Origin of the sequence: Nocardia abscessus, assembly GCF_015477775.1 — a bacterium.
GTDB lineage: Bacteria > Actinomycetota > Actinomycetes > Mycobacteriales > Mycobacteriaceae > Nocardia > Nocardia abscessus_A.
Genome location: NZ_JADLQO010000002.1, coordinates 912374 through 970044 on the forward strand (window position 1 = coordinate 912374; position 57671 = coordinate 970044).

Annotated in this window: 42 protein-coding genes and 1 pseudogene (1 of these 43 cut by a window edge); 16 read left to right on the forward strand and 27 right to left on the reverse strand. The window is 69.9% G+C overall.

Annotation, left to right across the window (positions count from 1 at the left end; all coding sequences use genetic code 11):
* The 4 genes from ligA to IU450_RS09965 form a co-directional block, all read right to left on the reverse strand.
* Positions 1-1624 carry the 5' portion of an NAD-dependent DNA ligase LigA gene (ligA, locus tag IU450_RS09950; protein WP_195149406.1) on the reverse strand. The gene continues 491 nt to the left of window position 1, outside the view, so 1624 of the gene's 2115 nt are visible here — the first part of the coding sequence; its start codon is at positions 1622-1624; its stop codon lies off the left edge, out of view.
* Positions 1625-1881: 257 nt separating this feature from the next.
* Positions 1882-2919, reverse strand: coding sequence for a methionine synthase (locus tag IU450_RS09955; protein ID WP_195149631.1), 1038 nt, complete (start codon positions 2917-2919; stop codon positions 1882-1884).
* A gap of 192 nt (positions 2920-3111) precedes the next feature.
* Positions 3112-4227, reverse strand: coding sequence for a tRNA 2-thiouridine(34) synthase MnmA (mnmA, locus tag IU450_RS09960; protein ID WP_195149407.1), 1116 nt, complete (start codon positions 4225-4227; stop codon positions 3112-3114).
* Positions 4227-5456 (reverse strand): cysteine desulfurase family protein, encoded by a 1230-nt coding sequence (locus IU450_RS09965; protein WP_195149408.1) that lies wholly within the window; start codon positions 5454-5456, stop codon positions 4227-4229. Before IU450_RS09965 ends, mnmA begins: the two co-directional genes overlap by 1 nt.
* 247 nt (positions 5457-5703) lie before the next feature.
* Between IU450_RS09965 and IU450_RS09970 the strand changes: the two genes are divergently transcribed.
* Complete coding sequence (locus IU450_RS09970) at positions 5704-6048, forward strand: hypothetical protein (protein ID WP_195149409.1); 345 nt, start codon at positions 5704-5706, stop codon at positions 6046-6048.
* A 168-nt stretch (positions 6049-6216) separates the two neighbouring features.
* Here the strand turns inward: IU450_RS09970 and IU450_RS09975 are convergent, their stop codons facing one another.
* The 3 genes from IU450_RS09975 to IU450_RS09985 all read right to left on the reverse strand — a co-directional run bounded on the left by IU450_RS09975 (position 6217) and on the right by IU450_RS09985 (position 9639).
* Positions 6217-7251: a lysophospholipid acyltransferase family protein gene (locus tag IU450_RS09975; protein ID WP_324197607.1), complete on the reverse strand. Its 1035-nt coding sequence runs from the start codon at positions 7249-7251 to the stop codon at positions 6217-6219.
* Positions 7248-8075 carry a GNAT family N-acetyltransferase gene (locus IU450_RS09980; protein WP_195149410.1) on the reverse strand — a complete coding sequence of 276 codons (828 nt, stop codon included), beginning with the start codon at positions 8073-8075 and terminating at the stop codon, positions 7248-7250. The genes IU450_RS09975 and IU450_RS09980 overlap by 4 nt, the downstream gene beginning before the upstream one ends.
* Positions 8076-8346: 271 nt before the next feature.
* The gene (locus IU450_RS09985; protein WP_195149411.1) at positions 8347-9639 is read right to left on the reverse strand and encodes an NAD(P)/FAD-dependent oxidoreductase; all 1293 of its coding nucleotides are present in this window, start codon (positions 9637-9639) and stop codon (positions 8347-8349) included.
* Between the two features lie 112 nt (positions 9640-9751).
* On the opposite strand from IU450_RS09985, the gene IU450_RS09990 reads away from it, so the two are divergent.
* A complete protein-coding gene (locus IU450_RS09990) occupies positions 9752-10609 on the forward strand; it encodes a LysR family transcriptional regulator (protein ID WP_195149412.1) in 858 nt (285 codons plus the stop codon).
* A 412-nt stretch (positions 10610-11021) separates the two neighbouring features.
* Here IU450_RS09990 and IU450_RS09995 read toward each other — a convergent pair whose 3' ends face one another.
* The 6 genes and pseudogenes from IU450_RS09995 to IU450_RS10020 all read right to left on the reverse strand — a co-directional run bounded on the left by IU450_RS09995 (position 11022) and on the right by IU450_RS10020 (position 16112).
* A complete protein-coding gene (locus IU450_RS09995; RefSeq protein WP_195149413.1) occupies positions 11022-12077 on the reverse strand; it encodes a 5-methyltetrahydropteroyltriglutamate--homocysteine methyltransferase in 1056 nt (351 codons plus the stop codon).
* A 222-nt stretch (positions 12078-12299) separates the two neighbouring features.
* Positions 12300-12413: pseudogene (locus IU450_RS10000) on the reverse strand (electron transfer flavoprotein subunit alpha/FixB family protein); the annotation flags it as partial.
* 49 nt (positions 12414-12462) lie between these two features.
* On the reverse strand, positions 12463-13617 hold the full coding sequence (locus IU450_RS10005) for a hypothetical protein (protein ID WP_228834205.1): 1155 nt from the start codon (positions 13615-13617) through the stop codon (positions 12463-12465).
* Positions 13614-14174: a DUF4365 domain-containing protein gene (locus tag IU450_RS10010; protein WP_195149414.1), complete on the reverse strand. Its 561-nt coding sequence runs from the start codon at positions 14172-14174 to the stop codon at positions 13614-13616. Before IU450_RS10010 ends, IU450_RS10005 begins: the two co-directional genes overlap by 4 nt.
* A gap of 157 nt (positions 14175-14331) precedes the next feature.
* A complete protein-coding gene (locus IU450_RS10015) occupies positions 14332-15288 on the reverse strand; it encodes an electron transfer flavoprotein subunit alpha/FixB family protein (protein ID WP_181718793.1) in 957 nt (318 codons plus the stop codon).
* Between the two features lie 38 nt (positions 15289-15326).
* Positions 15327-16112, reverse strand: a complete 786-nt coding sequence (locus tag IU450_RS10020) for an electron transfer flavoprotein subunit beta/FixA family protein (RefSeq protein ID WP_195149415.1) — start codon at positions 16110-16112, stop codon at positions 15327-15329.
* Between the two features lie 264 nt (positions 16113-16376).
* Between IU450_RS10020 and IU450_RS10025 the strand changes: the two genes are divergently transcribed.
* From IU450_RS10025 to IU450_RS10035, 3 genes are read left to right on the forward strand one after another with little or no spacing between them, the layout of a single operon-like run.
* Positions 16377-17195: a class I SAM-dependent methyltransferase gene (locus tag IU450_RS10025; RefSeq protein WP_228834206.1), complete on the forward strand. Its 819-nt coding sequence runs from the start codon at positions 16377-16379 to the stop codon at positions 17193-17195.
* Complete coding sequence (locus tag IU450_RS10030) at positions 17192-18859, forward strand: glycoside hydrolase family 57 protein (protein ID WP_228834207.1); 1668 nt, start codon at positions 17192-17194, stop codon at positions 18857-18859. The genes IU450_RS10025 and IU450_RS10030 overlap by 4 nt, the downstream gene beginning before the upstream one ends.
* Positions 18856-20109 (forward strand): glycosyltransferase family 4 protein, encoded by a 1254-nt coding sequence (locus tag IU450_RS10035; protein ID WP_195032497.1) that lies wholly within the window; start codon positions 18856-18858, stop codon positions 20107-20109. The genes IU450_RS10030 and IU450_RS10035 overlap by 4 nt, the downstream gene beginning before the upstream one ends.
* A gap of 12 nt (positions 20110-20121) precedes the next feature.
* Here IU450_RS10035 and IU450_RS10040 read toward each other — a convergent pair whose 3' ends face one another.
* A complete protein-coding gene (locus tag IU450_RS10040) occupies positions 20122-20667 on the reverse strand; it encodes a DUF1697 domain-containing protein (RefSeq protein WP_195149416.1) in 546 nt (181 codons plus the stop codon).
* 163 nt (positions 20668-20830) lie between these two features.
* Positions 20831-21580, reverse strand: coding sequence for an acyltransferase (locus IU450_RS10045; protein ID WP_195149417.1), 750 nt, complete (start codon positions 21578-21580; stop codon positions 20831-20833).
* Positions 21581-21812: 232 nt separating this feature from the next.
* Here IU450_RS10045 and IU450_RS10050 point away from each other — a divergent pair, with 232 nt between their 5' ends.
* Positions 21813-23120: a PQQ-binding-like beta-propeller repeat protein gene (locus IU450_RS10050; RefSeq protein WP_195149418.1), complete on the forward strand. Its 1308-nt coding sequence runs from the start codon at positions 21813-21815 to the stop codon at positions 23118-23120.
* Positions 23121-23504: 384 nt separating this feature from the next.
* On the opposite strand, the gene IU450_RS10055 is transcribed toward IU450_RS10050, so the two are convergent.
* From IU450_RS10055 to ctaD, 9 genes are all read right to left on the reverse strand, one after another.
* Positions 23505-24728 carry a THUMP-like domain-containing protein gene (locus IU450_RS10055; RefSeq protein ID WP_195149419.1) on the reverse strand — a complete coding sequence of 408 codons (1224 nt, stop codon included), beginning with the start codon at positions 24726-24728 and terminating at the stop codon, positions 23505-23507.
* 151 nt (positions 24729-24879) lie between these two features.
* Complete coding sequence (locus tag IU450_RS10060) at positions 24880-25857, reverse strand: class I SAM-dependent methyltransferase (RefSeq protein WP_195149420.1); 978 nt, start codon at positions 25855-25857, stop codon at positions 24880-24882.
* 37 nt (positions 25858-25894) lie between these two features.
* Entirely contained in the window at positions 25895-26671 is a 777-nt protein-coding gene (locus IU450_RS10065; RefSeq protein WP_195149421.1) for an enoyl-CoA hydratase-related protein, read from the reverse strand.
* Positions 26672-26885: 214 nt separating this feature from the next.
* The gene (locus IU450_RS10070; RefSeq protein ID WP_195149422.1) at positions 26886-27725 is read right to left on the reverse strand and encodes an NUDIX domain-containing protein; all 840 of its coding nucleotides are present in this window, start codon (positions 27723-27725) and stop codon (positions 26886-26888) included.
* Positions 27726-27840: 115 nt separating this feature from the next.
* Entirely contained in the window at positions 27841-28674 is an 834-nt protein-coding gene (locus IU450_RS10075; RefSeq protein ID WP_195149423.1) for an ABC transporter ATP-binding protein, read from the reverse strand.
* A gap of 145 nt (positions 28675-28819) precedes the next feature.
* On the reverse strand, positions 28820-29623 hold the full coding sequence (locus IU450_RS10080) for an aminoacyl-tRNA hydrolase (protein WP_195149424.1): 804 nt from the start codon (positions 29621-29623) through the stop codon (positions 28820-28822).
* Positions 29623-30048: a protease inhibitor I42 family protein gene (locus IU450_RS10085; protein ID WP_195149425.1), complete on the reverse strand. Its 426-nt coding sequence runs from the start codon at positions 30046-30048 to the stop codon at positions 29623-29625. Before IU450_RS10085 ends, IU450_RS10080 begins: the two co-directional genes overlap by 1 nt.
* 68 nt (positions 30049-30116) lie before the next feature.
* The gene (gene serB / locus IU450_RS10090) at positions 30117-31334 is read right to left on the reverse strand and encodes a phosphoserine phosphatase SerB (RefSeq protein ID WP_195149426.1); all 1218 of its coding nucleotides are present in this window, start codon (positions 31332-31334) and stop codon (positions 30117-30119) included.
* Between the two features lie 140 nt (positions 31335-31474).
* Positions 31475-33217 carry a cytochrome c oxidase subunit I gene (ctaD, locus tag IU450_RS10095; RefSeq protein WP_195149427.1) on the reverse strand — a complete coding sequence of 581 codons (1743 nt, stop codon included), beginning with the start codon at positions 33215-33217 and terminating at the stop codon, positions 31475-31477.
* Between the two features lie 273 nt (positions 33218-33490).
* Here ctaD and IU450_RS10100 point away from each other — a divergent pair, with 273 nt between their 5' ends.
* From IU450_RS10100 to IU450_RS10135, 8 genes are all read left to right on the forward strand, one after another.
* Complete coding sequence (locus IU450_RS10100) at positions 33491-34300, forward strand: VOC family protein (RefSeq protein WP_195149428.1); 810 nt, start codon at positions 33491-33493, stop codon at positions 34298-34300.
* A 165-nt stretch (positions 34301-34465) separates the two neighbouring features.
* Positions 34466-35560: an ABC transporter substrate-binding protein gene (locus IU450_RS10105; protein ID WP_195149429.1), complete on the forward strand. Its 1095-nt coding sequence runs from the start codon at positions 34466-34468 to the stop codon at positions 35558-35560.
* 137 nt (positions 35561-35697) lie between these two features.
* On the forward strand, positions 35698-36159 hold the full coding sequence (locus IU450_RS10110) for an AMP-binding protein (protein ID WP_195149430.1): 462 nt from the start codon (positions 35698-35700) through the stop codon (positions 36157-36159).
* 199 nt (positions 36160-36358) lie between these two features.
* A complete protein-coding gene (locus IU450_RS10115) occupies positions 36359-49663 on the forward strand; it encodes a non-ribosomal peptide synthetase (RefSeq protein WP_195149431.1) in 13305 nt (4434 codons plus the stop codon).
* Positions 49660-50646: an ATP-binding cassette domain-containing protein gene (locus IU450_RS10120; protein WP_195149432.1), complete on the forward strand. Its 987-nt coding sequence runs from the start codon at positions 49660-49662 to the stop codon at positions 50644-50646. Before IU450_RS10115 ends, IU450_RS10120 begins: the two co-directional genes overlap by 4 nt.
* Positions 50643-51461 carry an antibiotic transporter gene (locus IU450_RS10125; protein WP_195149433.1) on the forward strand — a complete coding sequence of 273 codons (819 nt, stop codon included), beginning with the start codon at positions 50643-50645 and terminating at the stop codon, positions 51459-51461. The genes IU450_RS10120 and IU450_RS10125 overlap by 4 nt, the downstream gene beginning before the upstream one ends.
* Positions 51461-52279 carry an ABC transporter permease gene (locus tag IU450_RS10130; RefSeq protein ID WP_195149635.1) on the forward strand — a complete coding sequence of 273 codons (819 nt, stop codon included), beginning with the start codon at positions 51461-51463 and terminating at the stop codon, positions 52277-52279. The genes IU450_RS10125 and IU450_RS10130 overlap by 1 nt, the downstream gene beginning before the upstream one ends.
* Before the next feature lie 76 nt (positions 52280-52355).
* Entirely contained in the window at positions 52356-53312 is a 957-nt protein-coding gene (locus IU450_RS10135; protein WP_195149434.1) for a dioxygenase, read from the forward strand.
* Between the two features lie 56 nt (positions 53313-53368).
* Here IU450_RS10135 and IU450_RS10140 read toward each other — a convergent pair whose 3' ends face one another.
* A complete protein-coding gene (locus IU450_RS10140) occupies positions 53369-53527 on the reverse strand; it encodes a DUF7144 family membrane protein (RefSeq protein ID WP_195149435.1) in 159 nt (52 codons plus the stop codon).
* Between the two features lie 474 nt (positions 53528-54001).
* On the opposite strand from IU450_RS10140, the gene nrdF reads away from it, so the two are divergent.
* Positions 54002-54964 (forward strand): class 1b ribonucleoside-diphosphate reductase subunit beta, encoded by a 963-nt coding sequence (nrdF, locus tag IU450_RS10145; protein WP_043729419.1) that lies wholly within the window; start codon positions 54002-54004, stop codon positions 54962-54964.
* 99 nt (positions 54965-55063) lie between these two features.
* Here nrdF and IU450_RS10150 read toward each other — a convergent pair whose 3' ends face one another.
* A complete protein-coding gene (locus tag IU450_RS10150; protein WP_195149436.1) occupies positions 55064-55570 on the reverse strand; it encodes an SRPBCC family protein in 507 nt (168 codons plus the stop codon).
* 72 nt (positions 55571-55642) lie between these two features.
* On the opposite strand from IU450_RS10150, the gene IU450_RS10155 reads away from it, so the two are divergent.
* Complete coding sequence (locus IU450_RS10155) at positions 55643-56035, forward strand: MerR family transcriptional regulator (RefSeq protein WP_195149437.1); 393 nt, start codon at positions 55643-55645, stop codon at positions 56033-56035.
* A gap of 86 nt (positions 56036-56121) precedes the next feature.
* On the opposite strand, the gene mgtE is transcribed toward IU450_RS10155, so the two are convergent.
* Complete coding sequence (gene mgtE / locus IU450_RS10160) at positions 56122-57486, reverse strand: magnesium transporter (protein ID WP_195149438.1); 1365 nt, start codon at positions 57484-57486, stop codon at positions 56122-56124.
* Positions 57487-57671: the final 185 nt, after the last annotated feature.

Below are 57671 nucleotides of genomic sequence, written 5' to 3' on the forward strand. Positions count from 1 at the left end.
CGGTGGGGCCGACGTGCCGGATGGACAGGCCGACCAGCACCCGCCACAGCGGCCGGTCCTTGGCGACGGCCAGGTTCTCCAGCAGCCGCTTGCCGTTGGCGGAGAGGCTGCCGTTCTTGTTCGCGTACAGCGAGGTGGTCAGCAGCGCCGCCTCGTCCAGGTCGAACAGGTCACCCTCGTCGGTGATGGCGCGGGACTTCAGCAGATCGATCGCGCCCTCGTAGCCGAGCGCCTCGATGTCGAAGGCGCCGCGGCCTGCCACGTGGTACACGCGCTCGCGCAACTGCGCCGGACAGAACTGCTGGTTGGGGCAGCGGATGTCGGCGTCGCCCTCTTTCTCGGGGCGCAGTTCGGTGCCGCACTCGGGGCAGTGGGTCGGCATCACGAACTCGCGCGCGTCCTCGGGCCGGGCATCCACCACCGGACCGAGCACCTCGGGGATGACGTCGCCCGCCTTGCGGATGGTGACCGTGTCGCCGATCAGCACACCCTTGCGCTTGACCTCGGCGGCATTGTGCAGTGTGGCCATCGCGACCGTGGATCCCGCGATGGACACCGGCTCCATCACCGCGAACGGCGTCACCCGGCCGGTGCGACCGACGTTCACCTGGATGTTCAGCAGCTTGGTCGTCGCCTCCTCGGGCGGGTACTTGTAGGCGATGGCCCAGCGCGGAGCGCGTGAGGTCGAGCCGAGACGGCGTTGCAGCGCCGTCTCGTCGATCTTGATCACCTGGCCGTCGATCTCGTGCTCGATGTCGTGGCGGTGCTCGCCCCAGTAGGCGACCCTCTCGATAACCGCGTCGATGCCCTGCACCCGCCTGGTGTGCTCGGACACCGGCAGGCCCCACGCGGCGAGCGCGCGATACGCCTCGTACTGGGAGGTCGGCAGGTAGCCCTCGATGCGGCCGAAGCCGTGACAGATCATGCGCAGCCTGCGCCGCGCGGTGACCGACGGATCCTTCTGACGCAGCGAACCGGCCGCGGTGTTGCGCGGGTTGGCGTAGGGCGGCTTGCCCTCGGCCACGATGGCGGCGTTGAGCGTCTCGAAATCCTCCAGCCGGAAGTACACCTCGCCGCGGACCTCGAGCACCTCCGGGATGGGGAACTCGTCGCTGGGGGTCAGCTCGCCGGGGATGTCGTCGATGGTGCGCGCGTTGAGCGTCACGTCCTCACCGGTGCGTCCGTCGCCGCGGGTGGCGCCGCGCACCAGCCGTCCGTTGCGGTAGACCAGGTTCAGCGCGACGCCGTCGATCTTCACCTCACACAGATAGTGCAGGTCCGGGCCGGTCTCCGCCTCCACCCTGGCAGCCCAGGCGCGTAGCTCGTCGACGTCGAACACGTTGTCCAGCGACAGCATCCGCTCGAGGTGGTCGACCGCGGTGAAATCGGTCGCGAAACCGCCGCCCACGAGCTGGGTCGGCGAATCCGGCGTGCGCAGGTCCGGATGCTCGTCCTCCATGGTCTGCAGCCGCCGCAACAGCGCGTCGAACTCACCGTCGGAGATGATCGGCGCATCCCGGACGTAGTAGCGGAACTGGTGCTCACGCACCTCGTCCGCGAGTTGCTGCCACTCCACCCGCTGCTCTGCCGTCGCCGGGGCCGCCGCACTGTCGCTGTCACTCACGCATCGCACATTAGCCGAGGCCACCGACAGCGCCTCGTCATGTTCGCGCACGTCGCCGCGCCCGACGACACGGATTCCGGCCGGTCCGTTTCCACGCCGAGCACGACGCCAGGCCGAGCACGACCCCGCACCGAGCACGACCCCGCACCGAGCACGATGCCGCCACGATGCGGCGGCAGCACTCGGCCATGGCATGCCGTCCGCGACGGTGCGGCGAGCCGCGCACCGAACCGGTGTCCCGCGGATCCCGCCGGAGGTCAGGAGAACGAAAGCTCCTCCGGCTCCTCGGCATACGCGCGCGCGATCTCCGCCGCCAGGCGCAGCGCCCGCCTGCTCCACTCCAGCGGGACGCCCCCCAGACCACATGCCGGACTGACCGCCACCCGTTGCGCCAGCGTCCGGCGGCCGAAGCCGAGTCGATCGACCAGCCGGACGCCCGGCTCGGCGAATGCGCGCCAGGTGACCGCGCTCGGCTGCGGCTCGGTCGGGACGACACCGAGCACCAGCTGCTTACCCGCTTCGAGGGTTTCCCCGACCTCGTCGAGTTGCCCGGTGCCGATCGTGCTCAGGTCGAAGCCGATCGCGGCGGCGGCGCTGCGGCGCAAGAGGCCGAGCGCGGGCGGTTCGGCGCAGCTGTGCACCAGCACCGGCGCGGACTGGGCGGCGATCACCGTGTCCAGCAGGGCCAGCGCTTCCGGCTCGGGCAGCGCGCGCATCGTGTTCAGCACGCTCACACCGCGTAGCGAGCCGTCGAGCACCGCGGTCAGCGACGGTTCGTCCAGCTGCAGCACGACGTGCGCGCCGAGCCGCTTGCGCACCTCGGCGACGTGCTGGGCCAGCCCCTCGGCCAGGGACGCGGAAAGGTCGCGCACCGCACCGGGATCGGTGAGCACGCGGTGACCACCGGGCAGCTCGACCTGTGCGGCCAAGGTCAGCGGGCCCGCCGATTGCACCTTCACCACACGGCGGCCGTCGGACAGACCGGCGTTCTCCCACGCTTCCTCGAGCGCGTCCAGATCGGTCCGCAGCAGGTCATGGGCCCGTCGGGAGACCGAACCCGGCCGCTGCGCGAGCCGGTAGCCCCGCGGCGTGGTGTCGAAGCGCAGGTCGACCAGCAGGGCGGAGGCCCGGCCGATCAGGTCGGCGCCCGCACCGCGCCCGGGCAACTCCACCAGGTGCGGCAGGTCGCCGAGTTCGCCCACGATGGTCGCGGCGGCCTCGCGCGGGTCCAGGCCCGGCCAGGAGCCGACGCCGGTGGCGATTCCGCCCGGCAGGAGCACCGCCTCGGTCGCCACATCGGCCCCACTGTCTCGCTCCACGTCATCCGTGCCGATCTCGTCCACCGCCGCCGTACTCCGTCCGTTCGATTCCGCCGTCACGCGATCCCGCCGCCCTCGGCGGCTGGACCGGTCTTTCGGTGCCTCCACAGCGCACAGGCCGTGAGGGACAAGAGCGCCGGAAGCCGCGGCCGCGCCGGCCGGTCCGGATCACCGGCTCGCGTCGGCCCTCGCTTCACTCGCGCCGGACTCGCGCGCGGTGCCGGAGATGGTCCCGCTGCCGATCACCTCATCGCCCTCGGGATCGGGACGGTAGAGCACCACTGCCTGGCCCCGCGCGACGCCGGTCAACGGCTCGCGCAGCCGCGCGACCAGACCGTCGCCCACCGCCTCGGCGACCGCGGGCGCGGTGCCGCCGTGCGCGCGCACCTGCACCACGCACTCGATCGGGCCCGCGGGCGCGGAACCGGAGGTCCAGATCGCGCGCTCCGCCTCGACCGTCCAGACCTGGAGGTCCTCGGCCGAACCGACGCGGACCGTGCCGGAGTCGGGATCGATGCCGGTGACGTACCGCGGCTTGCCGTCGGCGGCCGGGCCCGGCAACCTGAGCCCCTTGCGCTGGCCGATGGTGAAACCGTGCACGCCCTCGTGCCGCGCGAGCACCTGACCGTCGGAGTCGACGACCGCACCGGGCCGGACGCCGATCTTCGCGCCGAGGAAGGCCCTGGTGTCGCCGGAGGGGATGAAACAGATGTCGTGGCTGTCCGGCTTGTTCGCGACGGCGAGGCCGCGCTCGGCGGCCTCGGCGCGGATCTGCGGCTTGGGGGTGTCACCCACCGGGAACATCGCGCGCTCGAGCTGCTGCGCGGTCAGCACCGCCAGCACGTAGGACTGGTCCTTGTCGGCGTCGACGGCACGGCGCAGCACGCCGTCCGCCAGCCGCGCGTAGTGGCCGGTGACCACCGCGTCGAAGCCGAGCGCCACCGCGCGGTCGGCCAGCGCGGAGAACTTGATCTTCTCGTTGCAGCGCAGGCACGGATTCGGCGTCTCGCCCGCCGCGTAGGCCGCGACGAAATCATCGATGACGTCTTCCTTGAAGCGGTCGGCGAAATCCCACACGTAGAACGGGATGCCGAGCACGTCGGCGGCGCGCCGGGCGTCCCCGGCGTCCTCCTTCGAGCAGCAGCCGCGCGATCCGGTGCGCAGCGTGCCCGGTGTCGCGGACAGCGCCAGATGCACGCCGACCACCTCGTGACCGGCGTCGACGGCACGCGCCGCCGCCACGGCCGAATCCACACCACCGCTCATCGCGGCGAGTACCCGCATCAGACACCTCCTTTCGCACCGGCCAGGCCCGCGGCCTTGGCCCGTTCCACTACCTGCGGCAATACTTCCAGCACGGCGTCCACGTCGGCGCGCGTCGAGGTGTGCCCCAACGAGAAGCGCAGCGATCCGCGCGCCTGCCACGGCTCGACACCCATCGCGATCAGCACGTGACTGGGTGTGGCGACGCCCGCCGTGCACGCCGAGCCGGTCGAGCATTCGATCCCGGCCGCGTCCAGCAGCATCAGCAACGAATCCCCTTCGCAGCCCGGGAAGGTGACGTGCGCGTTACCGGGCAGACGTCGCTCGCCGACCGGGCCGTTGAGCACCACGTCCGGCGCGGCCGCGCGGATGCCGTCGATCAGCGCGTCTCGCAACGTGATCAGTTCGGCGGCGCGAGCGGGGAGTTCGACCGCTGTCTGGCGCAGCGCGGCGGCGAGCCCGATGGCCGCCGCCGTATCCGACGTTCCCGAACGCAGGTCGCGCTCGTGCCCGCCGCCGTGCAGCAGCGGCACGCACGGCACCTGCCTGCCGAGCAGCAGCACCCCGACCCCGTGCGGACCGCCGACCTTGTGGCCGGCGAAGCTCGCCGCGGCCAGGCCGCTCGCGCCGAAATCCATCGGCAGCTGAGCGGCCGCCTGTACCGCGTCGCTGTGCATCGGCACGCCGAATTCCTGTGCCACCGAAGCCAGTTCACCGATCGGCTGAATGGCGCCGACCTCGTTGTTCGCCCACATGACGGTGACCAGCGCGACGTCGTCGGGATCGGCGGCGAGCGCCGCCCGCAGCGCGCCGGGCGCGACCAGGCCCTCGGCGTCCACCGGGAGCCAGGTCACCTCCGCGCCCTCGTGCCGCTGTAGCCACTCCACCGCATCGATCACCGCGTGGTGCTCGACGGAACTGGCGACGATCCGGTTCCGGCGCGGATCGGCGTCGCGGCGCGCCCAGAAGATGCCCTTCACCGCCAAGTTGTCGCTCTCGGTGCCACCGGAGGTGAAGATGACCTCCGAGGGCCGGGCGCCGAGGTCGGCGGCGATCGACTCGCGCGCCTCCTCCAGCAGCCGCCGGGCGGCGCGCCCCGAGCCGTGCAACGACGAGGCGTTGCCCGTGGTGCGCAGGGCAGCCGTCATCGCCTCGATGGCCGCGGGCAGCATCGGTGTGGTGGCCGCGTGATCGAGGTAGACCGTCTGGGGCGCAGCACCGTTGACCGGACCCGAAAAAGCCGACTTCATGACCAGTTAAGGATAGCCGTCACCGTCAGCCGGTTATTCCCCCCTCCCGCGCGCCCGCGAGGGCTACGTTCCGCCGCGCGAACAGCCCTGTGAGCGGGCGAATCCGGTGGTATCCACCTATTGAATGTACCGCTAAATAGCGGTACGTTGTTTGATGTATTGATCGCAGGCCGCCCGTTCCGCGGAGCGGATCGAGGGCACGCCGAGCGGTCGACTACCGGACGAATCGATCAGTGAGGAAGTTCCGATGGACCCACGCACCCATGGACGTACGCGACGTGTGCTGACGCGCGCCGCGGTCGCGTCCGTACTGGCCCTGATGCCGATCACCGCCGTCGCGGTGCCCGCGCTCGCCGCCCCGATCGTGCTCGAGCCCGCCGACCCGATCGACCAGATCGACCCGGCACACGGCCGCCACGGGCACGGTCACGGCAGGCACGGCCACGACAGGTGGAACCACGGGCGGCACAACGACTGGGATCGGGGCCGCCACGACGACTGGTTCCGGGGCCGGAACCGGCACGACGACTGGGATCACGGCCGGCCGGGCTGGCACCACGGATACCGGCCGCCCACGGGCAGCGGTTTCTGAGTCCCTGACGTTCTTCGGGGCGAGCCGACATCGGCTCGCCCCGAAAACGTGTACGTGGTCGCCGCTGAGGCAGGCCGCCGGAGCGGCGCCGCCGACAGTCGCTGCCGAGCGCTGCTGAGGCAGCAGCGCCACATCCGACGCAGCCTTTCCGGTTGTCCGGCGAGTCTCCTACTGCGCGGCGGCGGCACTCCGACGACCGCGCAGCATCGGACGGCGCCGCGGACGGCGCACCTCCGGCGCATCGGCCGTGACCGAGGGATCCTGCACCCTGGTGTGCCCCGCCTCGATCCACTGCGCGGCATCCGGCGCACCCCGATGCGTGGAAACGGCGCCGCGGACGGCGGCCTCGCAGCGACGGGCCAGCTCGCGCCGGTCCGCGCCGGGCTGCTGCACCGGTTCCAGCACCACTTCGGCGACCATCCCGCGCGACCGCAGTACCCGGCGCGCGGAAGAGGCGAAGGTGTCCACGCCGACGAACCCGGGCACCGTGCACGGCACGCCGTGCCGGTCGAGGTATCGCAGCCGCACCGGCTGCACCGGAGTGCCGGTGTCCACAGCGGCTTGGAACAGCGCGGGCCGCATGGTGCCGTAGGCGCGGCCACACCAGGTGGTGCCCTCGGGGAAGACGCCGATCCGCTCGCCCGCGGACAGCCGTGCCCCCATCGCGGCCACCACGCCGGGCAGCTGTCGCAGGCTTTCGCGCTCGATCGGGATCACCCGCATCAACTTGGCGAGTTTGCCGAGCACCGGCCACTCCACCATGTCCGCCCGCGCCACGAAGCCGAGCGGCTGCACCGAAGCCAGCGCGACGATGTCGGTCCAGCCGATATGCCCGGTGACGACGAGCACACCGCGGCCCGGTGCTCCGAAAGCGGCCGGTGCGAGCGCGGGGCCGCCCTCATCGACGACCCCCCGCTCGTCCGCGGCCCCCCGGTTGTCGACTATGCGCAGCCGCATGCCCAGACAACCGAGCAAGAGGCGCGCGTAGCCGCGCTGCAGTGCCACGCGCTTGCCACGCGGCATCACCGCGTTCGCGACCGGGAAGCTGACCAGCAGACCGGCGACCCCGGCCAGCCGGGCGGCCACCCGTCCCGGCCCGACTTGATCGATCGAATCGAGACAGCCGGGTCCACACGGACTCGACGGCATCCACGCGTGTGCGGTGGACATGGCGGGCGGCGCGTCGAACACCACGATCCTCACCGTCCCCCGTCGAGGGTCGCGGCGGCTTCCTGTAGTCGGTTGAGGTAGCGGGTGTTGATCGTGTCCAGCCCGAGCAGCACCACGAAGTCGGCGACCGCGAAAGCCGGATCGTGCGCGGGCTCGCCGCAGACCTCCGCGCCCAGTCGCAGGTAGCCGCGCACCAGCGGCGGCAGCTTCGGCCGCGACGGCGGCGTCAGTTCGTCCAGGGGCCGGCCGTCGACGATCACCGGGTTGTACGGGTGCACCCGGCGCTCCGGGTCGGACGCGTGGCGGCCGAGCAGCAGGTCGCGCACACCGCGCACGTTCACCCCGGGTGCGTCGGCCGGGGTGTCCTGCATCGGCACCGACACGCAGCCCATCACCCACTCGTAGCCGGTGAGCTGGATGTAGTGCAGGATGCCCGCCCACATCAGGGTGAGCACCGAACCGTTGCGGTGGTCGGGGACGACGCACGCGCGGCCCATCTCCACGATCCGCATGCCCTCCGGATCCAGCTGGGCCAGATCGAATTCCGTCGCCGTGTAGTACCCGCCCGCCGCGGCGGCCCGGTCCGGGGGCAACATCCGGTAGCAGCCGACGAACTCACCGGTCGCGTCGTCGCGCACCAGCAGGTGGTCGCAGTACTCGTCGAAATGATCGGCGTCCAAGCCGGTACCGTCGTCCGGGATCCGGAAGCCGGGCTCATTGGCGAACACGTTGTAGCGCAGGCGCTGTGCGGCGACGCGGTGGTCGAGGTCGGAGGAGACCACCAGCGAGTAGCGCGACCGTTCCTCCCCGGAGTCCGTCGCTCGAGCCGGGGCTGTCAACACGGACGAAATAGTCATATCCATGATGAAGCCAGCCCGACAATGCGCCTCAGCAACCTCGAAGTGTCGCGACGATGCCCGTTCGGTGAACGAGACGGCTGTCACACCGAGCGTTTACCGAACGGTTCCACCGTGTTCGTCCTTCCGCACCGCTACCGCTTCCGACATGCGGTTCGGTCGCGCGATTCGCCGTTCTTCGGCCGGATCCCGAACTTCCCGGCGCGCCACGCACCTGACCTCGCGCCGCTTCCGGCTGGAAGCAGCGCGATTCGTCAGGTACGGGAACAACTCAGGCGGCGCGGCTCTGCTCGGCGAGTACCTTCGTCGAGGTCGTCGCCTCTTCGGCGAATCCGGGGCGTCCGGTGCCGATGAACGCGACCAGCCACGAGGCGACCGCGGCGAAGCGGTTGCGGAAGCCGACCAGGTAGAACAGGTGCACTGCGAGCCACATGAACCAGGCGATCACGCCACGGAAGGTGATGCGCTCGTTGAGCTTCGCCACCGCGCTGAACCGGCTGATCACCGCCATGCTGCCCTTGTCCCAGTAGGTGAAGGGGGTGCCGGGCTGCTTCTTGCGACGGATGATGTCGGCGGCGTGCCTGCCCTCCTGCATGGCCACCGGCGACTGACCGGGGTAGCCGTTGAGCGAGGTCATGTCGCCGATGGCGTAGATGTCGGCGTAGCCGCCGACGGTGAGGTCGGGGTTGATCAGCAATCGGCCTGCCCGGTCGGTCGCCACGCCCGTGGCCTCGGCCAGGATCTTCGCGAACCCACCCGCCTGCACGCCCGCCGACCAGACCACGGTCTCGGCGGCGATGCCGCGTTCGACGCCGTCGCGGTCCTTGACGGTGACCTTGCCCTGCTCGATGTCGGTGACGAAGGTACCGAGCAGCACGTCGACGCCGCTGCGGGTCAGCGACTTCTTCGCGTACTCCGACAGCCCGCCGCCGAACGGCGGGAGCACCTCGCCCGCGCCCTCCACGAGCGTGACCGAAACCTCCTGGTGGTAATACCGTTTCGCCAGTTCCTTCAGCTGACCCGCCACCTCGACGCCGGTCGCGCCCGCGCCGACCACGACGAAGCTCAGCAGCCTGCGCCTGGTCGGCTCGTCGGCGAGCGCGGCTTCGGCGAAGACGCGCTCGATCTGCGCGCGCAGCCGCCGCGCGTCATCGATGGTCTTGAGCGAGAAGGTCTTCTCGGCGAAATCGTCCCGGCCGAAATAGGACTGGCTGGCGCCGGTGGCCGCGATCAGCGAGCCGTAACGGATGCGGTGGCGCACGCCCTCGTGCTCATAAGTGACGATGGCCCGGTCGGGATCGACGTCGACCACCGTGCCCAGGCGCACATCGGCCTCCCGATGGCGGCGCAGGATGCCCGCGATCGGCGGCGCGATCTCCTCCGATGCGAGCACACCGGTCGCTACCTGGTACAACAGCGGTTGGAACAGATGCTCGGGCGTGCTGGAGATCAGCACATAGTCCACCCCCGACTTGGCCAGCTGCTTGGCGGCGGCGAGCCCGCCGAACCCCGATCCGACAATGACGACACCAGCGGTTTCGATTCCCGCTTCCACGTACTGCATGACAGCCTCCTTCTCTCATTACCAACCGCGATCCGGAGGGCGGATATTTCAGGTGTATGGGCGCATAATGCAGATGAGTCTTATCTCGATTCGTAATCAATAGGAGGTCGCTGTGGAACTTCGGCAGCTCACCTACTTCGTCGCGGTGTGCGAGGAGCTCAGCTTCAGCGGCGCCGCGGCGCGCTGCTTCATCTCGCAGTCGGCGATCAGCCACCAGATCTCCCGGCTCGAGCGCGACCTCGGCGTGCAACTGTTCGAGCGCTCGACCCGCTCGGTGGTGCCCACCGACGCCACCGCACGGCTACTTCCCCTTGCGAAACAAATGCTGAGCCTGGAGTCGGCGATCCGCGCCGCCGTGCGCACCGTGGGGCCGCGCATCCGATTGGCCGCGAACATGTCCTTCGCCACCCGCTCGCTGTCGGCGATCGCGGGAGCGCGCGCCGCGCACTCGGAGGCGGAGATCGAGTTCGTGATCAAGCCGTTCCGTCAGCGCATCACCGCGGTCGCCGACGGGGACTGTGATCTCGCGCTCATTCGCGGCCGCGTCGACCAACCGGGCCTCGTGGTGGAACAACTGTGGGTCGAAGACCTCGTGATCGCCACCTCCAGCGCGCATCCGCTGGCGACGAAAGACACGGTGACCCTGGCGGACCTGAGTTCGTACCCCCTGCTGCTGCCGCCGGAACAGGAACAGGTGTTGCTGCACACCGTGATTCGCAACGCGTTCGCCGAATTGCCCATGGGCCCCACCTTCGGGCCGCCCATCCCCCCGGACCACACCGCGACGATGGAGCTGATCAACCGGCCCGACGCGTGGACCGTGCTCTACGCCGAGAGCACCACGGAGGGACTGGTGGTCCTGCGATTGGCCGAGCACCAGCTGCGCATCCCGGTCTCGGCGGTGCTGCGCGCCGACGCCCGGCGCTCCCCCATCCTGAACACGCTGCTCGAGGCGCTGCACCGCTGCTGAACGGATCCGCGCCATTGCGCCGCCGCGAGCTCGGCCGATTCCGGTCGGCCACGCCGGTCCCGCGGCACCGCCCGCCCGAGTTCACGCCGATGGTGATGCCTGTCGCCTTCGGTTCGGACGTCGCGCGTCGGACAGCACCCGAACCAGGTCCCACAGCGGCGATCTCAGCCCACATCACCACCCGGCCAAACGTATCCACAGCCGAGCCCAGCCCCACTCGACGGAAATCCACCGCCACACCCGACGATCTCAGCCCGCCTCGCTGGGCGGCCTACCGTTTCGACCCGCCAGGCAGGCTCGCCGCGACAGGTGCAGTAGTCCGCACCGCCGAGACGGGCGGACACCGCGCATGCAGTGCCGCAACCCTGTTCGGCTCTCGCGGACGGGAACGGATGCGGATCGTTGCGCAGGGTCAGAGGCGCAGTTCCGTGGCTGCCAGCGCCGTTCCCTCGATGCGCGCCCGCACCTTCGCGAACGCGGTCTCCCGCGAGGTGGAGGTGTCGTCGGCGAACGGCGAGAAGCCGCAGTCGTCGCAGGTGCCCAGGCGCTCCACGGGCAGGTAGCGGGCGGCGAGCAGCACGCGGTCGCGCACCTGCTGCGGGGTCTCCACGACCGGGTCGATGGGGTCGGTGACGCCGATGAACACGCGCGCCGCGGCGGGCAGGTGCTCGGCGACCACGGCGAGCACCTTCTCCGGGTCCGGTTCGCTGGCGAACTGGAGGTAGAACGCACCGACCCGCAGTTGCAGCAGCTTCGGCAGCAGTTCGACGTAGTCCACGTCCAGGCTGTGCGTGGAGTCCTGGTCGCCGCCCGGGCAGGTGTGCACGCCGATCCTGGCCCGCTCCTCGTCCGAGAACCGGTCCAGCACCGAATTGTTGAGTTCGATGAACTGGTCGAGCACTCCCCCGCTGGGGTCGAGCTTGAGCGAGAGCCGGCCCTCGGTGAAGTCGAGTTGCACCAGGTGCGCGCCCGCGTCCAGGCAACCGCGGATGTCGGCCTCGGCCGCGTCGGCCAGATCGGCCAGGAACTGCTCGCGCGGATAACCCACGATGCCCTCGGCCGGATACAGCAGGCTCAGCGCCGACGGCGCGATGACGGCCTGCTTCACCGGCACGGTGGCTTGCTCTTTCGCGGCGCGCAGATAGTCCGCCGCGTGCGCGGCGTAGCGGAACGGACCCGCGGTCAGCCGGGGCAGCTGCCGCTGATGCCCGTCGGCGAACGGGATGATCGCTCCGTCCGGGGCCAGGTTGTCCAGCCCGGCGATCGGATACGTGGCGAAGCTCGGCTTGGTCTGCTCACCGTCGGTGACGACGGGAGAGCCGAGTTCCTCCAAACGGCGGATGGTCTCGGCCACCGCCTGCTGCTGGAGTTCGGCGAGCGCGGTGACGTCGCCGGAATCATCGGCCATGGCGGCCAGGAGGTCGTGAGGGCGAGGGATGCTACCGATCGGTTCCGTGGGGATGCTCACCGCGCGAGTGTACGTCCGCAACCTGCGGTTTCGACGCGAAATCGATTGCGGCGGAATTTCATTCGCATCGGTCACGAATTCCGTCCGACCCACCTCGGGAAGTACCACCAACTTCGCGGCGATGTTTTCCGAACTACCACAATCACGCAGGCGAACGGGATACCAGGGAACGTGAACGGCCCCGGACACGAAGTCCGGGGCCGCTCGACGGCGTGCGGCGGATCAGCCCTTGTGCGACTTGACCGCTTCGGTCAGCTGCGGCGCGACGTTGAACAGGTCGCCCACGATGCCGTAGTCGGCGATCTCGAAGATCGGCGCCTCTTCGTCCTTGTTGACTACGCCGTTCGACTCGACCAGCACTGGACGAGGTAGTTCACACCCGACGTCAGCGTTCGCGGTGTAGATAACTCGGGTCCACGCTGATCGTCCCGGTCAAGCGCCAAGCACCGCGTTCGAAAATCAGATCGCCGGACACAACAATCGGCTGCTTGCTCTGGTGGGCGCGGATCGCCCACTGGTAGTCATCGCCGACGAGCGGTACGTGCACTTTTCGCAGAAGTCCGTCCACATGTGTCGACAGCACGATGCTCGTGGCTTCTTGATCCTCGTCACCGAAGTCATCCCGGTTCAGGGTGCGCACCATACCGATCAAGGTCAGATGACGCGGCGGCTCCTCACGCCGAACCAATCGCTCTCGCACGCGAGGCAGCCCCGCCATCGCATTGCGGTCGATCACGATTCGTGAGGTCACGACTTCGGGTGGCCGCTCGCCGGCCGCCCAGTCGAAGGATAAATCGAGTGCGCGCAAGGCTTCGGGCTGCGTCAGGTCCAGCACCGACTCGACCAAACTGCCGCTCAGACCCAACTGCCCCGCACGGTCGAGAGCACGCTCGTCCCAGTCGAGTGCGAGTCGCCGCGCCGACTGCAGACCTGTCGCCAGCGTTGTCATCACCTTGCGCGGAAAAGGCACCGCTGGCGTCCCGGTCACCTGTGATGACGGAATTTCGCCGAGACGGGTGACCACGGTGAACACGAAACTGCCGCGCTTGGTGTGTCCGAGACGAATGTCGTCCTCGAGAAAGTTCGTTACCACGGCTGATCTGCGACCCCGGTGCGAGTGGGTCGGGTCGTCGGCGGTGGTCGCGGCGGCCTTCATCATCGTGAACAGGGCCTCCAAGGTGGTTTCGGCCTGCCTGAACGGGATAGTGCCGTCGTGCATTTCCTGGTCGAGTCGCACGAAGAACAAGTCAGCCCGTGCAGCGGCGATTCGTTCGACCAGTTGCGCCGGGTCCCAGTCATAGATGGTGGCGAGAGCTTGGAGTGTGTCACGAAAACGCCGGGAGAAGTCGACGTAGTCGGTCGCCAAGGGCAGCATGATCCGGCCTAGAAGGCCGTCCTCACCCGGAAGTCGCCAAATCTCCCTGACGTCTTGCTCGCGAACCTCGAGCTGCCAGTCATGGGTAGCGAGGTACTGGGACACGGCTGGGGGTGATAGCACCGACGCGACCTCCTGGAGGCTGTCGAGCGGAGTACTGTTCACCACTGACCTCCTTCGCCGATCGACCGCATGATTCCCCGCAGCCCGCCGACGTCGAAAAGGTTACTTCGGGGTAGGTGGACCGTCTTGCTGGCTTTATCGTCCTCGATCCCACGTAGGTTCGCTGCATGTTCCCAGTACATGCGGCTGGAACTTCTCAACCCTTCTTCGGAAAGATCGATCAACTGGTCGGGATCGTCCGGTATCAGTAGCACGCCGAGCAGCGCGGGGATGAATCGTTTCGGACTGACCAGCTTGAGGAACCGGTCGCGCTCGAGCGCCCATGCCAAGTGATTTGTTCTGAGCAAACGCTGCTGCGTAGTGCACTTGAGCTGAATTTCGAATTCCGGGCAATAGTACTTCGCGTACTCCGCTGATCCCACGATCGTTATGTCGACTCCGTCGTAGTCGGTTTCGTGGCTCTTGATGGAACAGCCTGCCGCAGCGGCGACCATGCGGACGAAGGCGAGGCTGAACTGTTCCTGCCGCGCGGAGATCGGGAGACCGCCATCGACGGTCGCCACCGCTCGAAAGTTGCCATTGTCTTCGACGACGCTCATCGCCCCCCGGCTCCCCTTGCCCCCACATCTTGCTACGCAGTCGCGTCCGCCAACAGTAGCTCAATGTGACTGCCAGCTCACTCATTTGGAGTGCCACCAGCCAAAAGGTGGCCCTGACCTGACGGTCAGGGCCACCTTCGATTGCGCGAGCGGCGGATCAGCCCTTGTGCGACTTGACCGCTTCGGTCAGCTGCGGCGCGACGTTGAACAGGTCGCCCACGATGCCGTAGTCGGCGATCTCGAAGATCGGCGCCTCTTCGTCCTTGTTGACCGCGACGATGGTCTTCGAGGTCTGCATGCCTGCGCGGTGCTGGATCGCGCCGGAGATGCCCAGGGCGATGTACAGCTGCGGGGAGACCGTCTTACCGGTCTGGCCGACCTGGAACTGGCCCGGGTAGTAGCCCGAGTCCACCGCGGCGCGCGAGGCGCCGACGGCCGCGCCGAGCGAGTCGGCCAGCGCCTCGACGACCGAGAAGTTGTCGGCCGAGCCGACGCCGCGGCCACCGGAGACCACGATGCCCGCCTCGGTGAGTTCCGGACGGTCACCGGCCACGACCGGCTCGCGCGAGGTCACCTTGACCACGCCTTCTTCCTGCGCGGGCACCTCGACGGTCACCTTCTCGCCCGCACCGGCCTGCGCCGAGGCCTCGACGGCGCCCGGGCGCACGGAGATCACCGGCACGTCGCCGGTGGCCTTGGCGTCGACGGTGAACGCGCCACCGAAGATGGAGTGCACCGCGGTGCCGTCGGACTTCACGTCGATCACGTCGACCAGCAGGCCGGAGCCGATGCGGGCGGCCAGGCGACCCGACACCTCCTTGCCCTCGGCGGTGGCGGCGACGATGACCGCGGCGGGCGAGGCCGCCTCGGTCAGCCCGGCCAGCACGTCGACCTTCGGCGTCACCAGGTAGTTCTCCACATCGTCGGACTCGGCGATGTAGATCTTCTCGGCGCCCGCGGCGGCCAGCGCGTCGGCCAGCTTCTCGCCGGTGCCCGCCGTGCCGAGCACGACGGCGGCGGGCTCGCCGAGGGCACGGGCCGCGGTGAGCAGTTCGGTGCTGACCTTCTTGATCGCACCTTCGGCGTGCTCGACGAGCACAAGTACTTCTGCCATTTGTGTTCTCTCCTAGGAAGTCTGCAGCGCTGCCGAGATCAGATGATCTTCTGGCCGATCAGGTACTGGGCGATCTTGGTGCCGCCGTCGCCTTCGTCCGCGATCTTCTCGCCCGCGGTGCGCGGGGGCTTCGGCGTGGCCGCGGTGACGGTGGTGCCCGCGTTCGCGACACCCACGGTCGACGGGTCGACGCCCAGGTCGGCCAGCGTGAAGGTCTGCACTTCCTTCTTCTTCGCGGCCATGATGCCCTTGAAGGACGGGAAGCGCGGCTCGTTGATCTTCTCGGTGACGCTGACGATCGCGGGGAGGGTGGCCTCCAGCTTGAACACGCCGTCGTCGGTCTCGCGCTCGCCGGTGATCTTGTCACCGTCGACGGTCAGCTTGCGCAGGTGCGTCAGTTGCGGCAGGCCCAGGTATTCGGCGATGATCGCCGGCACGGCGCCCGCCCGGCCGTCGGTGGCCTCGTTGCCCGCGATGACCAGCTCGACACCTTCGACCTGACCGAGCGCACTCGCCAGCACCCACGCCGTCTGCACGGCGTCGGAGCCGTGGATGGCCGGGTCGTTGATGTGGATGGCCTTGTCGGCGCCCATGGACAGCGCCTTGCGGATGGCCTCGGTGGCGCGGTCCGGACCGGCGGCCAGCACGGTGACCTCGCCGCCCTGGGCCTCCTTGATCAGCAGCGCCTCTTCGACGGCGCGCTCGTTGATCTCGTCGAGAACGGCGTCGGCGGCCTCGCGGTCGAGGGTGTAGTCACCATCGGTCAGCTTGCGCTCGGACCAAGTGTCGGGAACCTGCTTGATGAGTACGACGATGTTCGGCATCGGTCTTCGTCGACCTCCTGTTCTGGTTACGCGTATGTGGTGGTCGCACGAGCTGCGCCGTACGCCCGGGTGGGTGGCTCAGGCCGTGACATTACCTTACGTTAAGTTACCCGTGGGTAACTTAGTGGCTTCTCTCTCACAAGTGGTTACCACGCGATACAGTGCGCCGGTTCGGCGACCCCTTCCAGGGCCGCCCGAAGCCGCACTTCGGGGCCGACCGGGTGGGGTGTCCCGCGCGGATGCCGTGCCAGTAACGTCGGAGCGATGAGCGAGGCTGTGATCCCTGCCGCAGTGGTCGACCCGACCGGCATCAGCGCGAACCCCGAGACGAGCACCGGCGCCGTCGAACCGCTGCCGCTGACCGGCGAGCGCACCGTTCCCGGCATCGCCGAGGAGAACTACTGGTTCCGCAGGCACGAGATCGCCTACGCCCGGCTGCTCGACCGCTGCGCCGGAAAGACCGTGCTGGAGGCGGGGTCCGGCGAGGGCTACGGCGCGGACATGATCGCCGAGGTGGCCACCAAGGTGATCGGCCTCGACTACGACACCAGCGCGGTCGAGCACGTGCGCGCACGGTACCCGCGCGTGGAGATGATCCAGGGCAACCTCGCCGAACTGCCGCTGGAGGACGCGTCGGTCGACGTCGTGGTGAACTTCCAAGTGATCGAGCACCTCTGGGACCAGTCCCAGTTCCTGCGGGAATGCCTGCGCGTGCTGCGGCCCGGCGGCGAACTGCTGATCAGCACGCCCAACCGGATCACCTTCTCCCCCGGCCGCGACACTCCGCTCAACCCGTTCCACACCAGGGAACTGAACGCGGCCGAGCTGACCGAACTACTGGTCGACGCCGGTTTCGAGGTCTCCAGGATGATCGGCGTGCACCACGGGCCCGGACTGAAAGCCCTGGACGCCAAGCACGGCGGGTCGTTCATCGATGCCCAGATCGAACGGGCGCTGGCCGGGCAGCCGTGGCCCGCCGAACTGACCGCGGACGTCGCGAGCGTCACGGTCGAGGACTTCACGCTGGTGGAGGCGGACATCGACGCGAGCTTGGATCTGGTCGCCATCGCGGTGAAGCCTTGACCGATCGCAGTACCGTGCCCGGCGGGCACGCCGCAAGCCCCGTGCCGGGCCAGTTCACCCTGGTCCTGCACTCTCACCTGCCCTGGCTGGCCCATCACGGCCGCTGGCCGGTCGGCGAGGAATGGCTCTACCAGTCCTGGGCTGCCTCCTACCTGCCCGTGGTGGAGGTCCTGCGCACGCTCGCCGCGGAGGGCCGTTCGCATCTGCTCAGCCTAGGCATCACTCCGGTGCTCGCGGCGCAGCTGGACGATCCGCACTGCCTTGCGGGCATGCACCACTGGCTGGGCAACTGGCAACTGCGCGCCGACGAGGCCGCCATGGCGGGCAATGTCGCGCTGGGCAGACACGAACACCGCCTGGCCGCCGCGGCGCTGGCCGAGTTCGAGCAGCACTGGCGGCACGGCGCGGCGCCGGTCTGGCGCGCGCTCGTCGACGCGGAGACGATCGAGTTGCTCGGCGGCCCGCTGGCCCACCCGTTCCAGCCGCTGTTGGATCCGCGACTGCGTCAGTTCCAGCTCACCGAGGGCCTGGCGGACGCGCGGCACCGCTGGGGTCGCACACCCACCGGCATCTGGGCGCCGGAATGCGGATACACCCCCGGCATGGAGGCCGGTTACGCCGCCGCGGGTGTGACGCATTTCATGGTCGACGGCCCAGCGCTGCGCGGCGACACCACGCTCGGCCGTCCGGTGCGGGATTCGGACGTGGTCGCGTTCGGACGCGATCTGCAGGTGAGCTACCGGGTCTGGTCGCCCAAGTCGGGCTATCCCGGCCACGCCGCCTATCGTGACTTTCATCACTATGACCATGCGACGGGTCTCAAACCCGCCCGGGTCACCGGCAAGACCGTCGCGGGCCCGGACAAGGCTCCCTACGATCCCGCACTGGCCGCCGCGTCGGTCACCCGGGACGTGGAGGACTTCGTGCGAACCGTCCGCGAGCGGTTGATCTCCGAGTCCGAGCGGATCGGGCGGCCCGCCCTCGTCGTCGCGGCGTTCGACACCGAACTGTTCGGTCACTGGTGGCACGAGGGACCGCAATGGCTGGCGCAGGTGCTGCGCGCGCTGCCGGAGGCAGGCGTCACCGTGGGCACCCTGGCGGACGCGCGAACCCGCGGCTACCTGGGCGAACCGGTGCCGCTGGCCGACTCGTCCTGGGGTTCGGGCAAGGACTGGCGGGTGTGGGCGGGCGAGCAGGTCCGCGATCTGGTCGAGCTGAACGACGACATCGTGCGGCTGACCCTCGACACCGTCGACAAGATGCGCGCGGCGCAGGGCGGCGCCCCCGGTCTGCGCGATCGGGTGGCCGATCAGCTCCTGCGCGAGGCGATCCTGACCGTCTCCAGCGACTGGGCGTTCATGGTCAGCAAGGACTCTGCCGCGGGCTACGCGCGCGACCGCGCGCACCGCCACGCGCACGCGGTGCGGGAAATCGCCGCGGCCGTCGGGGCGGGCCAAGTCGCCAAAGCACGGCAGTTGGCGGCAGGATGGGGGGCGGCTGACGGACTCTTCCCCGGCGTGGACGCGCGACGACTCACCTCCGCGGGGTCCGTACCCAGCGTCACCGGGGCGATATCCGCCGCCGCGCCAGGACCGGGCCCCGCCACCGCGGACCACGGACCGGAACCGGCGAACCCGGGCTCGGCCGCAGAAGGACTTGCATGAAGATTTTGATGGTGTCGTGGGAGTACCCACCGGTCGTGGTCGGCGGGCTCGGTAGGCACGTGCATCACCTCGCCGTCGAACTGGCCGCGGGGGGCCATGAGGTGGTCGTCCTGTCCCGGCGGCCCTCCGGCACCGACTCCTCGACGCATCCCACCCACTCCTACATCGCCGACGGGGTGCTGGTGGTGGCGGTCGCGGAGGACCCGCCGCTGTTCGACTTCGGCGAGGACATGCTCGCCTGGACGCTGGCCATGGGCCATGCCATGGTGCGCGCGGGCGTCGCCCTGGGCAAGCCGGGCATCGGCGACGGCTGGACGCCCGACGTGGTGCACGCGCACGACTGGCTGGTCGCCCATCCCGGCATCGCCCTGGCCGAGTACTACGACGTGCCGCTGGTGTCGACCATCCATGCCACCGAGGCCGGGCGGCACAGCGGCTGGGTCGCGGGCAAGGTCAACAAGCAGGTGCACTCGGTGGAGTGGTGGCTGGCGAACGAATCCGACGCGCTGATCACCTGCTCCTCGTCCATGCAGGACGAAGTCGAGCGGCTCTACGGTCCGGAGCGGATCCCGATGACGGTGATCCGCAACGGAATCGACGTGGGCGCGTGGACGTTTCGTCCGCGCTCGCCGCGCAGCGGTCCGCCGCGGCTGCTGTACGTCGGCAGGCTGGAGTACGAGAAGGGCGTGCAGGACGCGATCGCCGCGCTGCCGCGCATCCGCCGGGCCCACCCCGGCACCACCCTGACCGTGGCGGGCGTCGGCACCCAGTTCGAGTGGTTGCGCGAGCGCGCCCGGGTGCACCGCGTCGCCCGCGCGGTGACCTTCGCCGGACAGCTCGACCACGCGGAACTGCTCGGCTGGCTGCACGGCGCCGACGCGATCGTGCTGCCCAGCCGGTACGAGCCCTTCGGCATCGTCGCGCTGGAGGCGGCCGCGGCGGGCACCCCGCTGATCACCTCGACGGCCGGTGGCCTCGGCGAGGCGGTGATCGACGGCGTCACCGGTGCCTCGTTCGCGCCGGCGGACGTGGACGGCTTGGTCGAGGCGGTCCGCGCCACTCTCGACGACCCCACCGCCGCGCAACAGCGGGCCTACGCCGCCAGGGAACGGCTCACCGCCGATTTCGCGTGGGATGTGGTGGCCGCGGAAACCGCCCAGGTGTACCAGTCGGCCAAGCGGCGGGTGCGCAATCCGCTGGGCCGCCCGACCATCGTGGAACGTCCGCTGCCGGAACGCGATCCGAAGTAACCCCGCCCGGGATCAGGCCGCGAGCTTCTTCACGATGCGCTCGACGGTGAGCCAGGTGCGGGTGGTGATGTCTTTGCCGTACGTCTTGTCCAGCCAGGCCATGAAGTCCGGCGTCTTGCCCGGCTCGCTGTTGTCGATGACGGCGAGGAAGGCGCGTGCGGCCTCGTCGTAGCCGACGACCCGGGTGAGCGGGTCGGGTTGCTCGGGCAGGGTGACCGGAGCCTTGGCTTCGTCCTTGAGGAACGTCGCGATCAGATACGTCCCGCGCCCGTGGGTCAGGCCGGGGAACGGGTCGCTGTCCAGCAGCGCGCGCAGTTCGTCGTGGCTGCGGATGATCGTGCCGCCGCCGATCCCGAGTTCGCGGATCAATGCCTGCTGGATGCGATCCTCCAGCGCGGGCACGTCGGTCTCCGCGCTGCGGAACACGATGTTGCCGCTGGCCAGCACCGAACCGACGCCCTCGAAACCGAGCGACTCGAACACCGCCCGCAGCTTCTCGTTGCTCATGTTCGGATTGCTCGGCGCGATCCCGCGCAACAAGGCGGCGTAGGCAGTCATACCGGCGAACCTACTCGCTCGCACCGACGCACCCACGGGTCCGCTAGAGGGCGTCCGCAGGGAGCGGCGCGCCCGACTCCACGACGCGCCCGATCCGAATAGCCTCACCGAGGAGTGGCTCGACCCGGCAGCCTGCGGCCGCGCCCGGCTCCGCACGCAGCCGTCAGGCGGACTGCGTGGCCCCGTTCTTCTTGCGCGCGATGTCCTCCAGCGCCGCAAGGTATTCGGCCCGCTTCTCGGCTCCGGCCTCCCAGGCCACCTTGCGGTTCTTGACCACCTTGGCCGGTGCGCCCACGGCGATGCTGTAGTCCGGGATGTCGCCCTTGACGACAGCGTGCGCGCCCAGCACACAGCCGCGGCCGACACTGGTCTCGCGCAGCACGGTCACCTTGGCGGCGATCCAGGTGTCGGGGCCGATGCGGACCGGGCTCTTCACGATGCCCTGATCCTTGATCGGAACGTGGATGTCGTCCATCTTGTGGTCGAAGTCGCAGATGTAGCACCAGTCGGCGACCAGGGTCGATTCCCCGATCTCGATGTCGAGGTAGGTGTTGACGACGTTGTCCTTGCCGAACACCACCTTGTCGCCGATGCGCAGCGAGCCCTCGTGGCAGCGGATCGCGTTGCCGTCGCCGATGTGCACCCAGCGGCCGATCTCCATCCGGCTCAGTTCAGGCGTCGCGTGGATCTCCACGCGGCGGCCGAGGAAGACCATGCCGCGCAGGACGATGTGCGGGTTGGCCAGGCGGAACTTGAACAGCCGGTAGTAGCGCACCAGATACCAGGGCGTGTACGCCCGGTTCGCGAGCACCCAGCGCAGCGACGCCAGCGTCAGAAAACGCGCCTGCTGCGGATCCCGGCGGCGCGATCCCCGCCAGCGCGAGCGCAACGGTGCGCCCCACATGCTCGTCACGAACGGCTCTCCTGTCGTGGTCCTACCGGCCGTCGCCCGCCTCGGCGGCGACGGATAGAGCCTATAGCCCGGGACGAGCGCCGCGACGGGCACCCGCGACGACAACGCCGGGACTCGTTCACCCGCATACGGGCCTCCCGTACAGTGACTCGTGCGCCGGAGACGGCGACGGCGAACGCCAACTACGACAGGAGTACGGCAGGTGCGAAGCGGCGGCGTACTGGCTACTTCCATGTGGCGACCGTCCCGGAAACGTGCCGCGGCCGTGCTGGCCGTGCTGGTCGCGGGCGGCGCGCTGACACTGACCGGCTGCGGCACCGACTACGACGACATCACCGTCGGTACCGGCAAGGGCTGGACCGCCGCCTACCACGACGGTCGCAACAGCGGCACCAGCCCGGTCAGCGGATCGCGCAAGGTCGCGCTGAACTGGTCGCGCCCGGTCGGCGGACCGATCGCCCAGCCGGTCACGCTGGGGCCCGACAGCCAGCTGTTCGTCACCACGCGGCTGCCGAACTGCTCGATCTTCTCTTTCCAGATGGCCACCGGCCGCAAACGGTTCTGCAATGCCTTGGGGTCGAGCGCGATCGCCGCTCCGTCGGCGGTCGACGGGATGACCAACGTCTACGTCGGCGACGACAGCAGGGTGATCTCGTTCAACTACCTGGGGCAGCCACGGTGGGCAACACCCGTCGCGGGAACGCCGGTCTCGGTGCAGTTCACCGGCGACGGAAAACTGCTGACGGTCACGCAGTCCGGCCAGGTCGACGTGCTGTCGCGGCAGACCGGCGATCGAACGGTCCCGACCGTCCAACTGCTCGGCGAGCCGGACTTCCTCGCCCACGCAGGCCTCACCTGGCCTGCCGCCGGTCAGGGACTGGACGACTGCGCGGCCGGAGGGCCGCAGTGCCCCGTCGCGAACATCTCCCCGATCGACGCCGCCAGCGGCCGTTTCTACGTGACGTTGTGGCAGCCGGGGCGCCCCGCCGCCGCCTTGGTCGCGCTGCGCTACGCTGACGGCAAGGTCGAGCAGCAGTGGCGCGCCGAACTGCTGCAGCGCGGCAGCGCGACCAGCCCGGCCCTGTCCGCCGACGGCGGCACCCTCTACGTCGGTGACAACAGCAATCACCTGATCGCCCTCGACACCGCCGACGGGCGGACCAAGTGGGTCCACCAGTTGGAGTGGGCGCCGCGCGGCGGCATCTCGGTGTCCCGCGACGGCCTGATCATCCCGTCCGGCGACGACGGCTACCTCCTCGCGCTGCGCGACAACGGCGACGCGGTCGAAACCGTCTGGGAGCGAAAGGATCTCGCGCTGCGCGGTCCCGCTGCCCAGACGGCGGGCGACACCGGATACGCCGCCGCGGCGATCGGCGACGGCCTGAACCTGGTCACCTTCGACGCGCGCACCGGGGTCACCATCGACTCCGACGTCCTGCCGGGCGCGAAGGGGACCGTCGCGGGCACATCGGTGGGCTCGAAGGGCGAGGTCGTGGTCGCCACCCGGATCGGCGAGATCTTCGCGTTCGAACCGGAGTAGCACCCACGGCTCCATCCCATGCCCAATGCAATGCGCCGGGGACCTGGGCGTCGCGGCATGGGAACGGCCTTGAATGCCGTGGAGTACTGTCCTTCACCGCGTCCATCAAAGTGATGCGGCCACAACAGGGTTCGGTGAACGAGGCGACCATCGCGCGGCTGACGAATCCGACCACCCGCGAAATCTCGGGTATCGGGCGATCGGTCCTCATCGACGCGAAACCCGACTACCCGCAAGCATGGGTTCTCACCGACCGGTTCGCCGTCGGCATCTTCTCGTCGGCAGCAATCCATCCGCCCCGCCGACCGACCAGCGGTGGGCCGCCGCCGCGAGACTCGTCGCCAAACTTCCTGCGGAGGAGCGCTTCGCGCGAACACCCGATGATCACGGGGTGGAACAGAGGAAGGCCGTCGCTGCGCGGCCGATGCGAGTGATCACCAGCGTGTGTGGTCGGGCGCCGCGGAGTTTGAGGCGCGAACGGAGGGCGTCAGGATCGACGTCGACGCCTCGGGCGAGTATTTCGAGGGGGCCGCAGTCGCGGCGATGGAGTTCGGTGCGGAGCGATTTCTCGCGGAAGTCCAGGCGATCGAGGATGCGGAAGCCACGCACCCCGTCGGGGACGGTGTCGCCGGTGAGATAGGCGATGCGGGGATCCAATTGCCACAGGCCGAATTTCGAGGCGTAGTGACGGACGAGACCGGCGCGCACGACAGCGCCGCCCGGGTCGATGATCCATTCCCCCGGCCCGCGCTCATCGATGCCGTCGGGTTCGGCATCGGTGATGGTCCACGCGGCGCCCTTGGACGAGAGGACCGTCGCGCGACGGGTGACACCGGGCTCGGTGAGTCCGGAAGACCACAGGCATGCCTCGCGCACCGAGCCGTCGAGCGAGACCACCTCCACCTCACCGGACCAGCCCAGCCGGTCGAAATCCAAACCGGGAGCGCATTTCACGGCGAGATCGCGCCCGGTGTAGGCCGCGAGCAGATCCGGAAGCGGCGGGCTCAGTTTGGCCGGGTCGTGGGTGCGCCGGCCATCGGCGCGCCGAGCCGGGTCGGCGATGATCACGGTGTCGCGACTGCTCGGGCGCAACGCGTCGGCTCTGGCCAGCAGCACGTTTCGGGTTTGCGCCGAGAGATCGGCGGCGGACGCGGGCGAACCCGGCTCCCCCACCCCGAGCCGGTGCGGCCCCAGATTGTGCGCGGCGATAGCCAGCCGCACCTCGTCCAGATCGCTGCCGAGCACCGCAGGGCACACCTGGGCCAGCTCCACGAGTTCGGCTCCGATCGAGCAGGTGACGTCGTGCACCGCCCGTCCGGCCAGCCGTGCGGCGCGCTGCCGCGCCACGAGCGTCGGGGTGGCCTGCTGCAGCGCGTCGTCGGTGAACAGCCACTGGCCGGCCCCGAGGAGTTTGGCGCCGGCTCTGCGCCGCAACCGCACTGTCTCGATCAGCGCCGCCGCCCGGTCGCCGTGCGCGCGACGCACCCGATCCAGATCGCGCAGGTGCGTCGCCGGGGTCAGCTCCAGTAGTTCCACCTCGGCCAGCGCGGCTCGACCGGCCGCGCTACCCAGGTACCGGACATCGTCAGGGGAAATGCGATAGCCCACTACCGATCCCCCATGACGTCCGCCCTGCCGCCGCAGTCGCGGCGCACCGCCTCGGAACCCCGGCGCGGAAACGCTTCGCGCCCGCCCACCTCTCCGGCAGCGGCCGTGCCGTCGAGGGGGGCGACATGGTCGCGAAGGGTATCGCGGCCCACTACTTTCCGGCGGAGCTCGGCTTCACGCCGGTGATCATGGCGTTGTAGAAGAACTGGCGCGGAACCACGCGGCGCATGACGTTCTCGTCCACCCAGCTCAGCCCCAGCCAGGCGCGGTACATCGCCATCCGGTAGCGCCAGGTGAGCTTCTCGGCGGGCACGGCCGCCTCGAAGGTACGCACCGGCCAGCCCCACAGCGCGGCCGCGAATTCCTCGGTCTTGGCGGCCACCTCGACGGCGCCCGCCGAGCGGGCCATCGCCTCCAGGGCGCGCGGGTCGAAGGTGTGCAGGTCGACGACCGCTTCCAGGGCCGCCGCGCGCGAGGACTCGTCCAGTTCCTCCTGCGGGCGCCGCCAGTCGCTCAGCATCGGCAGCTTGGTGACCGTGGTCGTGGCCTTCCAGGTGATCCGGCCCAGCCAGCGGGCGTAGAAGTTGCCGACCGTGGTCGGCTCACCGGCGAACACGAAGCGGCCGCCCGGCTTGAGCACGCGCAGGCACTCCTTGAGCGCCAGCTCGACGTCCGGGATGTGGTGCAGCACGGCATGACCGACCACCAGATCGAAGGTGTCGTCGTCGTAGGGGATGGTCTCCGCGTCGGCGACCCGGCCGTCCACGTCCAGCCCGAGGTTCTGCGCGTTGCGCAGCGCGACCTTCACCATGCCCGGCGACAGATCGGTGACCGAGCCGGACTTCGCCACGCCCCCCTGCATCAGGTTCAGCAGGAAGAATCCGGTACCGCAGCCCAGTTCGAGTGCCTTGCCGTAGGGCAGTGGCGCGGGACCGACGGCCGCGTCGAACCGGCCGCGCGCGTACTCGATACAGCGCTCGTCATAGGAGATGGACCATTTGTCGTCATAGGTCTCGGCCTCCCAGTCGTGGTAGAGAACCTGGGCCAGCTTCGTATCCTTGAGCGCTGCTTCGACCTCTGCCTCAGTGGCGTGCGGGTTCGGCGCGGGGTCGTCGGGACGTACCGTCATGGTCGGCAAGCCTACCCAAATCCCCAGTTGACGCCTGCTATCGCCCCACGAATTCCGCCGACCCGGGACCGTCGGCCAAATAAGAACCTGTTCCTATCAGGCGATCTTGCGTCGTGAACAGGCCGGACCACTCGCCACGGGCCCGATCGAGGCCGTGCGGACCCGCTTCGAAGACCGCCTTCGCGGCCGCCAGCGCGCGGGCCGGACCGTCGACGAACTGCCTGGCCCACCGCATGGCGGCGATGTACACGTCGTCCGGCGCGACGACTTCGTCGACCAGGCCGAGCGCCTTCGCCTCCTCCGGCTCGACGAAACGACCGGTGTAGACGAGGTCTTTCGCCGGGCCGGGCCCGATCAACAGGGCCAGCCGCCGGATGCCCGCGAGCGGGATCAGGCCCGTCTTGATCTGCGGCAGACCCAGCTTCACGTTGTCCCCGATGACGCGGCGATCCGCGCCCAGCGCCAGCTCCAGCCCGCCGCCGAGGCAGTAACCGCTGATCGCCGCGACGGTGGGCTGCGGAATCCTGGCCAGGCAGCCGAGAGCACGCTGGAGATCGGCCGCCAGCGCGGTGGCCTGCTCGCCGCCGAGACCGAACAGCTCGGCCACGTCGTCGCCCGCCGAGAACACTCGTTCGTCGCCGTACACGACCACCGCGGCGACGCCCGGGTTCGCGGCGGTGGCGTCGGCCGCCTCGGCCAGCTCGCGCACCAGCTGCACGTTCAGCAGGTTCATCGGCGGGCGCGCGATCCGCAGGACGGCCACGCCCCGCGCGCCATCGCCCTCGGACAGCTCCAGGGTCACGAATTCGGCCATGAGAGGCCACGCTACCGGGTGCGCACCGGCGTGAGCGGTCAGGCCCGGAGGCGGTAGCGCAGCGTCACCACACAGCGCCCCGCTCACGCCGACCGAAGACACAGCGTGAGCGGTCAGGCCCGGAGGCGGTAGCGCAGCGTCACCACACAGCGCCCCGCTCACGCCGACCGAAGACACAGCGTGAGCGGTCGGGCCCAGAAGTGGGCGGCATCGCTCATGGGCGCACTGATCCCTTGAGCCGCCGGGGGTCGGGGAGGTCGGCGAAGTAGCGCTGGTTGTCCGGGAAGGTCAGCAGCCGCTTGCCGTCCAGATCGGCCAGCACCGGCAGGATCGGATCGATCGCCCGCTGCGCGGCCAGGATGTCGGCGGTGGATCGGTACGCGCCGAGCGCGACCAGTTGCGACCAGGTCGGGGGCAGCAGCACGTCGGCGCCCGAGCGCCAGCGCTCCAGCGCCTCGGCCGGGGTGCTCCACTGCACCTCCGCCGCCTCGGACGTGGCGCCGTCGGCCAGCTGCCCGTCCGGCAGCACGGCCACGAAGAACCGGGTGTCGTAGCGGCGCGGTTCGATGACCGGGGTGATCCAATTCGCCCACGGCCGCAACAGGTCCGCGCGCAGCACCAATCGCTCTTCGGCGAGGAACGACGCCAGCGACAGTTCTCTGCGCTCCAGCCTGCCGCGCGCGTCCCGGTATCCGGTGGTGTCGGAGACGACGCTGTCGGCGGCCGGACCGGCCAGCAGCACACCGCACTCCTCGAACGTCTCCCGCACGGCGGCGCAGACCAGCGCCTTGGCCCTGGCCTCGGTGGTGGCGAATCGCTCGGCCCACCAGGCGGGCTCAGGTCCGGCCCAGGCGATGTCCGCGGTCCCGTCGGACGGATCGACGCCGCCGCCGGGGAATACGGTCATGCCCGCGGCGAACGCCATGGCGCCGACCCGGCGCTGCAGGAAGATCTCCGGCCCGTCGGCGCCGTCACGCACCAGCATCACCGTCGACGCGTCTTTGAGCGGCGGTGCCGGTTGCCGAGAGTCTGCCTGCGCCTCTTTCTCACTCACCCCTGCACCTTAACGGGCCGGTCGGACGTAGTCCGTCCCTCAGCCCGCGCACGGCCGGAGCGACGGCGGAGGTACGCCTAACGCGCGCTTGGTGCGCGACGGCACGCCGTCCGAGTCAGCGGGTCCGGTGCCTGCCCGCGCGCCGTGAACGCCGCGCGAAGTAGCGGCCGTCGACTCGGTCCAGCGCGATCGATTGCCGGAAGGCGTCGCTGAGGTTCTCGGCGGTGAGCACGTCGGACAGCAGTCCCTGCGCGACCACTTCGCCCTCGTTGAGCAGCAGGCCGTGGGTGAACCCGGGCGGGATCTCCTCCACGTGGTGGGTGACCAGCACGATCGCGGGTGCGTCCGGGTCGGCGGCGAGATCGCCGAGCCGTTCCACCAGCTCCTCCCGGCCGCCCAGGTCCAGGCCCGCGGCAGGCTCGTCGAGCAGCAGCAGCTCGGGATCGGTCATCAGCGCGCGGGCGATCAGCACTCGTTTGCGCTCGCCCTCCGACAGCGTGCCGTAGGTGCGGTCGGAGAGGTGTTCGGCGCCCAGGCTTTCCAGCATGTCGATGGCGCGGTCGGTGTCCATGTCGTCGTAGCGCTCGCGCCAGCGACCCAGCACCGCGTAGCCGGCGGACACCACCAGGTCGCTGACCTTCTCGTCGACCGGCACCCGGCTGGCCACCGCGGCCGACGAGAGCCCGATGCGCGGACGCAGGTCGTTGATATCGACCTTCCCGATCCGCTCCCCGAGCAGATGGGCGATGCCCGCGGTGGGGTGCATCTCGGCGGCGGCCATTCGCAGCAGCGAGGTCTTGCCCGCGCCGTTGGGGCCGAGAACCACCCAGCGTTCGTCGAGCTCGACCTGCCAGGTGACCGGTCCGACCAGAGTGTGGCCCGAGCGGCGGACGGTTACGTCGGTGAAATCGATGAGCAGATCGGGATCCGGTTGCGGCACGCGCTCCATCTTGGCCCACCTGAGGGGGCACTTGCCAACGCGGGGAGGAAAAACGATCCGGTCGGTCGGATCTCTGTCGGCTCACCGCCGTCACGACCGCATCCGCCACACCGCCCGACACGCCCATGACGCCCGCGACGGTCTCGCGGAGCGTTCACCAGGACCGGGCGGGCACCGCGATCACCGTCATCGAGCCCGGCGCCACTTCGGTGAACCCCGCGTCGCGCACGGCGATCGCGCTGCCCGCGGCCACCTGCTCGGCCAGCGACGCCCAGCGCTGCGGGTCGGCTTCGCGCACCGCGCAGTGGAAGCCGAGTTCCGCCCAGCGCAGCGCGTCCGCCACCGGCAGCGCACCGGCCAGCAGCATGCTCGCGTGACCCACCTGCGCGGCCGACTTGCCCAGCGTCATCCCGAGCCCGGTGTTCACCCACAGCACCGGCAGTGCCGGATCGGGCGTGCCGGGATCGTCGTGCTCGAGATCGGTGCCGCCGATCTGCAGACGCTTGATCCGCGGATCGACCGCGCCCACCGGTCCCGGGACCAGCGCTCGCGCCTGCGCGCCGTCGATCTCGACGGTGACGCCCGGGACGGCGCAAGTAGCACGCCATTGGGCGCCGCGGGCGCGCCGCGCCACCTTCCGGATCCGCGAACGCTTCCACCCCAGATACGGCTGTTCCCACTCGCCGCCGGGGCCGACTCGCTCGTCCAGGCACAGCGCCACCGCGGCGGATGCGGCGGCGGCGAGCAGCGCACTGCGCGGCGGCGGATCGGTCTTCGGCAGATGCAGCACCATCTGCATCGCCTGCACCATGGCCGGGTCCCCGGGATCGCCTGTGCCGTAACCACCGGCCAACTCCGCGTGCCTGACCCGGAAACCTTCGACGTCCGATACAGCTGGGCCCGTGCGGGTCTCGCCGTCGTCCCGGATCTCGGCGCCGCATTCCGGGATGCTCGTCATCACTCCACCTCGATCGTCAACGAAAACGTCCTGGCCGGCTCCAGGCCCTGTTCCCACGGACGCGTGTACTCCATCGTCAGCGACGTCGCACCCGCCGCCGCGCCCACGAAAGTCCATACCGACGTCCCGCCCGCGCCGGGCGCGACGGGCACGGCCGGATCGGGTTCGAAATCGGCCTCGCCGTCCAGCTTCACCACAGCCGCATCCACTTTCGCGATGCTCCAGGAGTAACCGGTGGACGGATTCGCCGCGAGCGCGACGATCAGCCGCTGCCCGACGTGCAGTCGCCGCTGTTGCCCGTTGTCGGCCGCGCCGACGCGCACAACGGGATGCGCGGAGCCGGTCGTCGTCCCGTCGGGCGAGCCGCTGCCGCCGCACCCCGCCACCGCCAATCCGGCCAGCAGCACAAGCAGGGACTTGCGCACCCGTCCTCCGATCGCCGAATGATCAACAGCAGCGAGCCTACCGAGGCGGACGCGACCCGGCCGGATGCTCAGCCCAGCGGAACGCGGCGCAGCAGGCCGTCCCTGGCGTCGGCGGCCTCCACTTCGTGCCGGGTGACTCCGAGAATGAACAGGACGGCGTCCAGATAGGGATGCGACAGTGCGGCATCGGCGATCTCACGCAGCGCAGGCTTGGCATTGAAGGCGACGCCGAGCCCGGCGGCGTTGAGCATGTCGATGTCATTGGCGCCGTCGCCCACCGCGACGGTCTGTTCCATCGGCACCCCGGCCTCGGCCGCGAACTTGCGCAGCGCGGTCGCCTTGGCCGCCCGGTCGACGATCTCGCCCACGACCCGGCCGGTGAGCTTGCCGTCCACGACCTCCAGCGTGTTCGCCTGCACGAAGTCCAGTTCCAGCTCGTGCGCGAGCGGTTCGATGACCTGCCGGAAGCCGCCCGACACCACGCCGCAGCGGAAACCGATCCGGCGCAGCGTGCGAATCGTGGTGCGCGCGCCGGGGGTCAGCTCGATCCGGTCGGCCACCTCCTCGATCACCGACTCGTCCAGACCGGCCAGCGTCGCGACCCGCTGTCGCAGCGATTCGGCGAAGTCGATCTCCCCGCGCATGGCGGCCTCGGTCACCCTGCGCACCTCGTCCTCGACGCCCGCGTGCGCGGCGAGCATCTCGATGACCTCGCCCTGGATCAACGTCGAGTCGACGTCGAACACGATCAGCCGCTTGCCGCGGCGGGCCAGCCCCGCCCGCTCCACCGCGACGTCCACCCGCTCGGCCACCGCCACCTCGGCCAGTGCCGTGCGCAGCCGCGAATCGGTGTCGGGGCCGGAGTCGATCGCGGTGACCATCAGCTCCATCCCCGTCACCGGGTAGTCGGCGATCCCGCGGATGGTGTCGATGTTCGCGCCCAGTGCGGCCAGTTGCCGCGACACCGCGCTGAACGCACGCGCCGTAACGGGGCTGCCGAGGATGACCACCGCGTGGGTGGACATCGGCTGCCTGCCGATCGCCGCGTCCACCTCCACGTCGACGTGCATGCCGACGGTGTTCATGGCCTCTTCGAGTTCCTCCTGCAACGCCTCGGCGTCGTTCGGGCAGGTGACCAGGACGCCCAGGGTCAGCCTGCCCCGGATCACGACCTGCTCCACGTCCAGCAGGCTGACCCGGTGCCGGGACATCGCCGCGAGCAGCACAGACGTCACACCGGGGCGGTCCGGCCCGGTGACGGTGACGAGAACGGTGGTGTCGGCCAACTGATGCGCTCCAAATTCGGTGTTCGCCGTCGCTGCCGGTGGACATCGTTGTCGCAACGCCAACGGTGCGTGTTGCTCTCCACAAAAGAGTGTGCACCCGCTGTCGCCAGCAGGTGCACACTCGTCGCGGTGAATCCGCCCTACTTCGTCAATGCCGCCGTCTCGTGGACCTCGGTGGCGTACTTGCCCGAGCCCCAGCCCACGTGGGCCTCGGACCGCATGCGCTCGATCATGTGCGGGTAGTGCAGCTCGAACGCGGGGCGCTCGGAGCGGATGCGCGGCAGCTCGTAGAAGTTGTGCCGCGGCGGCGGGCAGGTGGTGGCCCACTCCAGCGAGTTGCCGTAGCCCCACGGGTCGTCCACGGTGACCACCTCGCCATAGCGGTAGCTCTTGAAGACGTTCCACAGGAACGGCAGCATCGACGCGCCGAGCACGAAGGCGCCGATCGTGGAGATCGTGTTCAGCGTGGTGAAGCCGTCGCTGGGCAGGTAGTCGGCGTAGCGGCGCGGCATGCCCTCGGCGCCCAGCCAGTGCTGGACCAGGAAGGTCATGTGGAAGCCGAGGAAGGTCGTCCAGAAGTGCCACTTCGCCAGGCGCTCGTCCAGCATCCGGCCGGTCATCTTCGGGAACCAGAAGTAGATGCCCGCGTAGGTGGCGAACACGATGGTGCCGAAGAGCACGTAGTGGAAGTGCGCCACGACGAAGTACGAGTCGGTGACGTGGAAGTCCAGCGGCGGGCTGGCCAGGATGACGCCGGACAGACCACCGAAGAGGAAGGTGACGATGAAGCCGATGGAGAACAGCATCGGCGACTCGAAGGTCAGCTGACCGCGCCACATGGTGCCGATCCAGTTGAAGAACTTCACACCGGTCGGAACCGCGATGAGGAAGGTCATGAACGAGAAGTACGGCAGCAGCACCGCGCCGGTGGCGTACATGTGGTGCGCCCACACCGCGATGGACAGCGCGGCGATACCCAGGGTGGCGTACACCAGCGTGGTGTAACCGAAGATCGGCTTGCGCGAGAAGACCGGGAAGATCTCCGAGACGATGCCGAAGAACGGCAGCGCGATGATGTACACCTCGGGGTGGCCGAAGAACCAGAACAGGTGCTGGTAGAGCAGGATGCCGCCGGTCGCGGGGTCGTAGATGTGGCCGCCCAGGTGGCGGTCGTAGGCCAGACCGAACAGCGCGGCGGTCAGCAGCGGGAAGGCCAGCAGCACCAGGACGCTGGTGACGGCGATGTTCCAGGTGAAGATCGGCATCCGGAACATGGTCATACCGGGAGCGCGCAGGCAGACCACGGTGGTCAGCATGTTCACGCCACCGAGGATGGTGCCCAGACCGGACACCGCCAGGCCCAGGATCCACAGGTCGGTGCCGACGCCGGGCGAATGCAGGATGTCGGTGAGCGGCACGTACGCCGTCCAGCCGAAGTCCGCGGCGCCACCCGGGGTGATGAAGCCAGCGGTCGCCATGCTGGCGCCGAACGCGTACAGCCAGTAGCTGAAGGCGTTCAGGCGCGGGAAGGCGACGTCGGGAGCGCCGATCTGCAGCGGGAGGATGATGTTGGCGAAGCCGAACACGATCGCGGTCGCGTAGAACAGCAGCATGATCGTGCCGTGCATGGTGAACAGCTGGTTGAACTGCTCGGTCGAGAGGAACTGCAGACCGGGCCGCGCCAGCTCACCGCGCATCAGCAGGGCCATCAGGCCACCGATGAGGAAGAAGCCCATCGACGTCGTCAGGTACATGACACCCAGGACCTTGGGGTCCGTGGTGGTGACCATCTTGTAGATGAACGAGCCCTTCGGCCCGGTCCGAGCCGGATAAGGCCGAGTCGCTTCCAACTGAGGGACTGGCTGGGGCTCTACGGCAGTCACTGATCCTCCTGAAAGGTGCCTTTAAGTCGCTCCGCAGGCTCCGCTGATCGCATCCATCCCTATGTCGGGACAGACGACAGTTCGCTTGCGCTCTTCGAATCGTAAACCCGCGCCCCCCGAGCCGACCGAACGGGTCCTACTCTCTGTCGTATTTGTTCGGCCGCACCCGCGGTGCGGCGTGTTCGCGGTCCCTTTATGGCTCGCCGATGAGTTCTGCGGGTGGGGGGCGTCTGTAACGGTGACACCGATACACCTCAGGCCAGGAGACCAGCGATGACGAAACCGAACGGTACGAAGCCCGGCGATCCCTGCTGGGTCGAGCTGTACACCTCCGACGTCGATCGGAGCATCGAGTTCTACCGCGACCTGTTCGGCTGGACCGCCGAGAGCGCGGGCGAGGAGTTCGGCGGGTACGTCACCTTCCGAAAAGACGGGCGCGCGGTGGCGGGCGCGATGGCCAGGATGCCCGGCGACACCGACAGCCCGGAGCAGTGGACGGTGTATCTGGCCAGCTCCGGCGCCCAGGCCACCGCGGACGCGGCGACGGCGGCCGGCGCGTCGCTGATCGTGCCGCCGATGGCGGTCGGCGAGCTGGGCACGATGGCCGTGCTCGGCGACGTCGGGGGCGCGGGCGTCGGCATCTGGGAGGCCGGGACGTTCCCCGGGTTCGAGACCATCGGCCTGGTCTCCGGTGGGCAGTGGCGCGACCACGAGGGCGCGCCGTCCTGGTTCGAGCTGCACACCCGCGCCTACGACGCCTCACTGGCGTTCTACCGGGATGTGTTCGGTTGGTCGGACGTCTTCACCATCTCCGACGCCCCGGAGTTCCGCTACTCCACCATCCACGCCGAGAGCCCGATGCTCGGCGGCGTCATGGACGCCTCGGCGTTCCTGCCCGAAGGCGCCCCTGCCGCGTGGACCGTCTACTTCGGCGCCGACGACGTGGACAAGACCGTCGAACGACTCGTCGAACTCGGCGGCTCGGTGCTCTCCCCACCCGAGGACACCCCTTACGGCCGCATGTCCGCCGTCACCGACGCCACCGGCGCGCGCTTCAGCATCGGCGGCGACCGAGCTCGATAGCGGCGGCCCGTCCGCGAATTCCGGCCGGTGCAGTCCTCGCACTGGGACGGTCGATTCGTCGCGCGACCCGGCGAACTGTTCGTCCGGCCCGAGCCCGGCACACGGACGCTTGCCGCCGCGACCTCACCCAGGGAACGACCTGCGCCGACATGTACCCTCACTCGCATGCCGGTGAGCGACGTGATACATGGACGCACCCGAATTCGCGCAGTCCGCAATCGAAACGGCGCGACCGGTCGCCGGTTCCGGGCCGTCGTGGCCGGGTGCGCCGCGCTGATCGTCGCCGGTTGCGGCGGCACCACCGACGATTCCGCCTCCATCGTGCGCACCACCACCAATATCGCCGGCGCGGGCGTCGTCGGGCTGGAGCGGGACACCACCCGCGCGTGCGCACTGCCGAGCGCCCCGGATCCGGCAAGCGGGGCGACCCGCAGCGTCACGCACGCGGCGGGCGTCTCCGAAGTGCCCGCCGACCCGCAGCGCATCGTCGTGCTCAGCACCTCCGCGCTGGACGCGGTCTGCGCACTCGGCCTGTGGGAGCGCGTCGTGGGTGCGGTGACCATCGACGGACCGAGCCCGCAACCGGCCTACCTCGGTACCGGCGTGTTGAAGATCCCCGCTGTCGGCACCGCCGCACAGCCCGACCCGGCCCGGATCGCGGACTTGCGCCCCGATCTGATCCTGGGCGAGATCCCCACCGGCGCGGCGAGTTTCAGCGCGCTGCAGGCCATCGCCCCGGCCGTGCTGGTCGGCTCGACCAACAGCTGGCAGGCCGAATTCGCCGCGTACGCAGCGGGTTTGGGGCGCAGCGAAGCGGCGGAGACCGCACTGCGGGACTACCGCACCGAAGCGAAGGAAACCGGTACCGCGCTGTCGGCCGCCCAGACCCAGGCTTCGGTCATCCGGTTCACCGCCGACACCGACCGGGTGCAGGGCGGTGACAGCTTCGCGGGCCAGGTGCTCGGCGACGTGGGCGTGCAGCGCCCCGAAGCCCAGCGCGGCACGTCGTTCGACGTGCGCGAGGACGAGTTCGCCACGAAGGTGGAGGGCGACGTGATCTACGTGGTCCTCGCGGGCGCGGAGGGCAAGAAGCACGGCGAAGCGGTGCTGCGCTCCGACGAGTGGAAAGAACTCGGCGCCGCCACCGACCGCCGGGTGTTCGCCGTGGAGGACAGCGTCTGGCACGGCGACGGCCTCACCGCCGCCCGCGCCCTGCTCACCGATCTGCGCAACACGCTCAACGGCTACGTGACCGACTGACCGCCACCCCCTTGGGTGAGGTTTCCCCCACCCTTGGAGTGCCCGGACCAGCGCTGGGGTTGCTGTCGCAAGCGCGTCCCGAAGACGAGATTAAGAGGTACGCCAAACACCTCTTAATCGACACTCGAGGACACGACATGCACACGCTGACCGATTCGCTCGCCGACAACCTCTATGTCCTGCCGCTGGCCCAGCCCGTCGCCGAGGTCGATCCGCAGGCGGTCGTGGTCTCCACCGCCGATTGCGACCTCACCTACGCCGAACTCGATCGCTGGTCCAACCGCCTCGCCCGGCTGCTGCTCGGCATCGGCGCCGGCCCCGGCAGCCGTATCGCGGTGGCGATCGACCAGCCGATCGAGTCCGTCGTGACCGAGCGGGCCGCCACCAAGATCGGCGCCGTCACCGTCGCGGTCACCGAGGACGGCTCCTACGCGCTCGGCACCCGGGTGGGCATCACCACCAAGGACCAGCAGCCCGAGCACGACGGCGAGATCACCTGGCTGGTGCTGGACGAGCGCTCCACCCTACAGCGCTACCTGACCAGCTCCGCCGCCCCGCTGCGCGCCGCCGACCTGGATCTGCTCCAGGCAGCCGCCTGACCGGGCAAACCCCTCCCCCCGCGACCCGAACAGCAATGTTCGGGTCGCGCAGTGTGCGCAATACCCCCGCAGCGCCGCCCGCGCCGGTTCAGAATTGACTTGCCGCGAGCTGTGCGGCGGCAGGTACTACCGCTACCGCGGTGGCTACGGGCGGTCCTCGCCGGGTAGCCCGATCCGCGGTCAGAACGTAGGACACGTCATGCAACAGCCTTCCCTTTCGGCGAAAGATACGGACACGGTTCTTCCCGACGGGGCCTTCGCCCTGTCGGCGGCACAGCGCGGCATCTGGTTCGCCCAGCACGTCGCCGGTGACACTCCGATCTCCATCGCCCAGTACGTCGAATTGAACGGACCGATCGACCTGGATCTGCTCGCGCATGCGGCGCGGCAGGCCGGGCGCGAGTTCGGCACCGGCTACCTCCGCCTGATCGAGGTGGAGGGACATCCGTTCCAATTCGTCGACACCACCCTCGACGACAGCCTGGAAACGCTCGACTTCCGCTCCGAACCCGACCCGGAGACGGCCGCGCACGCGTGGATGCGCGCGGAGTACGAGACCCCGCTGGAACTGACCCGCGACCGGCTGGTGCGCATGACCATGCTGCGAGTCGGGGCCGACCGCTGGTTCTGGTACTCGCGAATCCACCACATCGTGCTCGACGGCATGGGCGCACTGACCATGGTGCAGCGCACGGGCGAGCTGTACAACGCCGCCGTCGAGGGCCGCGAGGCGCCGCCCGCGAAGGCCGAGGATCTGCGCAAGATCGTCGAGGCGGATCTGGCCTACCGCAGTTCGGACCGGTTCAGCGCCGATCGGGAGCACTGGCTCGCCCACCTGGACGGCATGGCCGACCCGGTGAACCTGGCCGGTCGCACCGCGGGCGTGAACGGGCACCCGAGCCGGGTCGCGGGCGCGCTTCCCGCGGACACCGCTGAACTGCTGGACTCCGTCGCCGATCAGGTGTCCTCCGGTGTCGCGCCGACCTTGGTCGCCGCCTTCGGCGCGTATCTGTCCGCGATGACCGGCGCACCGGAAGTCGTGCTGAGCCTCCCGGTGTCCGCGCGCACCACCGCGACGCTGCGGCGTTCCGGCGGCATGATCGCCAACGTGGTCCCGCTGCGCCTGCGGCTGACACCCGCCACGACGGTCGGGGACGTGATCCGCGCGGCCCAGGGCGAGCTGACGGGGGCGCTGCGCCGGCAGCGCTACCGGCAGGAGGACATCTTCCGCGACCTCGGCTGGCCGATGGACGAGGCCGGGTCGTTCGGTCCCTCGGTGAACCTCATGATGGTCGACACCAGGATCCAGCTCGGCCCGGTCACCGGGCGGCTGCACGTGCTGACCTCCGGGTTGATCGATGACCTGTTCGTCAACCTGTACCCGGGCGTCGGCGGCGAGAGCACGCACATCGACTTCCAGGCCAACGGCAATCTCTACTCCGACGCCGAGCTGACCGCGCAGCACCGCCGATTCCTGTCGTTCCTGCACCGCTTCCTCGCCGCCGGACCGGACGCACCGCTGGCGACCGTCCCGGTGCTGTCGGACGACGAGCGCGCCGACTTCGCTCCCGGGCGCGGCCCCGCGGGCGTCCCGGCGCGGACGCTGCCCGACATCCTCGCCGGGGGCGCGGCCCGCGATCCGCTGGCCACCGCGCTCGTGGAAGGCGAGACCGCGCTGACCTACCGCCAGGTGGACGACTACACCAACCGGCTGGCCCGGGCGCTGATCGCCGCGGGCGCCGGGCCCGAACGCACCGTGGCGATCTCGATCCCGCGGTCGGTCCAGTCGGTGCTGGCGACGATCGCGGTGGCCAAGACCGGCGCGGCTTTCGTGCCGATCGATCCGACCTATCCGGCCGACCGCATCGAGCACATGGTCGGCGACAGCGGGGTCGTCGCGGGGATCACGCTGGCATCCGCGCGAAAGTCGTTGCCGGACCGGATGTCCTGGCTGATCCTCGACGACGAGGAGACCGAGCGGGCGGTGGCCGATCAGGACGCCACGCCGCTGACCGACACCGAGCGGACCGCCGCGGTGCACCCCGACCAGGTCGCGTACATCATCTACACCTCCGGCTCCACCGGGCTGCCCAAAGGCGTGCTCGTCTCGCACCGCGGGCTGGCCAACCTGGTGGCCAGTTCCGGCGCCGGATTCGGTATCGACGCGAATTCCGTTGTCGCTCATGCCGTCTCGCCCAGTTTCGACATCTCCGTAGAGGAGATCCTTGTCACGCTCGCGGCGGGCGCGACGCTGGCCGTGGTGCCGCCGTCGGCGTACGCGGGCGAGGAACTGGCCCACGTGCTGCGCACGCACCGCGTCACACACCTCAACGTCACCCCGGCCGTCGTGGGATCGCTGGATCCGGCGACCCTGCCCGAGCTGCGCACCGTGATCGTCGGCGGCGACGCCTGCCCGCCGGAGCTGGTCGCGAAATGGTCCGGCCGGACATTGCTGAACGGCTACGGCCCCACCGAGACCACCGTCACCGTCACCCTCAGCGCCCCGCTGGCGCCCGAGGGCCCGGTCACCATCGGCGGTCCGGCCCGCGACGTGTCGGCCGTGGTCCTCGACCCGTGGCTGCGGCCGCTGCCGCCGGGTACCACCGGTGAGCTCTACCTCGCCGGTCCCGGTGTGGCCCGCGGCTATCACCGGCGCAACGGGCTCACCGCGGACCGATTCGTCGCCAACCCCTACGCGACCGGCGAACGCATGTACCGCACCGGCGACCTGGTGCGCTGGGTCGAGCAGGACGGACGCGTCGAACTGGAGTACCAGGGCCGCAGCGACTTCCAGGTGAAGGTGCGCGGCTTCCGCATCGAGCTCGGCGAGATCGACGCCGCCCTTCAGCGGCATCCCGACGTCGACTTCGCGCTCACCCTCGGCGCCGAAACCGGTTCGGGCGCCACCGCACTCGTGTCCTATGTACTGCCGAAACCGGGAGCGGAAATCCATCCGGAGGCGCTGAAAGCCGCCGCCGGGGAATCGCTTCCGGCCTACATGGTGCCCGCGGTGATCATGGTGCTCGACAGCCTCCCGCTCACCCCGCTGGGCAAAGTGGATCGCAAGGCGCTGCCCGCACCGGAATTCGGCGCCCGCACCACCGCGAGCAGGCCGCCGTCCACGCCGCGCGAGGAGACGCTCGCCGCACTGTTCGCGCAGGTGCTCGGCTTGGACGAGGTGGGCGTCGACGAAAGCTTCTTCGCACTCGGCGGCGACAGCATCGTCTCGATCCAGCTGGTGTCCCGGGCGAAGGCGGCCGGAATCGGGTTCAGCGCGCGAGATGTCTTCGAGCGCAAGACCGTCGCGGCGCTGGCCGCGGTGGCCACCGATGTACCGGTCGCGGTGGTGCACGAGCTGCCCGGCGGCGGGGTCGGCGAGGTGGAGCTCACGCCGATCGTGCACGCGATGCTCGAGCCGGGTGACACCTGGCGGCGGTTCGCCCAGGCCGTACTGATCGAGCTGTCCCCCGACCTCGAGCGCGCGAGTCTGGTCACCGCGCTGCAGGCGCTGCTGGACCGGCACGACGTGCTGCGCTCGACACTGCGCCGCGCCGGCGACGGCTGGAGCTGGATGGTCGCCGAACCCGGCACGGTGGACGCGGGCGCCGCGCTGGAGGTCGTGACCGCGGACGGCGATCTCGACGCGACCTGCGAGCGCGAATTGCAGCGCGCCGCCGACCTGCTCGAGCCGGAGGCGGGCGTGATCGCGCGCTTCGTGTGGATCGAGCGCGCCGACGCCGCTCCGCTGCTGTGGCTGGTGCTGCACCATCTGGTCACCGACGGCATTTCCTGGCGCATCCTGCTGCCGGATCTGGCCACCGCCGCGCTGGGCGCCCCGCTCGCGCCGGTCGGCACCTCGTTCCGGCGCTGGGCCTACGGACAGCGTGAGCACGCGGCCACGCGCACCGCGGAATTGCCGCTGTGGCAACGCATCCTGGCCACACCCGATCCCGCGCTCGGCTCGGCGCCGATGGACCCCGCGCGCGATGTGGTGGCCACCATGGCGCAGCGGACGACCGTCGTCGCGCCCGGCATCGCGCAGACCGTGCTCACCACCGCGCCGGATCGCTTCCACTGCGGCGCCGACGACGTGCTGCTGGCCGCGCTCGCGCTGGCGGTGGCCCGGTGGCGCGGACGCACCTCGACGCTGTTCACCCTGGAGGGCCACGGCCGCGCGGAGAGCGTCCTGCCCGGCGCCGACGTGGCGCGCACGGTGGGCTGGTTCACCAGCGTCTATCCCGTCGCGGTCGACCTGACCGGCATCGATGTGGCGGACGCGTTCGCGGGTGGCGCCGCGGCGGGCGCCGCGATCAAGGCGACCAAGGAACAGTTGCGCGCCCTGCCGGACAAGGGCATCGGGTTCGGGATGCTGCGCTACCTGGTCCCGAGCACCGCGGCGGCGCTCGCGGACGCACCTACCCCGCAGATCAGCTTCAACTACCTCGGCCGCGCGTCCACCGGCGGCGAAGCGGAGCCTTGGCTGCCGCGCCGGTTCGCCGCGACCCAGGACGACCGCGCGCCGCTGGCCGCCACGGTCGACATCAACGCCGTGCTCACCGACACCGGCCTCGAGGTGACCTGGGCCTACGCCGGACGGCTGTTCGACGACGCCGATGTCGCCGAACTCGCCACGCTGTGGGAGCAGGCGCTCGGCGCGCTGGCCGAGCACGCCGGATCCGCGAGCGCGGGTGGACGAACACCGTCGGACTTCGACCTGGTCACCGTCACTCAGGCGCAGATCGACGCCTGGGAGCGCGACTACCCGAACCTCGCCGATGTGTGGCCGCTCTCGCCTCTGCAGTACGGCCTGCTGTTCCACGCGCTCTACGACTCCGACACCGCCGACGGTTACACGGTGCAGTCCCTGCTCACCCTGGCAGGCACCGTCGACGCGGCCCGGTTGCGCCGCGCCGCACAGGCTTTGGTGACCCGTCACGAGAACCTGCGCGTCGCCTTCGTCGAGACCGAGGACGGTCCGCGCCAGCTCGTGCTGGCCGACGCCGAGATCGACTGGCGGGAGGCCGATCTCACCGGCATCGCCGACGAGGACGAGCGGGCCAGGGAACTCGACCGGCTGATCGCGCTGGACGCGCGCACCCGGTTCGAGCTCACTCGTCCGCCGCTGCTGCGCTGCACGCTCATCCGGATCGACACCGACACCTACCGTTTCGTGCTCACCAACCACCACCTGGTGCTGGACGGCTGGTCTACGCCGCTGCTCGTGCGCGAACTGCTCACCCTCTACGTCACCGACGGTGACGCCACGGCCCTGCCGACCGCGCACTCCTATCGCGAGTTCCTGACCTGGCTGGCGACCAGGGACGACGCGGAATCCCTCGGGGCGTGGACCGAATCGCTGGCGGGTGTCGACACGCCGACGCGGGCCGTGCCGACCCTCGCGGGGATCGAATCGACCGAAACCGGGATGATCTCCGCCGACCTTTCCCGCGCCGCCGTGGCCCAGCTGGAGACCGCGGGCCGGGAAGCGGGCGCCACGGTGAACACCTTGGTGCAGGCGGCTTGGGCGATGCTGCTCGCGATGCTCACCGGGCGCACCGACGTGGTCTTCGGCGGCACCGTCTCGGGACGGCCGCCGGAGCTGGCCGGGGTCGAGGAGATGGTCGGCCTGTTCATCAACACGCTGCCGGTGCGGGTGCGGCTCGATCCGGCGGAGAAGGTGTCCGACCTGCTCGCGCGCCTGCAGTCCGAGCAGGCCCGGCTGATGGACCATCAGCATGTCGGGCTGGCCGCCATCCACCAGACGGTCGGCCTCGCCGAACTGTTCGACACGCTGACCGTGTTCGAGTCCTACCCCATCGATCGCGAAGCGCTGTCGCAGGCGCTGGACATCGCGGGCATGCGGGTGCTCGACGTGGAAGGCACCGACGCGACGCCGTATCCGCTGAATCTGATGGTGATCCCGCTGCGCGGCGACGACGGCAGCGACACTTTGCGGATCACGCTGAAGTACATGGCCGATCAGCTTCCGGCCGAGGCCGCGCGGCCGCTGCTGGACCGCTTCGTCCGGTTGCTCGCCCAGCTGGCGGACAACCCGCACGCGCTGGTCTCCCAGTTGCAGTACTGCGACGACGCCGAGCGTGCCGCGCTGGTGCCGGTGCGCGGTCCGGAGTCGGTGCCGCAGTCCACACTGCCCGAGCTGCTCACCGCGGGCGCGCGGATCGATCCGGACGCGATCGCGATCACCGCCGGTGAGCTCACCATGTCCTACGGCGAACTCGACGCCTGGTCCAACCGCTACGCCCGGGTGCTGCTGCGCCGCGGAGTCGGGCGCGAAGTGTTCGTCGTGCTGGCGCTCACCCGCTCGCTGGAATCGGTGATCGCCGTGTGGGCGCTGGCCAAGACCGGCGCGGCATTCGCGCCACTGGACCCGAACTACCCGGTGGAACGCATCGAGCACATGCTCAGCGACTCCAAGGCTCCGATCGGCGTGACCGTCACCGCCACCGGCGAGACGCTGCCCGGCACGATCGACTGGCTGCTGCTCGACGACCTCAACACCATCCGGCGGGTGATGACCGTCTCCGAGGCGCCGATCACCGACGAAGAACGCGGCGGGCCGATCGACCTCGACCAGACGGCGTACCTGATCTACACCTCCGGCTCCACCGGAAAGCCCAAGGCCGTGCTGCTCAGCCACCGCGGTATCGCCAACCTCGTTGCCGCGCAGCGGGAGACGCTTGGCTTGAACCCCACCGCCAGCGCGCTGCAGGTGGCCTCGCCGAGCTTCGACGCCTCGGTGTTCGAGCTGCTCATCGCGCACGGCGCGGGCGGCAGGCTGGTGGTGTCGCCGCCGGACGTCTACGGCGGGGCGGAACTGGAGAACCTGCTGCGCACTCAGCGCGTCACCCACGCGGTGATCACGCCGTCGGCGCTGGCCACCATGGAACCCGCCGGCCTGGAACACCTGCGCGTGCTGGCGGTCGCGGGCGAGGCGGCGACGCCGGAGCTGATCGAGCGGTGGTCACCGGGCAGGCGCATGGTGAACCTTTACGGCCCCACCGAGTTCAGCATCTGGGCGACGGGGCCGGGCGAACTCGTCGCGGGCGAGCCGATCACGATCGGCGGCCCCATCCGCGGCGCGGCGACCATGGTGCTGGACGCCTGGCTGCGCCCGGTGCCGGTGGGGGTGCCCGGCGAGCTGTACCTGGCGGGCCCCGCGCTCGCCCGCGGCTACTTCAACCGGTTCGAGATGACCGCGAGCAGGTTCGTCGCCGACCCCTTCGGCGCACCGGGCGAGCGGATGTACCGCACCGGCGACATGGTGCGCTGGGTCGACAACGACGGCGGCTACGAGCTGGAGTATCTGGGCCGCAGTGACTTCCAGGTCAAGATCCGCGGTTTGCGCATCGAGCTCGGCGAGATCGACGCGGTGCTCTCCCGCGACGACGAGGTCGAGTACGCGGTGACCATCGGGCGCACCGGCCCGGCCGGGACGACCGTGCTGGTCTCCTACGTGCTGCCCGCCGAGGGCGTGCTCCTGGACGTCGAGCGGCTGCGCGCGCAGGTGGCCGCCGAGCTGCCCGGCTACATGGTGCCGGGCTACCTCGTCGTGCTCGAATCGATCCCGCTCACCCCGGTGGGCAAGCTCGATCGCAAAGCCCTTCCGGTGCCGGACTTCTCGGAGAGCCGGCGGCCCTACCTGGCGCCGCGCACGCCGGTCGAGGAGGCGGTGGCCGCGGTGTTCGGCGAGGTGCTCGACCGCGAGCGCGTCGGCGTCGACCTGTCGTTCTTCGAACTCGGCGGCAACTCGCTGAGCGCGACCAAGGTGGTGGCGCGGGTGAACGCGGCACTCGGATCGCGGATCGCGCTGCGCGACCTGTTCGACGCGCCGACCGTGGCCCAGCTGTCGGCCCGGGTGGTCCCCGCCACCGGCTCGGCGCCGGGCCGGTTCGTCCTCGCGCCGCGGATCCGGCCGGATCGCGTTCCGCTGTCCCCCGCGCAGCAGCGCATGTGGGTGCTCAACCGGATGGATCCGGCCTCGCCCGCCTACAACATCGCGGTGGCGCTGCGGCTGACCGGCGATCTGGACGTCGAGGCGATGCGCGGTGCTCTCGCCGACGTGGTCGAGCGGCACGAGAGCCTGCGCACGCTCTACCCGACGGACGCGGAGGGCCCGCGCCAGGTGGTGGTCGGCGCCGACGTGGCCGTGCCCCCGATGCCGGTGACCGCCACCGAGGACGGCCCCGCACTGCGCGAGCGGATCACCGAGCTGGCGGGCACCGGATTCGACCTCGCCACCCAACCGCCGCTGCGGGTGGGATTGTTCCGGCTGCACGGCGGTCCGGAGCCTTCCGCGGGCGCCGGGCCGGTGTCGTCCGGGGCTTCCACCGGCGACGCGCCGGTCTCCTCCGGCCCCGTCGCCGGGAGCGCACCGGTGGCATCGGGCTATGCCGCGAGCCCCGGCGAGTTCTCGGCCGCCACGCCGCCGGTGCACGTCGTCGTGCTGGTGGTGCACCACATCAGCGCGGACGGGGCGTCGATGGCGCCGCTGGCCGCCGATCTGGTCGCCGCCTACTCCGAGCGGGCCGGTGGCGGGCACGCCATCCGCGTCCCGTTGCCGGTGCAGTACGCCGACTTCGCGCTCTGGCATCGCGAGGTGCTCGGCGACGAGGTCGACCCGGAATCGCTGGCGGCGCGCCAGATCGGCTTCTGGCGCGAGACCCTGACGGGCGCGCCCGACGTGCTGGAACTGCCCACCGACCGGCCGCGCCCTGCGGTGCAGACCATGCACAGCGCCGACTTCGGCTTCACCGTCGACGGCGAGACGCACCGGGCGCTGGTGGACTTCGCCGCCGTGCACAGCGTCAGCCCGTTCATGGTCGTGCACGCCGCGCTCGCGGCACTGCTCGCGCGCCTCGGCAGCACCGACGACGTGCTGATCGGCACCCCGGTGGCCGGCCGTGGCGAGGAGGCGCTCGACCAGCTCGTCGGCATGTTCGTCAACACCCTGGCGCTGCGCACCCCGGTCGATCCCGGAGCGGGCTTCGCCGCGTTCCTGGACACCGTCCGATCGGCGGACCTGGACGCCTTCGCCAACGCGGACGTGCCGTTCGAGCGGTTGGTCCAGGTGCTGGATCCGGCTCGCTCGACCGCGCACCACCCGCTGTTCCAGGTCTCGCTGTCGCTGCAGAACTTCGTCGAACCGGTGCTGGAGCTGCCCGGCCTGCGGTTCGAGGTGGAGGATTTCGATCGCAACGCCTCCCAGTTCGACCTGACCCTGGATCTGCGCGAGCGCTTCACCGACAGCGGTCCGGCGGGCATCGACGCCGTGCTGACGTACGCGACGGATCTGTTCGACGAGGCGACGATGGCCGCGTTCGCCGGCCGCTGGCGGCGCGTGCTCGCCGCGGTGCTGGCCCGGCCCGACGTGCGCATCGCCGACATCGACATCCTCGACGACGCCGAACGCGCCACCCTGGTGCCGGTGCGCGGTCCCGAATCCGCCGGAACGTCGACGCTCGCGCGACTGCTGACCGAGACCGCTCAGCGTCATCCGGATCGGCCCGCCCTGGTGGTCGGCGGATACATCACCACCTATCGGGAGATCGACGCGCACTCCAACCGTCTGGCGCGGGTGATGCGCGAGCAGGGTGCGGGCCCGGAAACCGTGGTGGCCCTGGGACTTCCACGCTCGGCCGAACTGCTCACCGGCATGTGGGCCGCCGCCAAGGCCGGTGCGGCGTTCCTGCCGGTCGACCCGAAGCACCCGGTCGACCGCATCGACCACATGCTCACCGACTCCGGCGCGACGCTGGGCCTCACCCTCGCCGCGTACCGGCCGATGCTGCCCGACAGCACGAATTGGCTGGTGCTCGATGACCTGGCCCTCGTCGAACGCTGGGGCGCCGCGAGCAGCCGCCCGCTGGACGAGCGGGACCTGCCCGGCCCGATCCGGCTGGACAACGCGGCGTGGATGATCTACACCTCCGGCTCCACCGGGACGCCGAAGGGCGTCACGGTCTCCCACCGCGGCATAGCCGATTTCATTGCTGCGCAACAGAATTCGCTCGAATTGGACGAGCACTCCCGGGTACTGCAAGTGGCGTCGCCGAGTTTCGACGCGTCGCTGTTCGAAGCGCTCATGGCGTTCGGCTCCGGCGGCGCGTCGGTGGTCGCCCCGCCGGATGTGTTCGGCGGCAGCGCACTCGCCGAGCTCATCGCCGCCGAGCAGGTCACACACCTGGTGATCACACCGTCCGCACTGGCCACCGTCGATCCCGCGGAACTGGCCGGCGTGCGGGTACTCGCGTCGGTCGGTGAAGCGGTCGGCGCCGAGCTGGTCGAACGCTGGGCCACCGGACGGACCATGGTCAACCTGTACGGACCCACCGAATTCACTATCTGGGCAACAGGTTCCGCGCCGATGGAGCTCGGCCTGCCCGTTTCCATCGGCACACCGGTGCACGGCGCGGCCGCCCTGGTACTCGACGACCGGCTGCGCCCGGTCCCGGTGGGCGTCGCGGGCGAGCTGTACCTCGCCGGACCCGCGCTGGCTCGCGGCTACCACGCGCGGCCCAGCCTCACCGCGGCCCGCTTCCACGCGAACCCGTTCGGCGCGGCGGGCGAACGGATGTACCGAACCGGCGACCTGGTGCGCTGGATCCGCGGCGAGGCGGGACTGGAACTGGAGTATCTGGGCCGCACCGACTTCCAGGTCAAGGTGCGCGGCCAGCGCATCGAGCTCGGCGAGATCGATGCCGTGCTCGGCCGCGCGGAGGGCGTGGATTTCGCGGTGACGCTCGGTGTGCCCGGCCCCACCGGGGCGACCGCGCTGGCCGCGTACCTGGTCCACGCGCCCGGTGTGGAACTCGACGTGGCGAAGGTACGCGCGTTCGCCGCCGACATCCTGCCCGGCTACATGGTGCCCGCGGCGTTCGTCGTGCTGGACGAGATCCCGCGCAACGCGGTCGGCAAGCTGGACCGCAAGGCGCTGCCCGAACCGGAATTCACCGCCGACCGCACCGTGTACCGCGCACCGTCCACGCCGACCGAACAGCAGATGGCCGGGATCTTCGGTGAACTGCTCGGCGTCGAGCAGGTCGGCGCCGACGACTCGTTCTTCTCCCTCGGGGGCGACAGCATCCTGGCCATCCAGCTGGTGTCGCGGGCCAAGCAGCAGGGCATCAGCTGCACTCCGTTGCAGGTGTTCGAGCACCGCACGGTGGCGGCGCTGGCCGCGGCGGTCGACGCCGCGGGCACGGCGGTGACGCTGGACGAACTGCCCGGCGGCGGCGTAGGCGAGTTGCCGGTGCCGCCGATCGTGCACTACATGCTCCAGCGCGGCGGGAACTACAACCGCTTCGCGCAGTCCGCGGTGTTGGAGCTGCCGGTGGGTATCGAGCGCTCGCAGATCGTCGCGGTGCTCACGGCCGCGATGGATCGGCACGACATCCTGCGCGCCCGGCTGGTCGCCGACGCCGAGGATGGGCCGCGCATCGTGGTCGGCGCGCCCGGCTCGGTCGACGTGGACGCGCTCGTGCACCGCATCGAGTTCGACGCGATCGAGCGGATCGAGCTGCACGAGTTCGCCATGACCGAACTGGACGCCGCGGCGAACCGGCTCGATCCGGCGAACGGCACCGTGCTGCAGTTCATCTGGCTGGACCCGGTGGGCGCCGCGGGCGCCCGCACCGGCGCGGGACGGCTGATCGTACTGGCGCACCACCTTGTCATCGACGGTGTGTCGTGGCGCATCCTGGTGCCGGACCTGGTGGCCGCCTGGGCTCAGGTGTCGGTCGGCAGTACCCCGGTGCTCGCGGAGACCGGGACCTCGATGCGGCGGTGGGCACACGCGTTGGCCGACGAGGCGCACTCGGAACATCGGATCGCCGAACTGGCGTACTGGCGTGACGTGCTCGCCGGACCCGATCCGTTGATCGGCGGCCGGGAGTTGGATCCCGCCCTCGACCGGACCGGCACGCTGCGCATGGTCGAGCGGGAGATGTCGGCGGAGGTCACCGCCGCGCTGCTCACCACCCTGCCCGGCTTGTTCCAGGGCAGCGTCAACGACGCACTGCTGGCCACCTTGGCGCTGGCGCTGGTGCGCTGGCGCGACAGCGACCCGTCGGCGCTGCTGCGCCTGGAAGGTCACGGCCGCCAAGAGGAAGTGGTGCCCGGCGCCGACCTGTCGCGCACCATCGGCTGGTTCACCAGCATGTACCCGGTACGCCTCGACCTGGCGGGGATCGATATCGATGACGCGCTCGCCGGCGGACCCGCGTTGGGCGCTGCGATCCGCGCCGTCAAGCATCAGTTGCTCGCGGTGCCGGACAAAGGCATCGGCTTCGGCTTGCTGCGCTACCTCAACGCCGAGACCGCGCGGCAGTTCCCGCAACGGCTGCCGGGACGGGTCGGCTTCAACTACCTCGGCCGGTACTCCACCGGCGACATCCCGGCCGGGCTGGAGGGCCTGGGGTGGCTGCCGACCGACGATCTGGGCGACGTGCACGTCACCGAAGATCCCGACGTGCCTTTGCAGGCGGCGATCGACGTGAACGCCGTGGTGATCGGCGACCGGTTGCGGGCGAGCTTCGGCTTCCCGTCCACCCTGCTCAGCCAGGAGGAGGTCGCCGAGCTGGCCGATCTGTGGATCGAGACGCTGGGCGCGGCAGCCCGTTTCGCACAGACCCCGGCCGCGCGGACCGCCGCCGAGGAAGAAGCGGCCGCCACGGCAACACCTGCCGTTCCGGCAGCCGGCGGGCTCGGGCTGGACGTGGTGCTGCCGATCCGGCTCGGCGGCGAGGAACCCGCGCTGTTCTGCGTCCACCCGTCGTCCGGAATGTCGTGGACCTACCTGGGATTCGCGGACGCGCTGGCGCCCGGCCGGCCGATCTACGGCCTGCAAGCGCCCGACCTCAGCGGACACGAACCGCCCGCGCGCTCGATCGAGGAGTTCGCCGACCGCTACGTGCGGGAGATCCGGGCGCTGCAACCCGAAGGGCCGTACCACCTGCTCGGCTGGTCGTTCGGCGGCCTGATCGCCCACGCGGCGGCGGCGCAGCTGAAGGCCGAGGGCGCCGAGGTGGGCGTGGTCGCGCTGCTGGACGCCGATACCTCCGACATCGACGGCCACAGCATCGAACGGCTCACCGCCGGGTCGTTCGTCAACTCGTTCGGCGCGGTGTTCGGCATCCACGACGTCCCCGCGGACGCGACCGCGCAGCAGGCGGCGGACCTGATCCGCGAACGGCTCGGCGGCGTCTCGCTGATCGACGCCGCCACGCTGGAGCGGATGGCCGGGTCGTACAACGCCGCCGCGCGAACCAGAACCGGTTACCGGCGCCCCGTGTTCGACGGCGACATCGTGTATTTCAGCGCGACCGTCGACACCTCCGACATCTTCGGTCCCGACGGCTGGCGGCCGTACGTGACCGGCGAGATCATCAACCACGACATCGACGTGACCCACGACGAAATGACGGCGCCGCAGGCGCTGCCGATCATCGCGCGCGCGCTCGATGCACATCTTGGAGGCCGAGGATGAGTTCCGACCAAGGAGTCGTCGTCGAGGGAATCGAGAAATCCTTCGGCGCGGTCAAGGCACTACGCGGAGTCGATTTCACGGCCGAGCCGGGCGAGGTGCTCGGCATCCTCGGACCGAACGGCGCGGGCAAGACCACCACGGTGAACGTCCTGTCGACGCTGATCCGGCCGGACCGCGGCCGCGCCTCGGTCGCCGGGTACGACGTGGTTGCCGACCCAGCGGCGGTGCGCCGCAGCATCATGCTGACCGGGCAGTACGCCGCGCTGGACGACATGCTCAGCGGCTACGAGAACCTGGTGATGTTCGGCAGGCTGATGGGCCTGCGCAAACGGGCCGCCCGCGCCCGCGCGGACGAACTGCTGGCCGAGTTCGATCTCGAGCGCGCGGCGGGCCGCCGGGTCGGCACCTATTCCGGTGGTATGCGCAGGCGTATCGACATCGCCTGCGGGCTGGTCGTCCGGCCCGACGTGGTGTTCCTGGACGAGCCGACCACCGGGCTGGATCCGCGCAGCAGGCAGGGGGTGTGGGATCTGGTCTCCGGCTTCAAGAAGGCGGGCATCACCACGCTGCTCACCAGCCAGTACCTGGAGGAGGCCGACGCGCTCAGCGACCGGATCATCGTCATCGACCACGGCGTGGTGATCGCCCAGGGCACCGCCGACGAGCTGAAGTCGCGCACCGGCGGCAGCTATTGCGAGGTCGTGCCGCTGAATCTGAAGGACCTGCCCGCCATCGCCGCGGCACTGGGTCCGCTGCTACCGAGGGAGAGTCGGGCCGCGCTGACCCCCGATTCCGACCGGATCGCCATTCCCGCCCCGGACGGCGCGAAGACCCTGCTCGAGGCGCTGCGCCGGTTGGACAGCGCGGGCGTCGACCTCGTGGACGTGGCGCTGCGCCGCCCGTCACTCGACGACGTCTTCCTTCAGCTCACCGGCCATCTGGCGACGGCGGAGGAGACCGCGCAGCCGGAGGTCGTGTCATGACGACGGCGACCTGGCTCTCCCAGACCCGAGCGGCGCCGCTGCGACCGCAACAGTGGTGGGTGCTGACCACCCGGCTGATCGTGCCGTCGGTACAGACCGGCGAGGTGCTCACCTCGGTGCTGGCGCCCGCGGCGTTCACCGCCAGCTTCTACATCCCGCTGAAGACCATCATGACCATCCTCGGCACCGGATTCAGCAGCTACGCGCAGTTCATGATGCCGCTGGTGATCCTGCAGGCCGCCGCGTTCACGGCTGTCTCGGCGGCCTTCCGTGCCGCCACCGATTCGGTCGCCGGGCTCAACCGGCGCTTCGGCGCGATGCCGATCGGCCCGCTGGTCCCGGTCGCGGCGCGCCTGTCCGGCAGCGTCTTCCGGCTGGCCATCGGCGTGATCACGGCGCTGATCTGCGGTCACCTCATCGGGTTCCGCTTCTACCTCGATGCCGCGCACACGCTCGGCTTCGTGCTGTTCTCGCTGCTCATCGGTCTCGCGCTGATCTGGGGCGGCGACGTGATCGGCACCGTGTCGCGCAACCCGGAGGCGACCGCGCAAGCGCTGGTACTGCCGCCGTTGATCTTCGGGATGCTCTCCTCCGGGATCGCTCCCGCCGACCAGTTCCCGGAGTGGGTGCAGCCGTTCGTGCGCAATCAGCCGGTGTCGCAGTGGGCCGTCGCCCTGCGCGCGTTCGCCGGTGACAGCGGACCGAACGCGGGACAGGTGAGCTGGTCGCTGATGGGTCCGCCACTGGCGTGGGCGCTCGGCATCCTGATCATCTGCGTTCCGCTGTCGATCCGGCTCAGCTCCAGGAGGGCATGATGGTATCGCTGGCGGATCGCCCGGATCAATTGCGCACCAGCTCGGAACTGTCGCTGTCGGCCTTGGTGCTGCACACGCTGATCCAGACCCAGCGACTGCTGCTGCGCTGGGCGCGCAACCCGGTCACACTGCTCGAGACGCTGATCGTCCCGTGTCTGCTGCTGATCATGCTGAACACCGTGATCGGCGGGCAGATCCACAAGTTCACCGGCGAGAGCGCGCTGTACGGCTCGGTGCCCATGGTGGCCTTGGTCGGCGCGCTGTCCGGCGCGGTGGCCGGTGGCGTCCTGCTCGGCCGCGAACGCGACGCGGGGCTGCTCGCCCGCTTCTGGGTACTACCGGTGCACCGCGCCTCCGGTCTGGCGTCGCGGGTGCTCGCGGAGGGCTGCCGCATCTTCGTGTGCACGCTCGCGGTCGTCCTGGTGGGCCTCGTGCTCGGGTTCCGCTTCCACCAGGGCGTCGCGGCGACGATCGTCTTCCTGTTCATCCCGGTGCTCTTCGGCCTCGCCTTCGCCACCATCGTCACCTCGGTCGCCGTCTTCACCGCGAAATCGACTCTGGTGGAGGGCATCACCATCCTCACCTCGCTGATGATGTTCTTCAGTACCGGATTCGTTCCGCTGGTCGCCTTCCCCAAGTGGATCCAACCCGTGGTCCGCAACCAACCCATGTCGGTGGCGGTCGACACCATGCGCGCGCTCGCTTCCGGCGGTCCGCTCACCCGCTCGCTCACCCTCACCGTCGTGTGGTCGCTCGGCGCGATCGTTCTCTTCGCGGTGCCCGCGAGCCTCGGCTACCGCCGCGCCAGCAGGCGCTGACCCGCCCGTCCATCCACAGCGAACTCCCAGCCCGGCCCCAGCCTGTCAGGAGCGCGCGTTCCTAACGTCGCGGGAGATGACGTCGACGAAAGGACAGATAGTGGGCGCACGACGCGGTGAGGTGCACGAGCACGATCTCGGCCTGGCACACGACATAAAGGTGATGGTGTCCCGGCGCCGCGCCCTGTTCTTCCTCGGCGCGACCGCGGGGGCGGCGGCGGTGGCGGCGGGCTGCGCCTCGGGATCGAGCGGCACGGCGTCCACGACGACCGGGACCGCGGCCGCGACCACCACGCAATCCGGCGACACCGCCGCCGCCCCGCAGGAAACCGCGGGACCGTATCCGGGCGACGGGTCCAACGGTCCCAACGTCCTCGTCGAGTCCGGCGTGGTGCGCAGCGACATCACCACCTCGTTCGGCTCGTATTCCGGTGTCGCGCAGGGTGTTCCGATGACCCTCGAACTGACGCTGCGGGACCTGGCGAAAAGCGGCGACGCCGGGACGGGGATGGCGGTGTACGTGTGGCACTGCGATCGGGACGGCAACTACTCGCTCTACAGCGAGGGCGTCACCGAGCAGAACTATCTGCGCGGTGTGCAGGTGGCCGACGCCGACGGCAAGGTGACCTTCACGTCGATCTTCCCGGCCTGCTACGCGGGCCGCTGGCCGCACATCCACTTCGAGGTCTACGACTCGCTGGAGACCGCGGTCGCGGGCCAGAACGCCCGGCTGACCTCGCAGATCGCGCTCCCCGACGACTCCTGTACAGCGGTGTTCGCCCACGACTCCGGTTACGCGCGCAGCGTCACCAACCTCGCCCAGGTGACGCTGGCTTCCGACAACGTCTTCGGCGATGGCTGGGACGCGGAACTGGCCACCGTGACGGGCGCACCGTCCTCCGGCATGCGGGTCTCGCTCACCGTGGGCGTCGCGGAGAAATCACAGAACACCCAATCGGGCAACGGTGCCGGTGGGCGACCGCCCGGCGGCGCGCCCGGTGGCGGTGCCCCCGGCGGTCGGCCGCCGCGGTAGCAGGCGCCCCTGCGCCCGTCCGGTACGGGCCAGGGGCCGGGCCCCTTCGGTAACGGCTACGCGGCAGCGAGCTGCCTGGCCAGCGCCCAGATGACCAGCACGTCGACGGCGATCAGCACCAGCGCCCAGAACGGGCAGATCGACACGAACAGGAAGTTGTCCAGGATGCCGCCGCCGGCACGAGGCCGACCAGAAAGGCCCAGGTCGTGGGACACCCTCGGCCCCACGTAGCCGCTCGCCGGGGCCGATCGGCGCAGATGAGCACCGCGCCCGCCCCGTGTCGAGGGCAGGATCGGCCACCTAGCGGCCGTGACTTCCGGCACGGTCCGCCTCCCCGCGGTCCCGGGAATCGGCGAATCGGTGCGCCCGGCAACGCTTTCGCGGCCCGGCGAAGGCGAGCGTCCGTACCTGTGTGCCGGGTAGTCGGCACCTCGCTCCCGGCTACATGGCAAGCAATTGGCAAACATTCAGCGACCGACTCGGTCATCGGCACCGGTGTGGTCGCCCGGGAACGCGTGCCGCACAATAGGGGGCCGCGCGCGGCGCGTCCCGGCGTTCCGACGCAGGCAGGACGCGTGTCGCGGCGACACAAGGTGTTGTGCTACGCGGACATGTCACCCCCAAGGAGTAGTGTTCCGTGGGGAGACATTCCGTGACGGCAGCGTGCTCGGGAAGGGCGTGGAGGCAGGATGAAACTGATCGATCGGGTATCGGCCATCAACTGGAATCGGGTGCCCGACGAAAAGGACGCCGAGGTCTGGGACCGGCTGACCGGCAACTTCTGGCTGCCGGAAAAGGTGCCGGTCTCCAACGACATTCCGTCGTGGAACACCCTCACCGCTGACGAGAAGCAGCTGACCATGCGGGTCTTCACCGGCCTGACCCTGCTGGACACCATCCAGGGCACGGTCGGCGCGGTGAGCCTGATCCCCGACGCGCTGACCCCGCACGAAGAGGCGGTGCTGACCAACATCGCGTTCATGGAGTCGGTGCACGCCAAGAGCTACAGCTCGATCTTCTCCACGCTGTGCTCCACCCGCGAGATCGATGAGGCCTTCCGCTGGTCGGAGGAGAACCGCAACCTCCAGCGCAAGGCCGAGATCGTGCTGGAGTACTACAACGGCGACGATCCGCTCAAGCGCAAGGTCGCCTCGACGCTGCTGGAGAGCTTCTTGTTCTACTCCGGCTTCTACCTGCCGATGCACTGGTCGTCGCGGGCCAAGCTGACCAACACCGCCGACATGATCCGGTTGATCATCCGGGACGAAGCGGTGCACGGCTACTACATCGGCTACAAGTACCAGAAGGGCCTCGAGCTGGTCTCCCAGGCCGAGCGCGACGAACTCAAGAACTACACCTTCGAGCTGCTGTTCGAGCTCTACGACAACGAGGTCGAGTACACCCAGGACCTCTACGACGAGGTGGGCCTCACCGAGGACGTCAAGAAGTTCCTCCGCTACAACGCCAACAAGGCGCTGATGAACCTCGGCTACGAGGGCCTGTTCCCCAAGGACGAAACCGAGGTGAACCCCGCCATCCTCTCGGCGCTGTCCCCGAACGCCGACGAGAACCACGACTTCTTCTCCGGCTCGGGCTCGAGCTACGTCATCGGCAAGGCGGTCAACACCGAGGACGAAGACTGGGAGTTCTGAGCGGGCGTACATCTGGCCCGGTGCCCGCGATTCGGTCGCGGCGCCGGGCTCCCCGTCGTTTTCGCCCGAGTACCGGCGCGACGGAACTCTCCGCTGCGGCTACGGCTCGAGGTGATCGGTCGCTCGGATCGCATCGTCCGGGCCGGACGGCGGCGCGGCGCTTTCCAGTCGCTGCCGCAGGTTGCGCAGTGCCGACTCGGCGCGCCTTCGCATGACGAAACGGGCCAGCGGCAGCACCGTCCAGCGCGGAAGTGCCCTCGTGTTCCTGCTGAACATGCGCCAGCGCACTTCACAGGCCTGCGGTCCCGCGGCGAGGAACTCGATTTCCATCCGCGGCAACAGCAGTGGCAGCTGGCCTTCGGTGACCAACCGCCGTGGTGCGCCGACTTCGACGACCCTGATGCGGACCTGCCGTCTCCCTCGCAGCGGCACCGCCACGGTCTCGCGGTAGTGCTTGCCGACCGCGGTGAACGGCAGTTCGTCGTCCGCGACGATGCTGATCACACCGGGGAACCACGCGGCGAAGTTCTCCAGGTTCGCCGCATAGGCGAATGCCTTCTCGGGAGAACACGCCACGACGGTGTCGGCTCCGGCAATGGGGAACATTCTGGCCTCCTTCGGAAAGTGGTCGCCGAAGGCTAAGGTGTAGAGCCAGGTCTACAGTCAAGCGGGAAAACCATGCAGATCAGTGAGGTGGAGGCACGGACCGGCGCGAGTCGGCACGCCTTGCGCTATTACGAGCGCCTGGGTCTGCTGGGGGAAGTGCGCCGGACCCGCGGTAACTATCGGGAATACCCCGAGTCGACGGTAAGAGAAGTCACGCTGCTGCGAAGCATGCAGTCATTGGGATTCTCGCTGGACGAAATCCGCCAGGTTTTGGACGGGCTGCGATCCCGTGGCATCGACTGTGTGGACGGCGCCCGGCTTCTGGCGGAGAAACGCGCGCGTGTGGAAGAACAGATCACCGGACTGCGAGAACTCAGCCGGACGCTGACGCGGGAGCAGAAGCGCTTGGAGGACAGCGCTCGCCGCCACGGTAAGTCGCTCGGTCGAGCGGAACGTCTTTCCTGACGATCAGCGCGCCGCGCCGCCACATCCGGTTTCTGGCTCGGACGCGGCGGCGCTGATCGGCGATCGGAGGCCGGGGCCTCAGCCCTTCAGATCCCCAGCACCAACTTGGCCGTCGTGAAGTAGATGATCAGGCCGGTGGCGTCGACCAGCGTGGTGACCATCGGGGCGGAGACGACTGCCGGGTCGATGCGCAGTTTCTTGGCCAGCAGCGGCATGGTGCCGCCGATGGTGGCCGCCCAGCCGCAGATCAGGATCAGGGTGATGCCGACGACCAAGGCGATGCGCGGGCCGACGAACAGCGCGCCGATCGCCAGGCCCACCGAGGCCAGCAGCGAGCCGAGCACCAGGCCGACCCGGCATTCCCGCCAGATCACCTTCAACAGGTCCGACGCCCGGACCTCACCGACCGCCACCGCGCGTACGCAGGCGGTGGCGGCTTGCGCGCCCGCGTTCCCGCCCGCGCCGATCAGCAGTGGGATGAACAGCGCCAAGTGCGCGGCCTGCTGCAAGGTGCCCTCGAAGAAATCAGTCACGCTCACCGTGAGGGTCGCGGCGAACAGCAATAGCAGCAGCCACAAGGCGCGGTAGCGGGCCAGCTGGAACACCCCGGCGGCCATGTAGTGGCCCTCCCACGGCGCGGAACCCGCTTGGAGCGCGACGTCCTCGCTGTCGGCGGCCTCGATCACCTCGACCGCGTCATCGATGGTGAGCAATCCGACCAACCGGTCCTCGCTGTCCACCACCGGGAGGTTGATGTCGTTGGTCTCGCGCATCAACCGGGCGGCCTTCTCCGCCGAATCGGTGGCGCGCGCGAAGGCGGGTTCGGTGACCACCAGCTCCGACACCATCGTCTCGGGCTTGCTGAGCACCAGCTCCCGCAGTTCGACGATCCCGGTCAGCCGCCTGCCCGCGTCGACAACGGGCAGGGTGTACACCGTCTCGGCGTTGCCGCCCTTGGTCCGCACCATGCCGAGCGCTTCGGCCACCGTGAGGTCGCGCGGCAGCGCCACCACCTCCGGCGTCATGTACTGCCCCGCCGAGCCCTCCGGGTAGCCCAGCAGGCTCGCGGTCATCCGGCGCTCGCGCGGACTCAGCCCGGCCAGGGCCTTCTTGGCGACCTTGGCTGGCGCCTCGCGCAACATGCGGGCGCGATCGTCGGGCGCCATGCCCTCGACCAGGTCGCGGAAGCTCTGGTCGCGCAGCCCCTGCAGGATCTGCTGCTGGTCGACCGGCTCGAGTTCCTCGAACACCGCCAGCGCCAGGTCTTTGTCGAGCAGGCGGAACGCCATCCCGGCTCGTACCGCGTCCATGCGGGCGAGCTGGTCGGCGATGACGTGCGGCGGATGGTTGCCGAGCCAGTCCAGCGCGGCGTCCACGCGGCGGGATTCGACGACGTCCTGCAGGGACTCGGACAGCGTCGGACGTACTTCGATGATGTCGGTCTGCGACATGGGAGGACCTCAGCACATGCGTGAGTGAACAGAGAGCTCGAAATTCACACCGCGGGCGCCGGCCCCTGCCGTCGCGACCTGACTAGGAATGCGAAGGGGCGGCGCCGCGCGGCCTTCGACTGGGAGGTTCGCTGCGCATCGCTACCCACCTCCCTGTCGTCGTCGCCGCGGATCTCGGATATCCG

Bases quoted from the DNA above. Each gene is read 5' to 3' on its own strand.
- IU450_RS10110 (WP_195149430.1), top strand. From the start codon at position 35,698: ATGCACACGCTGACCGATTCGCTCGCCGACAACCTCTATGTCCTGCCG.
- IU450_RS09965 (WP_195149408.1), bottom strand. From the start codon at position 5,456: ATGAAGTCGGCTTTTTCGGGTCCGGTCAACGGTGCTGCGCCCCAGACG.
- IU450_RS10105 (WP_195149429.1), top strand. From the start codon at position 34,466: ATGCCGGTGAGCGACGTGATACATGGACGCACCCGAATTCGCGCAGTC.
- IU450_RS10010 (WP_195149414.1), bottom strand. From the start codon at position 14,174: ATGAGCGTCGTCGAAGACAATGGCAACTTTCGAGCGGTGGCGACCGTC.
- mnmA (WP_195149407.1), bottom strand. From the start codon at position 4,227: ATGCGGGTACTCGCCGCGATGAGCGGTGGTGTGGATTCGGCCGTGGCG.
- IU450_RS10035 (WP_195032497.1), top strand. From the start codon at position 18,856: ATGAAGATTTTGATGGTGTCGTGGGAGTACCCACCGGTCGTGGTCGGC.
- IU450_RS10120 (WP_195149432.1), top strand. From the start codon at position 49,660: ATGAGTTCCGACCAAGGAGTCGTCGTCGAGGGAATCGAGAAATCCTTC.
- IU450_RS09980 (WP_195149410.1), bottom strand. From the start codon at position 8,075: ATGACTATTTCGTCCGTGTTGACAGCCCCGGCTCGAGCGACGGACTCC.
- IU450_RS10115 (WP_195149431.1), top strand. From the start codon at position 36,359: ATGCAACAGCCTTCCCTTTCGGCGAAAGATACGGACACGGTTCTTCCC.
- IU450_RS09985 (WP_195149411.1), bottom strand. From the start codon at position 9,639: ATGCAGTACGTGGAAGCGGGAATCGAAACCGCTGGTGTCGTCATTGTC.
- IU450_RS10125 (WP_195149433.1), top strand. From the start codon at position 50,643: ATGACGACGGCGACCTGGCTCTCCCAGACCCGAGCGGCGCCGCTGCGA.
- IU450_RS10080 (WP_195149424.1), bottom strand. From the start codon at position 29,623: ATGACGAGCATCCCGGAATGCGGCGCCGAGATCCGGGACGACGGCGAG.
- mgtE (WP_195149438.1), bottom strand. From the start codon at position 57,486: ATGTCGCAGACCGACATCATCGAAGTACGTCCGACGCTGTCCGAGTCC.
- IU450_RS10065 (WP_195149421.1), bottom strand. From the start codon at position 26,671: ATGGCCGAATTCGTGACCCTGGAGCTGTCCGAGGGCGATGGCGCGCGG.
- IU450_RS10150 (WP_195149436.1), bottom strand. From the start codon at position 55,570: ATGTTCCCCATTGCCGGAGCCGACACCGTCGTGGCGTGTTCTCCCGAG.
- IU450_RS10025 (WP_228834206.1), top strand. From the start codon at position 16,377: ATGAGCGAGGCTGTGATCCCTGCCGCAGTGGTCGACCCGACCGGCATC.
- IU450_RS10155 (WP_195149437.1), top strand. From the start codon at position 55,643: ATGCAGATCAGTGAGGTGGAGGCACGGACCGGCGCGAGTCGGCACGCC.
- IU450_RS09970 (WP_195149409.1), top strand. From the start codon at position 5,704: ATGGACCCACGCACCCATGGACGTACGCGACGTGTGCTGACGCGCGCC.
- IU450_RS10040 (WP_195149416.1), bottom strand. From the start codon at position 20,667: ATGACTGCCTACGCCGCCTTGTTGCGCGGGATCGCGCCGAGCAATCCG.
- IU450_RS10130 (WP_195149635.1), top strand. From the start codon at position 51,461: ATGGTATCGCTGGCGGATCGCCCGGATCAATTGCGCACCAGCTCGGAA.
- IU450_RS10100 (WP_195149428.1), top strand. From the start codon at position 33,491: ATGACGAAACCGAACGGTACGAAGCCCGGCGATCCCTGCTGGGTCGAG.
- IU450_RS10050 (WP_195149418.1), top strand. From the start codon at position 21,813: ATGTGGCGACCGTCCCGGAAACGTGCCGCGGCCGTGCTGGCCGTGCTG.
- IU450_RS10135 (WP_195149434.1), top strand. From the start codon at position 52,356: ATGACGTCGACGAAAGGACAGATAGTGGGCGCACGACGCGGTGAGGTG.
- IU450_RS10020 (WP_195149415.1), bottom strand. From the start codon at position 16,112: ATGCCGAACATCGTCGTACTCATCAAGCAGGTTCCCGACACTTGGTCC.
- nrdF (WP_043729419.1), top strand. From the start codon at position 54,002: ATGAAACTGATCGATCGGGTATCGGCCATCAACTGGAATCGGGTGCCC.
- IU450_RS10060 (WP_195149420.1), bottom strand. From the start codon at position 25,857: ATGACGGTACGTCCCGACGACCCCGCGCCGAACCCGCACGCCACTGAG.
- IU450_RS10015 (WP_181718793.1), bottom strand. From the start codon at position 15,288: ATGGCAGAAGTACTTGTGCTCGTCGAGCACGCCGAAGGTGCGATCAAG.
- IU450_RS10075 (WP_195149423.1), bottom strand. From the start codon at position 28,674: ATGGAGCGCGTGCCGCAACCGGATCCCGATCTGCTCATCGATTTCACC.